The 57,671-nt window shown below is 33.2% G+C and carries 55 protein-coding genes and 1 tRNA gene (2 of these 56 cut by a window edge); 42 read left to right on the top strand and 14 right to left on the bottom strand.

Annotated features, from left to right (window positions below):
• From GFO_RS04240 to GFO_RS04230, 3 genes are all read left to right on the top strand, one after another.
• A protein-coding gene (locus GFO_RS04240; RefSeq protein WP_011708804.1) for a carboxypeptidase-like regulatory domain-containing protein crosses the window boundary here: on the top strand, window positions 1-106 show its 3' end. 1,052 nt of this gene lie to the left of the window's left edge; the window shows 106 of its 1,158 coding nt (coding positions 1,053-1,158); its start codon lies beyond the left edge, outside the window; its stop codon occupies window positions 104-106.
• A gap of 630 nt (window positions 107-736) precedes the next feature.
• Window positions 737-1,573 carry a DUF4238 domain-containing protein gene (locus tag GFO_RS04235; RefSeq protein ID WP_011708803.1) on the top strand — a complete coding sequence of 279 codons (837 nt, stop codon included), beginning with the start codon at window positions 737-739 and terminating at the stop codon, window positions 1,571-1,573.
• A gap of 183 nt (window positions 1,574-1,756) precedes the next feature.
• On the top strand, window positions 1,757-3,007 hold the full coding sequence (locus tag GFO_RS04230) for a hypothetical protein (protein WP_011708802.1): 1,251 nt from the start codon (window positions 1,757-1,759) through the stop codon (window positions 3,005-3,007).
• A 171-nt stretch (window positions 3,008-3,178) separates the two neighbouring features.
• Here GFO_RS04230 and GFO_RS04225 read toward each other — a convergent pair whose 3' ends face one another.
• Complete coding sequence (locus tag GFO_RS04225; RefSeq protein WP_011708766.1) at window positions 3,179-4,165, bottom strand: IS110 family RNA-guided transposase; 987 nt, start codon at window positions 4,163-4,165, stop codon at window positions 3,179-3,181.
• A 226-nt stretch (window positions 4,166-4,391) separates the two neighbouring features.
• Here GFO_RS04225 and GFO_RS04220 point away from each other — a divergent pair, with 226 nt between their 5' ends.
• From GFO_RS04220 to GFO_RS04160, 12 genes are all read left to right on the top strand, one after another.
• Window positions 4,392-5,342, top strand: coding sequence for a hypothetical protein (locus GFO_RS04220; protein ID WP_011708801.1), 951 nt, complete (start codon window positions 4,392-4,394; stop codon window positions 5,340-5,342).
• A 165-nt stretch (window positions 5,343-5,507) separates the two neighbouring features.
• Window positions 5,508-5,954 carry a hypothetical protein gene (locus tag GFO_RS04215; protein ID WP_011708800.1) on the top strand — a complete coding sequence of 149 codons (447 nt, stop codon included), beginning with the start codon at window positions 5,508-5,510 and terminating at the stop codon, window positions 5,952-5,954.
• Between the two features lies 1 nt (window position 5,955).
• Window positions 5,956-6,486, top strand: coding sequence for a hypothetical protein (locus tag GFO_RS04210; protein WP_011708799.1), 531 nt, complete (start codon window positions 5,956-5,958; stop codon window positions 6,484-6,486).
• A gap of 935 nt (window positions 6,487-7,421) precedes the next feature.
• Window positions 7,422-8,165: an HNH endonuclease gene (locus GFO_RS04200; RefSeq protein WP_011708797.1), complete on the top strand. Its 744-nt coding sequence runs from the start codon at window positions 7,422-7,424 to the stop codon at window positions 8,163-8,165.
• Window positions 8,166-8,318: 153 nt separating this feature from the next.
• Window positions 8,319-9,059 carry a hypothetical protein gene (locus GFO_RS04195; RefSeq protein ID WP_011708796.1) on the top strand — a complete coding sequence of 247 codons (741 nt, stop codon included), beginning with the start codon at window positions 8,319-8,321 and terminating at the stop codon, window positions 9,057-9,059.
• 945 nt (window positions 9,060-10,004) lie between these two features.
• Window positions 10,005-10,532, top strand: a complete 528-nt coding sequence (locus GFO_RS04190) for a hypothetical protein (RefSeq protein WP_011708795.1) — start codon at window positions 10,005-10,007, stop codon at window positions 10,530-10,532.
• A gap of 701 nt (window positions 10,533-11,233) precedes the next feature.
• Complete coding sequence (locus GFO_RS04185; protein WP_011708794.1) at window positions 11,234-11,617, top strand: helix-turn-helix domain-containing protein; 384 nt, start codon at window positions 11,234-11,236, stop codon at window positions 11,615-11,617.
• Between the two features lie 431 nt (window positions 11,618-12,048).
• On the top strand, window positions 12,049-12,303 hold the full coding sequence (locus GFO_RS04180; protein WP_148264591.1) for a hypothetical protein: 255 nt from the start codon (window positions 12,049-12,051) through the stop codon (window positions 12,301-12,303).
• Between the two features lie 203 nt (window positions 12,304-12,506).
• Window positions 12,507-13,469, top strand: a complete 963-nt coding sequence (locus tag GFO_RS04175; protein WP_011708792.1) for a restriction endonuclease — start codon at window positions 12,507-12,509, stop codon at window positions 13,467-13,469.
• A gap of 220 nt (window positions 13,470-13,689) precedes the next feature.
• On the top strand, window positions 13,690-14,640 hold the full coding sequence (locus GFO_RS04170; protein ID WP_011708791.1) for a Fic family protein: 951 nt from the start codon (window positions 13,690-13,692) through the stop codon (window positions 14,638-14,640).
• Between the two features lie 1,449 nt (window positions 14,641-16,089).
• The gene (locus GFO_RS04165; protein WP_011708788.1) at window positions 16,090-16,287 is read left to right on the top strand and encodes a helix-turn-helix domain-containing protein; all 198 of its coding nucleotides are present in this window, start codon (window positions 16,090-16,092) and stop codon (window positions 16,285-16,287) included.
• Window positions 16,280-16,582 (top strand): hypothetical protein, encoded by a 303-nt coding sequence (locus tag GFO_RS04160; protein ID WP_011708787.1) that lies wholly within the window; start codon window positions 16,280-16,282, stop codon window positions 16,580-16,582. Before GFO_RS04165 ends, GFO_RS04160 begins: the two co-directional genes overlap by 8 nt.
• Window positions 16,583-16,611: 29 nt before the next feature.
• Here GFO_RS04160 and GFO_RS04155 read toward each other — a convergent pair whose 3' ends face one another.
• Together GFO_RS04155 and GFO_RS04150 are read right to left on the bottom strand one after the other, a co-directional pair.
• Window positions 16,612-17,469 (bottom strand): IS3 family transposase, encoded by an 858-nt coding sequence (locus GFO_RS04155; protein ID WP_262489192.1) that lies wholly within the window; start codon window positions 17,467-17,469, stop codon window positions 16,612-16,614.
• The gene (locus GFO_RS04150; protein WP_011708785.1) at window positions 17,466-17,741 is read right to left on the bottom strand and encodes a transposase; all 276 of its coding nucleotides are present in this window, start codon (window positions 17,739-17,741) and stop codon (window positions 17,466-17,468) included. The genes GFO_RS04155 and GFO_RS04150 overlap by 4 nt, the downstream gene beginning before the upstream one ends.
• Before the next feature lie 495 nt (window positions 17,742-18,236).
• Between GFO_RS04150 and GFO_RS17210 the strand changes: the two genes are divergently transcribed.
• From GFO_RS17210 to GFO_RS17205, 3 genes are all read left to right on the top strand, one after another.
• On the top strand, window positions 18,237-19,187 hold the full coding sequence (locus tag GFO_RS17210; protein ID WP_011708783.1) for an AlbA family DNA-binding domain-containing protein: 951 nt from the start codon (window positions 18,237-18,239) through the stop codon (window positions 19,185-19,187).
• A 698-nt stretch (window positions 19,188-19,885) separates the two neighbouring features.
• Complete coding sequence (locus GFO_RS04140; RefSeq protein ID WP_011708782.1) at window positions 19,886-20,347, top strand: hypothetical protein; 462 nt, start codon at window positions 19,886-19,888, stop codon at window positions 20,345-20,347.
• Between the two features lie 978 nt (window positions 20,348-21,325).
• The gene (locus GFO_RS17205; protein WP_011708779.1) at window positions 21,326-21,985 is read left to right on the top strand and encodes a hypothetical protein; all 660 of its coding nucleotides are present in this window, start codon (window positions 21,326-21,328) and stop codon (window positions 21,983-21,985) included.
• 163 nt (window positions 21,986-22,148) lie between these two features.
• On the opposite strand, the gene GFO_RS04130 is transcribed toward GFO_RS17205, so the two are convergent.
• Complete coding sequence (locus GFO_RS04130) at window positions 22,149-23,135, bottom strand: IS110 family RNA-guided transposase (protein ID WP_011708766.1); 987 nt, start codon at window positions 23,133-23,135, stop codon at window positions 22,149-22,151.
• A gap of 252 nt (window positions 23,136-23,387) precedes the next feature.
• Here GFO_RS04130 and GFO_RS04125 point away from each other — a divergent pair, with 252 nt between their 5' ends.
• The 11 genes from GFO_RS04125 (at window position 23,388) to GFO_RS04075 (ending at window position 32,913) form a co-directional block, all read left to right on the top strand.
• Window positions 23,388-24,329, top strand: coding sequence for a retropepsin-like aspartic protease (locus GFO_RS04125; protein WP_011708778.1), 942 nt, complete (start codon window positions 23,388-23,390; stop codon window positions 24,327-24,329).
• A 167-nt stretch (window positions 24,330-24,496) separates the two neighbouring features.
• Window positions 24,497-24,889 carry a contact-dependent growth inhibition system immunity protein gene (locus GFO_RS04120; RefSeq protein WP_011708777.1) on the top strand — a complete coding sequence of 131 codons (393 nt, stop codon included), beginning with the start codon at window positions 24,497-24,499 and terminating at the stop codon, window positions 24,887-24,889.
• Window positions 24,886-25,251 carry a hypothetical protein gene (locus tag GFO_RS04115; protein ID WP_011708776.1) on the top strand — a complete coding sequence of 122 codons (366 nt, stop codon included), beginning with the start codon at window positions 24,886-24,888 and terminating at the stop codon, window positions 25,249-25,251. The genes GFO_RS04120 and GFO_RS04115 overlap by 4 nt, the downstream gene beginning before the upstream one ends.
• Before the next feature lie 162 nt (window positions 25,252-25,413).
• The gene (locus GFO_RS04110) at window positions 25,414-26,238 is read left to right on the top strand and encodes a PD-(D/E)XK nuclease domain-containing protein (protein ID WP_011708775.1); all 825 of its coding nucleotides are present in this window, start codon (window positions 25,414-25,416) and stop codon (window positions 26,236-26,238) included.
• Between the two features lie 148 nt (window positions 26,239-26,386).
• A complete protein-coding gene (locus GFO_RS04105; RefSeq protein WP_011708774.1) occupies window positions 26,387-27,367 on the top strand; it encodes a hypothetical protein in 981 nt (326 codons plus the stop codon).
• A gap of 793 nt (window positions 27,368-28,160) precedes the next feature.
• Window positions 28,161-28,625 (top strand): hypothetical protein, encoded by a 465-nt coding sequence (locus GFO_RS04100; RefSeq protein ID WP_011708772.1) that lies wholly within the window; start codon window positions 28,161-28,163, stop codon window positions 28,623-28,625.
• A 237-nt stretch (window positions 28,626-28,862) separates the two neighbouring features.
• Window positions 28,863-29,114 (top strand): DUF6364 family protein, encoded by a 252-nt coding sequence (locus tag GFO_RS04095; RefSeq protein WP_011708771.1) that lies wholly within the window; start codon window positions 28,863-28,865, stop codon window positions 29,112-29,114.
• Window positions 29,114-29,536, top strand: a complete 423-nt coding sequence (locus GFO_RS04090; RefSeq protein ID WP_011708770.1) for a type II toxin-antitoxin system VapC family toxin — start codon at window positions 29,114-29,116, stop codon at window positions 29,534-29,536. The genes GFO_RS04095 and GFO_RS04090 overlap by 1 nt, the downstream gene beginning before the upstream one ends.
• 138 nt (window positions 29,537-29,674) lie before the next feature.
• A complete protein-coding gene (locus GFO_RS04085; RefSeq protein ID WP_011708769.1) occupies window positions 29,675-30,583 on the top strand; it encodes an alpha/beta hydrolase in 909 nt (302 codons plus the stop codon).
• 164 nt (window positions 30,584-30,747) lie between these two features.
• On the top strand, window positions 30,748-31,722 hold the full coding sequence (locus GFO_RS04080; protein WP_011708768.1) for a gliding motility protein GldB-related protein: 975 nt from the start codon (window positions 30,748-30,750) through the stop codon (window positions 31,720-31,722).
• A gap of 405 nt (window positions 31,723-32,127) precedes the next feature.
• Window positions 32,128-32,913 (top strand): hypothetical protein, encoded by a 786-nt coding sequence (locus GFO_RS04075; RefSeq protein ID WP_011708767.1) that lies wholly within the window; start codon window positions 32,128-32,130, stop codon window positions 32,911-32,913.
• Window positions 32,914-33,492: 579 nt separating this feature from the next.
• Here GFO_RS04075 and GFO_RS04070 read toward each other — a convergent pair.
• The gene (locus tag GFO_RS04070; RefSeq protein WP_011708766.1) at window positions 33,493-34,479 is read right to left on the bottom strand and encodes an IS110 family RNA-guided transposase; all 987 of its coding nucleotides are present in this window, start codon (window positions 34,477-34,479) and stop codon (window positions 33,493-33,495) included.
• A 505-nt stretch (window positions 34,480-34,984) separates the two neighbouring features.
• Between GFO_RS04070 and GFO_RS04065 the strand changes: the two genes are divergently transcribed.
• The 4 genes from GFO_RS04065 to GFO_RS04060 all read left to right on the top strand — a co-directional run bounded on the left by GFO_RS04065 (window position 34,985) and on the right by GFO_RS04060 (window position 36,975).
• Window positions 34,985-35,383, top strand: a complete 399-nt coding sequence (locus GFO_RS04065; protein WP_011708765.1) for an ACT domain-containing protein — start codon at window positions 34,985-34,987, stop codon at window positions 35,381-35,383.
• A gap of 214 nt (window positions 35,384-35,597) precedes the next feature.
• Entirely contained in the window at window positions 35,598-35,720 is a 123-nt protein-coding gene (locus GFO_RS18110) for a DUF4256 domain-containing protein (protein WP_148264590.1), read from the top strand.
• Window positions 35,717-35,905 (top strand): DUF4256 domain-containing protein, encoded by a 189-nt coding sequence (locus GFO_RS18105; protein WP_083830795.1) that lies wholly within the window; start codon window positions 35,717-35,719, stop codon window positions 35,903-35,905. The genes GFO_RS18110 and GFO_RS18105 overlap by 4 nt, the downstream gene beginning before the upstream one ends.
• A 107-nt stretch (window positions 35,906-36,012) precedes the next feature.
• Window positions 36,013-36,975, top strand: coding sequence for a proline iminopeptidase-family hydrolase (locus tag GFO_RS04060; RefSeq protein WP_011708764.1), 963 nt, complete (start codon window positions 36,013-36,015; stop codon window positions 36,973-36,975).
• 87 nt (window positions 36,976-37,062) lie between these two features.
• Here the strand turns inward: GFO_RS04060 and GFO_RS04055 are convergent, their stop codons facing one another.
• From GFO_RS04055 to katG, 3 genes are all read right to left on the bottom strand, one after another.
• On the bottom strand, window positions 37,063-37,575 hold the full coding sequence (locus GFO_RS04055) for a DUF4494 domain-containing protein (protein WP_011708763.1): 513 nt from the start codon (window positions 37,573-37,575) through the stop codon (window positions 37,063-37,065).
• A 135-nt stretch (window positions 37,576-37,710) separates the two neighbouring features.
• On the bottom strand, window positions 37,711-39,183 hold the full coding sequence (locus tag GFO_RS04050; RefSeq protein ID WP_041250001.1) for an aminopeptidase P N-terminal domain-containing protein: 1,473 nt from the start codon (window positions 39,181-39,183) through the stop codon (window positions 37,711-37,713).
• A 143-nt stretch (window positions 39,184-39,326) separates the two neighbouring features.
• A complete protein-coding gene (gene katG / locus GFO_RS04045; protein WP_011708761.1) occupies window positions 39,327-41,579 on the bottom strand; it encodes a catalase/peroxidase HPI in 2,253 nt (750 codons plus the stop codon).
• Window positions 41,580-41,883: 304 nt separating this feature from the next.
• Here katG and GFO_RS04040 point away from each other — a divergent pair, with 304 nt between their 5' ends.
• The 8 genes from GFO_RS04040 (at window position 41,884) to GFO_RS04005 (ending at window position 51,060) form a co-directional block, all read left to right on the top strand.
• Window positions 41,884-42,255, top strand: a complete 372-nt coding sequence (locus tag GFO_RS04040) for a VOC family protein (RefSeq protein ID WP_011708760.1) — start codon at window positions 41,884-41,886, stop codon at window positions 42,253-42,255.
• Window positions 42,256-42,379: 124 nt separating this feature from the next.
• Window positions 42,380-45,988, top strand: coding sequence for a PAS domain-containing hybrid sensor histidine kinase/response regulator (locus GFO_RS04035; RefSeq protein WP_011708759.1), 3,609 nt, complete (start codon window positions 42,380-42,382; stop codon window positions 45,986-45,988).
• A gap of 198 nt (window positions 45,989-46,186) precedes the next feature.
• The gene (locus tag GFO_RS04030) at window positions 46,187-46,897 is read left to right on the top strand and encodes an Hpt domain-containing protein (RefSeq protein WP_011708758.1); all 711 of its coding nucleotides are present in this window, start codon (window positions 46,187-46,189) and stop codon (window positions 46,895-46,897) included.
• On the top strand, window positions 46,898-47,272 hold the full coding sequence (locus GFO_RS04025) for a response regulator transcription factor (protein ID WP_011708757.1): 375 nt from the start codon (window positions 46,898-46,900) through the stop codon (window positions 47,270-47,272). It begins immediately after the preceding gene.
• Between the two features lie 10 nt (window positions 47,273-47,282).
• The gene (locus GFO_RS04020) at window positions 47,283-48,311 is read left to right on the top strand and encodes a HEAT repeat domain-containing protein (RefSeq protein WP_041250000.1); all 1,029 of its coding nucleotides are present in this window, start codon (window positions 47,283-47,285) and stop codon (window positions 48,309-48,311) included.
• A 44-nt stretch (window positions 48,312-48,355) separates the two neighbouring features.
• Window positions 48,356-49,777 (top strand): glycosyltransferase family 2 protein, encoded by a 1,422-nt coding sequence (locus GFO_RS04015; protein WP_011708755.1) that lies wholly within the window; start codon window positions 48,356-48,358, stop codon window positions 49,775-49,777.
• A 104-nt stretch (window positions 49,778-49,881) separates the two neighbouring features.
• Window positions 49,882-50,592 carry a LytR/AlgR family response regulator transcription factor gene (locus GFO_RS04010; protein ID WP_041249999.1) on the top strand — a complete coding sequence of 237 codons (711 nt, stop codon included), beginning with the start codon at window positions 49,882-49,884 and terminating at the stop codon, window positions 50,590-50,592.
• Window positions 50,593-50,781: 189 nt separating this feature from the next.
• Window positions 50,782-51,060: an STAS domain-containing protein gene (locus GFO_RS04005; protein WP_011708753.1), complete on the top strand. Its 279-nt coding sequence runs from the start codon at window positions 50,782-50,784 to the stop codon at window positions 51,058-51,060.
• Between the two features lie 242 nt (window positions 51,061-51,302).
• Here GFO_RS04005 and GFO_RS04000 read toward each other — a convergent pair.
• From GFO_RS04000 to GFO_RS03975, 6 genes are all read right to left on the bottom strand, one after another.
• A tRNA-Pro gene (locus tag GFO_RS04000) sits at window positions 51,303-51,376 on the bottom strand.
• Between the two features lie 61 nt (window positions 51,377-51,437).
• Entirely contained in the window at window positions 51,438-52,280 is an 843-nt protein-coding gene (locus tag GFO_RS03995) for an aldo/keto reductase (RefSeq protein ID WP_011708752.1), read from the bottom strand.
• Window positions 52,281-52,525: 245 nt separating this feature from the next.
• Window positions 52,526-53,464: an alpha/beta fold hydrolase gene (locus GFO_RS03990; protein WP_011708751.1), complete on the bottom strand. Its 939-nt coding sequence runs from the start codon at window positions 53,462-53,464 to the stop codon at window positions 52,526-52,528.
• 56 nt (window positions 53,465-53,520) lie between these two features.
• Entirely contained in the window at window positions 53,521-54,972 is a 1,452-nt protein-coding gene (locus GFO_RS03985) for a glycosyltransferase family 2 protein (RefSeq protein ID WP_011708750.1), read from the bottom strand.
• On the bottom strand, window positions 54,962-56,011 hold the full coding sequence (locus GFO_RS03980) for a hypothetical protein (protein ID WP_011708749.1): 1,050 nt from the start codon (window positions 56,009-56,011) through the stop codon (window positions 54,962-54,964). Before GFO_RS03980 ends, GFO_RS03985 begins: the two co-directional genes overlap by 11 nt.
• Window positions 56,011-56,364 carry a DNA-binding transcriptional response regulator gene (locus tag GFO_RS03975; RefSeq protein ID WP_011708748.1) on the bottom strand — a complete coding sequence of 118 codons (354 nt, stop codon included), beginning with the start codon at window positions 56,362-56,364 and terminating at the stop codon, window positions 56,011-56,013. Before GFO_RS03975 ends, GFO_RS03980 begins: the two co-directional genes overlap by 1 nt.
• Before the next feature lie 370 nt (window positions 56,365-56,734).
• Between GFO_RS03975 and GFO_RS03970 the strand changes: the two genes are divergently transcribed.
• On the top strand, window positions 56,735-57,671 hold the 5' portion of the coding sequence (locus GFO_RS03970; protein WP_011708747.1) for a YaiO family outer membrane beta-barrel protein. The gene runs 317 nt beyond the window's last position; 937 of the gene's 1,254 nt are visible here — the first part of the coding sequence; the start codon lies at window positions 56,735-56,737; the stop codon falls past the right edge of the window.

Here is a 57,671-nt window from a genome sequence, read left to right as displayed (position 1 = left end):
GGAGTCTCAAAATTATCTGCTTTTAACAAAAGAAATGCAAGAGTTTTTGAGCAGTTTGAATAATGAAAACAATGATTTTAAGAGTGCTACCAACATTAAATCGTAATTCATACTGCAGGTAACATCGGTTCATCGCAAATAACGGGCAGTATGATGAAAATTGCTATTTTAGAGACCAATTATGAAAACAACTAAGCCGACAAATCCACGTCCCTATTCCCGCAACTTGCGATAACCGGAGCCGTTACATGCCATTCGCCAGCCCTGGGCGAGCTCTCAGCATCAAGCAAACAGGAAGAAGCTTAGGAATAAAAAATCGTGGTACCGCTATCTTAGCGAGTTTGCTTGCGGCTAACGAAGAAAAGCGTGCTTTTTAAAGTGATAGCTGCAAACTCGCTGTAAAGGAAGAAGAAAAAAATAATAAAAGAAATTAGGGATTCCACTCATTTTTAGCCATCCTACTGTTTGCTCCCCGTTCCAGAACGTCGCCTATCCTAAGGATAAACGCAATTCTAAACGGTTGAAGCGGGATGGCCCGAGGGTCAGGTCCGTCGAACGACGCTCGCAGCATTTCTGCAAAATGCCGCTCTACTGCACGTAACAACGAATAAGAAGAATAGGGGCAACAAAGAAATGTGTATATTTCAAAAAATATTAAAATAAAATTTAGAAGCCCCTACTCTTCTTATTCGCTAACGTTGTATTTCATTTTTTAAACAAATTCATCCTTTTAAAAATGCCCGACTTAAAAAAACGACAACATTACGTTTGGAAAAATTATTTAAAGCCCTGGTCCACTAATGATAAGATTTGTTGCTTAAGAAATGGAAAAGAAATAATTACTTCTCTCCGAAATATCGGTCAAACTAGATACTTCTATAAAGCTGAAAAATTATCTGAGAAAGATTTAAACTTTCTTAAAGGGTTTATTAAAAATGCCAACCCAAAGCGCCAAGAAGGACTTTTAAAAATATTGGATCTTTATATAAAATTTTCCGAAGGAGATGAATATTCTGTAAAATGTGGAATTGAAGATTTACATTGTATAATTGAAACAAGAGGAATCAAATTATTAAATAAGTTATATGAAGAAGACCTATCATTCTTTGAAAACGAAAAGGATAGGAGAACATTTAGTTTTTATTTAAGTGCTCAGTTTACAAGAACTAAAAAGATGAGGGAAAACGTATCGAAAATATCGTTCAATACTCCAGATCTTGATAATGATAAATTAGCAAGAGTATTTCACCTATTCTTCATTGAAATAAAAAGTTTCTGGATTTTTCATAAAACTAAGCTTCAACTCTTAATAAATAACAGTGAAGTAGATTTTATAACGGGAGATCAACCAATTATTAATGCACTAGGTAATACAGAATATGATAAAGAGCATGAAGGTTATGATTTATATTATCCAATCTCTCCAAAATATGCTATTTACGTTAGTGAAAAGTACGAGGGGAAAAAGGAAGTTTTAGAAAATGAAGTTAAGAAGTTCAATAAACTAATTGTGGCTCATTCAGAAGAACAGATTTATTCCAAAGAAATGTCGACATTATTAAGCATTAACTAAATTCAACAATAAAAAACGAAACACAACAACGGTTAATCGCCAATAAGCGGTGGCGTTAGAAAGAAAATAATTAACTTGACCAACAACTAAATACTAAGCCGACAAATCCGCGTCCCTTACTCCGCCAACTGGCGATAACCGAAACCGTTAGCAAAAATTACAAAACAGAGAAACAACTTCTTAATGAAAAAAAGCTCAAATTCTTCAATTTTTATAATAGCTCTACTTGGAATAACAATTTTGTTATTAGGTATTTTAGTTGGTTCTGTTATTAAGAGTCCATCACCAAATAATATTTCAGTCAATCCTAATATAATTGTACGAGATTCTACTGATTTACAAAGTATAAGCTCAAATTATAACAAAGAAGCAACTTTACTATTTGAAAAATCCTTGGAAAAAACTATTGATGAAGAATTTGATAGAACTGTTAATTATTTAAACTTTACAATTGCAATTTTCGCAGTATTCCTTACCATTACATTAGTAGCTTTTGGATTTTTTACAATTAGAAAAATGTCCGAGGCAAAAGATTTACTTGATAAAATAATTGCTGCTCCTGATGCAGTAATGAAAAAATATTACAGTAATCAATTAAATGATCTTTTACCTAAATTATTATCATCCGATAACAGAGAAAAGTCTGATGCAATACATAGCATTTATTATAATACTCAACTAGAAGAAGAAAAGCATTTTGATTTGATTTCGAACACATTAGAAAGGGAATATCAAAATTCTACTTCATATACGTACTTAAATGTTTTCAACCTATTCGATTTACTTTCTCGCTTAAATTTTTCGAAGGCTGTAAATAAAGGATTTGAAATCTTTGAAAAATATCATAGTGATTCTACTATGCAATATATCGTTCCAAGAATAATGGAAAGTAATGATAAAGCTCACAAACAGAGATTTTTGAATATATTATGTCAAAATGATAATCCAAATTTGGTAAATGATCTAATAAAAAACATAGACCATTTTGAAAATTTTGATAATGAAATGATTGTTTATATTTCTAAAAATGCTCCAGCAAATATCACTTATCGAATTATAAATTCAATTAATCAAAAAAGTAAGCAATCATTAGATATGAAAAGTTTGATATTCGAACTAGACTCAAAAATCTTTCTAAACAATTATTTTCATCAACTTTATAACATTTTAAAACAAAATAACCAGATTGAAACAGATATTATAATTCGCCTAATAGACCGAATTATAGAAAATGACGATAAAAATCTAGCTCAGTTCACTAATATGATAAGAACTATAATTAATTCAAACATATCAAGTGATGAAAAACTATTTATTATTAATAGTCTTAAACAGAAATATAATACTGACTACGATTTTGATGAAATTTTTGAAAGGTTTGAAACAGAAAATAATCCTCATTTCACAGCAATTAGAGACCAACTGAAAACTTGAATAATGTAACTTTTGCTAACAACGGTTAATCGCCAATAAGCGGCACCGTTAGTAAGAAAATAATTAACTTGACCAACGAACTAAACCTAAGCCGACAAATCCGCGTCCCTTAATCCGCCAACTGGCGATAACCGTATTCCAAGGTTAAATCAAAGCTTTTTCTATTATTTCTCAGGCAGCAAATTTGTGTAGTTCCACATATGGGGTTCTTCTTTTTACTACCGCAAACACCCTGGATAAAAGCTTGTTACGAACATTGTTCAGCGCAATCATCTTAAGTTTACCTTCTTCTCGCTTTTTTTTATAATACTGCCGTAATTCACTGTCATATTGAATGGCTGTACAGGCCGCCATGCTAAGCAGGCTCTTCATTTGGCGATCTCCCATCGGGTGGCATTTTCGCTTTTTATGAATACTACTTCCCGAACTATGACCAAAGGGAGCCGTTCCGCAATAACTGGAGAATTGTCTCCAGGTCTGAAAACGTTTAAAGTTATTAGTATGATACAGCAATTGGGCACCTACTATCAGGCCTACACCTTTTAAAGAGGTCACTAGCTTATAATTCTGTGATAAGTGTTCAGAGTCCTTTATAACGGTTTTTAGTTGCTTCTCAATTTTATTTATTTGAGATGTTAGATGGGTAATAGAGCTTACGAGCGTCTTGCAACAGGTGTCCGTTGAACTGCTGTTTAGCAATTTCTTTAACTCTGAGTGTGTGTTTTTTAAACCCGTACGACTACGGACCAGCTGATCCCGTAAAGCCAGCAATCTGCCTACTTCCAATAGTTCATTATCTTTCAATTCACTTGGAGAAAGTTCCTCGCGATGAAGCCAGCCATACCGGGCGATCATCATCGCATCTACCACATCATTCTTCTCTCTGATCACTCCGGAAGAGCGTTTGATTACTACAGGGTTTTCTTGCACATATACCTGCTTCTTTGAAGATAAATACAATGCTAACTTTAACGAATAATGACCGGTATTTTCAAAACAGAAAAACACTTTTTGTTTCTTACCGTTAGCCCATTTAAGCAAGGCTTTATAACCTAACACATCATTACTGAATTCACGGTGGGAACCACGATTGTGCCCATAAGCATCTAACTTGCTTTTTGAAACATCAATTCCGATTACTTCTTGGTAATTTTTCATATTTTTAAAAAATTATTATTTGAAGGGCGCATTAACTAACTCCTTTAACGGGTCCATAAATAGACCTGGTATTCCAAATGGTTCTTGCTACCCATATGAAGAATGGAGGACTCTTACGGATATTGGATCTGTAATCTAGAGACCGTTTTAGTTCTCCTCCTTCTTCAATTCAAAGGTATATTTATTAATAAGCGAAGTAAAGGAGACCGTTGGCAACAATAAGAAAATGAAGTTTTTAGTAAATTTTTTAAAATATTTTTTAATTGCAACTCTACTTTATGTAGTATTCGTGTTTTTTGAAATAGGTGGTTCCTATATCAAAGAGGCAGGGTTTATAAATGGTTTGCAAAATACATGGTATTTAATTGTTTCCCATTTTGGCAGTTTAGTACTGTTCTCATCTTTAATAAGTGTAATACTTGCAGCTAAAAAGAATTATGTTTCTTTAAGTACATCACTTCTTTATTCTTTACTAATATTTATAGTTTTAGGTCCATTACTATATATCTATTCAAATCAGATCGAAACTAAATTAGGAATGAATTCTATCATAATTCGTATGGAAAACATTCTCGATAAAAAATTTAATGAAGAAGAATTAAAAGAGAAAAGAAAAAATTTTTCCTCGAATAAAGAATACCAATCAATTGAAAAATTAAATATATCTATTGATTCAATTTCTAATGAAATTAGTGATAACATTAAAGAGCTTGAAAAAGTAACAAAAAAAGTTCATGATAGTTCAATTGTTGCTAATTTCGAGATTGAAGATATTAACCATTATAACTTGACTAGAAAACGAAAAGATTCGTTGGATAAAGAAATTTCTAAGTCAACAATACAATTCTTAAAAAGTCGAATTACCCAAATTAAATATATTGAAAAGAAAAAAAGAGAATTTGAATTCGAAAAATACTCGAGATATTTACAGGTTATTTTACTATTCTATTCTTTAATTATTGGTGTTTTAGTAGGTAATAAACTAAAAAATCAAATGAAGGTTTCCGTAATTTCTATTGGTATTTTAATAATGATCATCATCTCATATTTTACTCAAATGGCAAACCGTTTTTACGTAGAAGATTCAAATTTATTAGGTTTCATATTTTATACTTTGATTTTAATTTTTACACTAACATATTTTTCTTGGTTACCAAGAAAAGTCGAACAATCTTAAAGTGGCCAACATCGGTTCATCGCAAATAACGGGTAGTTTGCTGAAAATTGTTATTTTAGAGACCAATTATGAAAACAACTAAGCCGACAAATCCGCGTCCCTACTCCCGCAACTTGCGATAACCGTAACCGTTAGGTGCAAGCGATAAACAAATCTAGTAAAAGAATGAAATCAGAAAAATCAATTTATAACATTACTAAAGCTGCTATCGATCGTTTAAAGCCAAATGTAACAGATTGGTATTTCACTAAACTTATTAATCAAGATTCGAAAAAAATAATAACTTTTGATTTGATCGAAAATGAAATTCCAATTATAGAAATTGCTGACAAACAATCAAAAACTTTAATTTCAACAAGAAGAATTTTAGAAGAAAGTAATTCGACAAAAACAACTATAAACTTCCAAGACATTCAAAGTTATGATTTTGGAAATTTTAAAGGTGAAATTGATAATCCAGAAATCAAAAAGTTTAGAGCTATTGACTTCAACAACAAGAGTCAAAATTTTCAAATGGAATCTGGAAAAGCTGCAATTGTGATTATCACAACTTTAAATACGTTAAAAAATCTGACAAAACCACAAGCGATTCATAACCAAAAATCAACATAATATGGGACTATTTAATTTATTTGGCAGTAAGAAATCAAATTCATCTTCACATAATGATGAGAATATTAAGTCCGAATTTAAAAACTTCAATACTGATTATTATTTAGAAAAATCAGAAGTAGTTGGAATTCAAGAAATGGGAGAAATAGATTTATATCATATGGAAACTCCTTTAGAAGGAAACTTCCTTAAAGCATTTGATACCGTTCTATTTAAGGTTGGTAAAGAAAATGATGAGTTTTTAAAAACAGAAACGAATAAGATTAAAATTGGATCTGTAACTTTTTATAAGAAGGACGACTTGATTCCAGCAATAGATATGGAATATGTTGTTAATCAGATAGCAAATCTTTGTAATGCAAAAGATGAATATTGGTCAGATGTTGACGAAATGAGAATTAACGAAGGATTTTGGAGAGGAAGAAATTTACTTTGTGATAAAAAGATTTTTATAGAATTAGATGACGAACAAGGTTTCAAATTAGATATTTTAGGTTGGAACGAATTTATTACTAGAATCGCCAGCACCTAACAACGGTTAATCGCCAATAAGCGGTAGCGTTAGAAAGAAAATAAGTAAATTGACCAACAAATCAGTACTAAGCCGACAAATCCGCGTTCCCTACTCCGCCAACTGGCGATAACCGAAACCGTTGCAAACAATGCCCATAAAAATTCAGGAAAGAAGAAAATTACGGACTTATCTCTGATTAGAAAAATTCAAATTAATTCAAAAGATTTACATAGAATAAATCATAACTGAATAGATTAAAATACAACTCGGCCAAAATAATTAAAGAAGATAAAACGACTAATAACTTGTCAATCTTTGAAAGAGAAGGAAAAAGAATTTTATAATGAATTCCAATCATTACAAAAGCAATCAATAAAACTAGCAAAATATGCGCTAATCCTAAGTTTTTCTCTTCTTCGCAATAAATTCCTGTTATCATAAATATTGACAGAGCTAAATAAATAATTGAGAACGTGAGAAAGATAAGCTTAAGAATTCTGGATTTATTTTTAAATACAACAGCAACAATCAAATAAAGAAAACTCAATAAAATCGGTAAAAGATAAAAAAGCCAATCAAAATATTCAATCTGGAGAAAAAATCTATTAAAAACTACAAAATCAATTGATAAAATATAAATGAGCAGAATTATGAAAACTAAAAATATGAGCTCCAGAGTAAATTTTAAATATCGGTTCAATAAAAAAGTTTTTAATTAGTCGAATTTAGAAAAAAAATCCAAATATATTTTGGTGAAAGTAAAATGATAATTCTGCTAAGGCACTGTTAGCAACAACGGTTCATCGCAAATAACGGGTAGTTTGCTGAAAATTGCTATTTTAGAGACCAATTATGAAAACAACTAAGCCGACAAATTCGCGTCCCAACTCCCGCAACTTGCGATAACCGGGACCGTTATATGCAATTTTTCACCAAAATTCTAACGAATAAGAATGACAAATAAATTTGGATTAAAAAGATCAATCCCAAACCCTATTAAAAGAATAATTAGACAGAATTCTGGTTTTGGATGCGTCATTTGCGGCCTAGGAATATTCCAATATGAACACGTTGATCCAGAATTTCATAATTCAAAGGAACACGATCCGGAGAAGATGACTTTACTATGTCCTAGATGTCATAATAAAGTAACGACTCAATTTTGGTCTAAGGAAAAAGTTAAATTAGCGATGAAAAATCCTAAACCATTGCAACAAGGTTATTCTAACGAAATATTTGATATTGGACAAAAACATCCTGAAATAAGATTTGCAGGTTCAATTTTAAAAAATTGCCAAATCCCAATTATGATTAATGGTTTACCCGTATTTAAAATAGATTCCCCAGAAAATGAAAATGGTTATTTTCAATTAAGTGGGAACTTTTTTGATTCAAATGGAATTAGAACATTGGTGATAGAAAATAATGAATGGTTTTCAAATTCTGAAAACTGGGATCTCGAGGTTATTGGAAGCTCTTTAATAATTAGAGAAAAAATGGGTGAAATTGCTCTGAAATTAACTGTTAATCCTCCAAATATTATCAGTGTTGAAAAGATAAAGATGAGAATAAAAAATATAACTATTATTGGAAATGAAAGTGAATTTAGTTTATTCGATTCAATAACAAATAAACCTTTCGCGAAAATGCAGAATTGTATAGCTGATCATTGCCGCGTTGGATTTAATTTCAACTAAAAACTGCATATAACAACGGCTCATCGCAAATAACGGGTAGGTTGCTGAAAATTGCTATTTTAGAGACCAATTAATAAAAAAACTAATCCGACAAATCCGCGTCCTTACTCCCGCAACTTGCGATAGCCGGGACAGTTGTACAAAATTTTTAAGATGATTCGAATAATAACGATTATTGCTTTATTTCTAATAGTAGAAGTAAATTTTGCCCAAAATATAAAAGCTACTTATTCCGCTGAATTGAACGAAACAATTTTCAATCCCGATTCAATTCCAAATGCGGACTACGCGCTAATGGTAGCAAAAATGAATTGGTCAAGCGAAATGGCTATAAAGGAGATAAAAATTATTGTTATTTCAGATAATAATACTTACCAAGTATACTCAGAAAATCCAAATTACCTACAAGTTTCAGAAAGGATTTATGATTTTGCTCAAGGATTAATAACTGATGGAAAATTTATTCATACTCAATTAGGCAAGAACAGATCTTACTATGTTCCAAACGATTTAGATTTCGTAAGACAAGTAGAAACAACAAATATTAATTGGATAATTACCGATAGTTCTAAGGTTATAAATGGAAAAGAGGCAGTATTAGCAATTCCAAAATTGAAAAATATAAAAAATGAATATGCTAAAAAAGTTCCAAAAGAATGTTGGTTTTTTCCTGAAGTCAAATTTCAAGGTGGACCGACAGCATATGCAACTTTACCTGGATTAATTGCAGAATTAAATACAGACATAGTAAACTTAAAACTTGAAAAAATAGAATATGGCGAATTTGAGTTCAAAGAATTCAATATCCATAATTTAAAAGTTAAAACTCATAATGAGTATGAGAAGTATTACAAAGAATTAAAAGAAAACCATACTCCTAAAGATTTTAGATAAAAACTTTGTACAACAACGGTTAATCGCCAATAGACGGCAGAGTTAAAAAGAAAATAATTATCTTGACCAACAAACCAATACTAAGCCGACAAATCCGCGTCCCGCACTCCGCCAACTGGCGATAACCGGGACCGTTAGGCACAAGTGCTCCGCAACGATTTTAGCTACTAAAAACCTTAAGAAACCAAAGCTGACAACTTCAAATATTAAAGCCTTCTAAAGAAAAATAGAAACAAAAAAACTTTTAGAAAATCGATAATTGACAAAATTCAGGTTCTCTTCAAAATTCAAAAAAAATCGTCTAGAAGAAAATGAGAACTAAAGAACAAAAAGTCCAAATGAATGTTTACGCTAAAGAAGCTTTTGGTTGATGCAAAAAAATCAAATTAGCTACTAAGAACTTAAATGATAAAAAGAATGCTTAGAACAAAGAACTTTCAATAAATCGATAATTGACAAAATTCCGTTTCGCTTCAAGATTCGAGAAAAATCGTTTAGAAGAAAATGAGAACTAAAGAACAAAAAAAGTCCAATTGAATGTTTACACTAAAGAAGCTTTTGGTAGGTGCTCAAAATCATATTAGCTACTAAAGAATTAAAAAGATTAAAAGAAAGCTTGGAACAAAGAAACGGACACTCACTCGGTCGCAATAATTGTAATAAATGAGAAATATTATTTTTTAATAGAATGTGTATTCCCGACGGCGGCATATCTGAGGTCCTCACTCGGCGGTGTCGCACCAGTGCATAACAACGGTTAATCGCAAATAACGGGTAGTTTGATAAAAATGGTTATTTTAGAGACCAATTATAAAAATAACTAATCCGACAAAGTCGCGTCCCTACTCCCGCAACTTGCGATAACCGGAGCCGTTATATAAAATTGCACATTCAAGATTTTATTTTCTAATCTTTATATTTGAAAAAATTCTATTAAATTAAAATATGAAACTATTCAAATTGTATTCAAAATTTTTCATTGTAGTTGCTTTGACTTATTCAATTCTTATGATTGGAATGGACTTGGTAACTGGACGAGAAATTACTTTGTACGGTATAGTAATAAGAATTTTAATATTTGGAATTGGTATGACATTAACTTTAGTTTCATTTCATAAATATCAAGTAAATAATACTGCGAAAGCATTTGGATTGAAAAATCCAGATTATGAAGTAAACCAAAAAAAGGTATTCGTATCAGATAAAACTCCAGAACAGATTTATAATATTATAAAAAGAAGATCTCAATTCCGTAAAGTCAATTTTCATGAATCAGATCAAATTATTGAAATAAAAACTGGTTTTTCAGGAAAATCATGGGGAGATAACATTACTATTAGATCCAAAAAAGAAAAAGAGAATTACAAATATCAAGTCGAAAGCAAACCGATCTTTCCATTGACTGTAATTGATTTTGGACAAAATCTTGAAAACGTACTTAAGATAGAACGTTATTCGAAGATTGCTGTATGAAGAGAATTTGATTATAGATAAGTGTCTATTGTCAAAATTATTAAAACAAGATTTCGTAATGTGCAACTTTAAATAACAACGGTTCATCGCCAATAAGCGGCACCGTTAGTAAGAAAATAATTAACTTGATCAACATACTAATACTAATCCGACAAATCCGCGTCCCCTACTCCGCCAACTGGCGATAACCGGGACCGTTACATGCCATTCGCCAGCCCTGGGCGAGCTCTCAGCATCAAGCAAACAGGAAGAAGCTTAGGAATAAAAAATCGTGGTACCGCTATCTTAGCGAGTTTGCTTGCGGCTAACGAAGAAAAGCGTGCTTTTTAAAGTGATAGCTGCAAACTCGCTGTAAAGGAAGAAGAAAAAAATAATAAAAGAAATTAGGGATTCCACTCATTTTTAGCCATCCTACTGTTTGCTCCCCGTTCCAGAACGTCGCCTATCCTAAGGATAAACGCAATTCTAAACGGTTGAAGCGGGATGGCCCGAGGGTCAGGTCCGTCGAACGACGCTCGCAGCATTTCTGCAAAATGCCGCTCTACTGCACGTAACAACGAATAAGAAGAATAGGGGCAACAAAGAAATGTGTATATTTCAAAAAATATTAAAATAAAATTTAGAAGCCCCTACTCTTCTTATTCGCTAACGTTGTAGCCAATATTTTTAAAAAAAATCGCGATCTAAAATTCATTTAAAAGATGAAATTATTAAAAACTGAAGAAATCGTAAACGAGATTAAAAAGAAAAAAATAACTGCATATCAGATTGCTTCAGAGACCGATTTAAGTGAAGTAGGAATAAATAAAATATTAAACGGACAAGTAAAAAAGCCCCGAAAATCAACTATCAAAATTTTAAGTAATTATCTAAACTCTTCGGATAACGAGAAAAATTCCACGCCAAAAACAGACCTAATAGATAAAAGATTTGAAGAAATCGTGGCTTTTAAAGTTAAAGAAATAATTCAGTCAGATATAAATGAACTTAATCAAGAAATAAATCAACTTCAACAAAAAGTTGATAATCTGATTTCTATTAATTCCAAATTACTTCTAGAAATTTCTCTTAAAAATGGAAAATAAAATCAATGCTATTTAATAAGTTTTGGAACAAAAAATACTGGCAACAACAACGGTTAATCGCCAATAGCCGGCAGCGTTAGAAAGAATATAATTAACTTGACCAACAAACCAATACTAAGCCGACAAATCCGCGTCCCTTACTCCGCCAACTGGCGATAACCGGGACCGTTATAAGCAAGTGCTCCAAACAATTTTTACGATTTTAACTAAAAAAAAGTTCAAATTAGCTTTACAAAAAAAATCTCAAAAAAGAAAAAAGAGAAATTAAATTCAAAAAAAACTTTTGCCTATAAAACCGTATTTATAAAATGAATGAGAAGAAGTTAATATTGAATTTTGGAAAACAGCCTGTTGCTAAAATAACAGATGATCAACTCAACTTTCTAATTCACCGAGAATTTCCAAATAATATAGAACTCATTGAAAAAAAATTGGATAAAATAAAAAGTGATTCTAAACAAGGAAAAAATAGAATTTCAGCTGCGGTTCTTAAAATTGCAAATAAGGAATTGGAGAAAATAGACTTTCTGATAAAGAAAGCAAATGAAGATTTTAGAGATATTGTTGCTGAGGCAGAGTATCCAAAAAGTTCAAGCTACGGATTTGGAAAAAGAAATGAAAATGAAAGAAAAGATGATTATTTGAAAGACTGGGAAGATTATTCTGATTGGAAAACTAAAAAATAATTCATTAAATATAGATTGCACTTATAAAAGATCGAACTTGTCGCACCAGCTTATAACAACGGTTCATCGCCAATAAGCGGTAGCATTAGAAAGAAATTAATTAACTTGACCAACGATCCAATACTAAGCCGACAAATTCGCGTCCCTTACTCCGCCAACTGGCGATAACCGAAACCGTTAGCCACAATTTACTAAATGATGAGATGAACAAAAAAGGAAAAATTTTAGAAGATACTATTCGTCTTATTCAAGAAAGTCTTATAAGTACACCAAACACAAAAGTCTTTCAGAACTATCTAATAAAAAATGAAAGTGGTCAAAAACGTGAAATTGATATTTTAATTTCTTCGAACATTAATTCTTTTGAATTGAAGATTGCAATAGAGTGTAAAAATTTTAATAAAAAAGTTCCTGTAAAGGAGATTGAAGCTTTCCAATCAAAATGTGAGAGGATAAAAGATATCCATAAAAAGGTTTTTGTAAGCTCTTTAGGTTATCAAAAAGATGCAATTCAAGCTGCAAATTTTTTTGGAATAGAATTACAAACAGCTGATAGATTAGATAAAGAAAGTATTAGAAATTGGTTTAATATTAAGCAAATCAAACTAGAAATTTTACCGAAATTTGATGCTCCAGAATTGATTATTGACTCTACAGAAGAAGAAATAGAAACACTTGTTTTTTCCGGAAGAATTTATAATTCTAAAACCTCAAAAAATATAGAAATTCAAAAGCTTCTAATTGAAAATGTAGAAAAAAATAAAAATTCAATTCGAAACTCTTCTATTCTTGAATGGATGAAAATTGATACATCAAAAAAATTGGCGGAATTTCCGGTTAAATTCCAATTAAGTTTCACTAAGAATTATTTTATAGAAACAGATTGTAATAAAAGAATTGGTTTATTTGGATTAAATTCTAGTGTTTATGTGAAATTTAAAGAGCAAGATGCTAATATAATTGATGCTAGAGAACTTATAAAAACAGAATACAACGAAAATATTGCTAGATCTGTGACAATAGATTTAGATAAAAATTCTAAAAGCATTATAATTTTAGGAAAGGATAATAAGTTTAGTTTCTTTTCAACTGATGATAAAGGAAATACGGTAAAACTCGAAAAATTATTTGAATACAATCCTAAAGAGAACAAATTTAAAATATAGTAATCTGTGGCTAACATCGGTTCATCGCAAATAACGGGTAGTTAGCTGAAAATTGCTATTTTAGAGACCAATTAGAAAAATAACTAAGCCGACAAATCCGCATCCCAACTCCCGCAACTTGCGATAACCGTAACCGTTGTGCCCAATTAAAAATCATGATTTTTCCTTCAAATATTAATTAAATGATCTTACTTTTGATAATATCAAATGATAGTATCAAATGAAACCACCGTACGATATAACTTCCAATATCTTAAAAGAAATAACTTCAATTTCTGAGAAAATCGGAGCTATTAATGCAAACTATCTGAACAAACCTTCTCCCAAATTGAGAAAAGAAAATAGGATTAAAACGATTCATTCTTCATTAAAAATTGAGGGTAACACTTTAACTGAAGAACAGATTACTGCGCTGCTTGAAAACAAGAGAATAATTGGTCCAAAAAAAGATGTAAAAGAAGTTCTAAACGCGATTGAGATTTATGAACATTTAGAAAATTATAAACCCTCAAATGAAAAATCATTTTTAGAATGTCATAAACATTTGATGAATAATCTTATAGAAGATGCCGGAAAATATAGAAGGCAGGGAGTTGGTATAATGAAAGGATCTCAAGTAGAACATTTTGCTCCACCCTACGAAAATGTTCCTTATTTGATGAAAGACTTATTTAATTACTTAAAAACATCAAAAGAAATAGAATTAATAAAAAGTTGTGTTTTTCATTACGAAATGGAATTCATACATCCATTCTTAGATGGAAATGGTAGAATGGGTAGATTATGGCAGACTTTAATATTAATAGAAAAATATCCAATTTTTGAATATATACCATTTGAAACATTAATAAGCAAAGACCAGGAGAAATATTATAAAGCATTATCGGACAGTGATAAATCTGGAAATTCAACAGCTTTTATTGATTATATGTTAGGAGTGATCAATAAATCCTTAGATGAATTATTAGATTTCAATAATCGCACTTTTCATGAGAAAGAGCGACTTGAATACTTCATATCATTAAACAAAAGGGAATTTACCAGAAAAGATTATATGGAAGTTTTTAAAGATATTTCTGGTGCAACAGCAAGTCGTGATTTGAAAAAAGGAGTAGAACTCAAATTATTTAAAAAAATAGGAGAGAAAAATAAAACTAGATACAGTATTTAACTGGGCACAACAACGATTCATCGCAAATAACGGGCGTTATCGGAAAAAGCGTATTTTAGTATCCTAAGAAACTAAAGATTTAATCCGACAAGTCCGCGTCCCTACTCCCGCAACTTGCGATAATCGAAACCGTTACATGCAATTGCTCCGCAACGATTTTAGCTACTAAGAACTTTATGAAACATTAGCTGACAACTTCAAGATCTAAAGCCAGCTAAAGAAAATTACAACAAAGATTTTTTAATAAATCGATAATTGACAAAATCCAGGTTCGTTTCAAAATTCAAGAAAAATCGTCTAGAAGAAATTGAATAACTAAAGAACAAAAAAGTCCAATTGAAAGTTTACACTAAAGAAGATTTTGGTAGGTGCTCAAATTCAAATTAGCTACTTAAAAACTAAAAAGATCAAAAGAAAACTTAGAGCTAAGAAACGGACATTTACTCGTGCGCAATAATTGTAAAAAACGAGAAAGATCTTTTTTTTAGAAGAATGTGTATTCCCGACGGCGGCATATCTGGAGTTCTCACTCGGAGGTGTCGCAACAGCATGTAACAGCGGTTCATCGCAAATAACGGGTAGTTTGATAAAAATGGTTATTTTAGAGACCAATTAAAAAATAACAAATCCGACAAGTTCGCATCCCTACTCCCGCAACTTGCGATAACCGCAAACCGTTATATGCAATTGCTCCGAAACGATTTTAGCTACTAAAAAGATTAGAAATTCAATCTGACAAATTCAAATTTTAAAGTCTTCTATTGATAATTTTCAACTAAGAATTTTTAGTAAATCGATAATTGACAAAATCCAGGTTCGCTTCAAAATCCAAGAAAAATCGTCCAGAAGAAATAAAATAACTAAAGAACAAAAAAGTCCAATTGAATGTTTACACTAAAGAAGCTTTTGGTAGATGCTCAAAATCATATTAGCTACTAAAGAATTAAAAAATCAAAAGAAAGCTTAGAACAAAGAAACGGACACTTACTCGGTCGCAATAATTGTAAAAAATGAGAAAGATTCTTTTTTTAGAAGATAGTGTATTCCCGACATCGGCATATCTTAGGTTCTCACTCGGCTGTGTCGCAACAGCATATAACAACGGTTAATCGCAAATAACGGGTAGTTTGCTGAAAATTGCTATTTTAGAGACCAATTATAAAAATAACTAATCCGACAAAGTCGCGTCCTAACTCCCGCAACTTGCGATAACCGGAGCCGTTGTGCATAATGCAAAAAAAAGTGCTAAAATTAAACATTTGAACTAAAAAAGCCAACGCACAGTAAAGCACATTTATTTTTTGCCAACGCTCAATTCCAACGCTCGAAAAAATAAAAGAGCTTGCCTTTCCCACCGCACACAAAATCCAAATGATTATATTTCTACTCATTTAGTGAGATAAACTAAAAACTTGATTATTTTAGTGGACTGAATTAAAGAATTCAAAAATGAACCGAATTAAAGAGGTTTTAGAACAAAAAGGAATAAAACAAATTTGGTTATCCGAACAGTTAGGGAAAAGCTATAATATGGTAAATTCCTATGTTCAAAACAGAAGACAACCGAGTATCGAAGACTTGTATAAAATAGCTGAAATACTTTCGGTTGATGTAACAGAATTATTAAAGAGCAAAACCAATGTATAAAGAATTAATAGAAACACCTGAATTACATTGCGTTTCAGAACCACAATTAGATTTGTTTTCTTACACAGAAGAAAATAATTTAGAAGATAACTTTAAAATAATTTCAAAAAATAAAAAAATTGAGTTTGAATCTATTGGGAAAAATACACTTTTAGGGAATGGCAATTGCGTGAACTATATGAAATTTATAGACTCAAATACTGTCGATTTAATATTAACAGACCCACCATACAACCTTGGGAATTTTATGCACAAACGCAATACTGAAGTACCCCCATTTATTAGGACAGCTTAGCTGCTAAATTAAGTTCTATTTTTCATTTATTAGGCAGCTTTTCTTTCTTGTTCTAAATATCGGTTAAGGGGTATTTCATTTTCTATTCCCTGATGTCTTCTTCGATGGTTATAAAAATCAAAATAGTTTTCTAGTTGTTTGTAAAGATCTACTCCAGATTCTGGCGGATTGAGATAGATGCTTTCATATTTCACACTTCTCCAGAGGCGTTCTATAAACACATTATCTATAGCCCTTCCTTTGCCATCCATACTGAGTTTAATGTTCTTAGAGAGTACACTATGAGTAAAAACCTCCGAGGTGAACTGACTTCCCTGATCAGTATTGAGTATCTCAGGCTTGCCATGTACGTCAATGGCTTCTTCTAAAGTTTCTTTACACCACTGGGCATCCATGGAATTGGATACCGACCAGTTGAGTACATAGCGGCTATGCAGGTCGATGATCGCTACCAGGTACATAAAACCTTTCCGCATCGGTATGTAAGTAATATCGATTGCCCAAACTTGATTGGGACGATCTACCTTCAAGTTCCGCAACAAGTAAGGATATACCTTATGTTCTTTATTGCGTCTGGAGGTATGCTTCCCAGGCATAATGGCCTGAAGCCCCATCACTCTGGAATATAAACGCTCAATACGTTTTTTATTGATCGTATATCCTTTATCCATCGTAAGCCAGGTATGCATCCGCCTGGCACCTTTAAAGGGATGATCGGTATAATGTTCATCCATCAGGCGCATCAGTTCTAAATTGAGCGTGCTTTCTCCGCGGGGTTTATAATAAATTCCGCTGCGGTGGATTTGCAATAGCCTGCATTGTCGCTGTAGGCTGAGTTTTGAATGATCCTTGCTTATCATTGTTCTACGCTCCTTTAAAGGTTTTATCGCAAGGCGTTTTTTAAAAAATCATTTTCCACTTTTAGCTCCCCAATTACTTTAAGGAGTTGGTCTTTCTTTTCCTCTTCTTCTGATTTCTTAGACTTACTTCCTTTAGAAAAGACCGCATCAGCATCTTTTAAAAATTCTCGTTTCCAGGCACTGATTTGTTGCGGAGTGATTTCAAATTTTTGTGCGAGTTCCTGAGTCGTTTGACGCTCTTTTAGCGATTCAAGGACTACTTTCGTTTTGAACTTTGAGGTGAATTTTCTTCGTGTCATAATACAGTAAAATTAAAGTTATTTTTGAACTTAACTTACTGTCCTAATTTTAGGGGGATGATCAGAAAATAACGAATCAAATGATATTAAAGAGTTAAGATTACAAGAACTAAAGGGATCGCTTGGATTTGGAGTTATTCTTTTATTTTATGATTCAGTCCAAGAACTTATTTTTTGGGATGGAAACTATAAAATGAAAAGTGGCTATGAACTTATGGTTGCTATGCTTATTTTCCATTTAGTGTTTTTCACTTATAAGAAAAGAAAACTAAAGAATATTTCCAAAAACCAATAAAACTAAAAATTAACTTATAAGCAAACCTTAGTTAATCGAGGTGTCGCCACAGCAGGTAACAACGGTTCATCGCAAATAACGGGTAGTTTGCTGAAAATTGTTATTTTAGAGACCAATTATGAAAACAACTAAGCCGACAAATCCGCGTTCTTACTCCCGCAACTTGCGATAACCGAAACCGTTAGGCACAATTTCAAAATATGACTTTAGATAAATATTTTAATTCAATTGACTTAAAAGAAATAGATCGATTTATTGAAGAAGGTCAAGAAGAAAATTTAAATCTTGAATTTAAAACAGTAAATTTTCCAAATTACAACGAGCAAAATAAAGAGTTTGATAAGAAAAATTTATCAGAAGTGATTTCTGGCTTTGCCAATTCAAATGGTGGAATTATAATTTGGGGAATTAAAGCAAAAAATAACTCAAAAAATCAAGATGTAGCTCAATCAAAAAAACCAATCGAACAACTAACAAAATTTTTAAATACTTTAAATCGCCTAGAGGGTCAAGCTATAACACCATATATTTCAGGTTTAGTTCACGAAAAAATAGAAACAACAAATGATATTGGTTTTATTAAAACATATGTACCTGCAAGCGAAAACGCACCCCATATGGCTAACTTTTCCGGTAAACATTATTATAAAAGAAGCGGTGACAGTTTTTATCAATGTGAACATTATGATATTGCCGATATGTTTACCAGAAAAAAATCTCCTCGTTTGAGAATTCATATCAGAAAACTACCTCGTGGTTCATCTAATGCGACTGGAAAGAGATTTATAAAATTTTGTTTTGCTATTTCTATTCATAATGATGGTCAAAGTATTGCTAAATTTCCATTTCTAGGATTGAACATTGAAGGAGCTCATCCAGAAAGATATGGGATTGATGGAAATAATAATCACGGCCTAACTAAGCAGATAAAAACACCAATTTATGATCATAATTATATTGGAGGAAGCGATAAAGTGATATATCCTCAAACAATGATCGATATTGACCATTTTTTTGTTAATGTTTTAGAAGGAATAGAAGTTCCAGATATAGAAATTCAATATTTAATTTCAGCAGAAAATATGAATAATATACAGCAAGAAATAGTTTTAGATAATGAATTTTTTCAATTTCAACATCAAAAAAAATAACATCAAGAAACTGTGCCTAACAACGGTTCACCGCAAATAACGGGTAGTTAGCTGAAAAATGTTATTTTAGAGACCAATTATAAAAATAACTAATCCGACAAATCCGCGTCCCCTACTCCGCCAACTGGCGATAACCGGGACCGTTACATGCCATTCGCCAGCCCTGGGCGAGCTCTCAGCATCAAGCAAACAGGAAGAAGCTTAGGAATAAAAAATCGTGGTACCGCTATCTTAGCGAGTTTGCTTGCGGCTAACGAAGAAAAGCGTGCTTTTTAAAGTGATAGCTGCAAACTCGCTGTAAAGGAAGAAGAAAAAAATAATAAAAGAAATTAGGGATTCCACTCATTTTTAGCCATCCTACTGTTTGCTCCCCGTTCCAGAACGTCGCCTATCCTAAGGATAAACGCAATTCTAAACGGTTGAAGCGGGATGGCCCGAGGGTCAGGTCCGTCGAACGACGCTCGCAGCATTTCTGCAAAATGCCGCTCTACTGCACGTAACAACGAATAAGAAGAATAGGGGCAACAAAGAAATGTGTATATTTCAAAAAATATTAAAATAAAATTTAGAAGCCCCTACTCTTCTTATTCGCTAACGTTGCCCACAATGGAAAATCTGTAAAAAACTTTAATTCAAGTTCTGAATTTTAGAAAAAAATCATCAAAAACTTAGAAAAAATAGCGGATAAAAAATTTCAAATGAAAATTTTAGATAAAATCAGGAATATTTTCAAAATTAAACCGACTTGGGATCAAGCGAAAGCAAAAGTTCATAAAGAATTAGGTGTTTCTCAAGCCCAAATTTTCGCTTGGAAGTCTCACTTAATAGTGGAAATTAAACCTGAAGAAAATATAGTTGTTCTGCAATCGGAAACTGGAAAAATAATCAATATAATATTAGATAGTGAAACCAAGAAAAATTTATTGAAAGGTATTTCAGAAAATCAGTTTTTACCAAAATATGGAACCGACTTTATAAACGAAATCAGATCTTGGCGGTTTTCGTATTCCCGAACTAAACCAACAGAATATAAAGTTGACTTAAGAGCAAGATTAAAACCAGAGGACCAAATTACTGAGAAAAGAAAAAAGATGTATCACAAAAGGAATGTAATAGTGACGGTCTTTTTTATTAAAAATTTAATTGAAAAAACGATATAAAAATGTTTTACAACAACATTTGTCCACAATGGAAAATCTGCAAAAAACTATAAGTCAAGTTCTGAACTTTAGAAAAAAAATCCTCAAAAACTGAGCAAAGAAAAGCGGAGAAAAAACTTCAAATGAAAATTTCAATTGATAAAAAATGACGAAATTTCGTGCGGATTAAATGCCTGAAAAAGTTGATTTTGAAACTCAGTTGGGAAAATGAATAAAATGAAAATTCGATGTGGATTAAAACTCAAAAAGCGGAAAAAAAGATAATTCCTGAAAAAATGACAAAACCGGAACAAAATAAAATGATGAAAAATAGTATTTTTCGGCGCGAATGAAATTTGAGATTAACGGAAAATCCTAAACTGATACAAAACCACAGTGGGCAACATCGTTTAACAGCAAATAGCGGGCAGTTTGCTGAAAAATGTTATTCTAGAGACCATGTAAAAAACAACTAAGCCGACAAGTTCGCGTCCTTACCCCACGCCACTTGCGTTAAACAAGACCGTTACATGCCATTCGCCAGCCCTGGGCGAGCTCTCAGCATCAAGCAAACAGGAAGAAGCTTAGGAATAAAAAATCGTGGTACCGCTATCTTAGCGAGTTTGCTTGCGGCTAACGAAGAAAAGCGTGCTTTTTAAAGTGATAGCTGCAAACTCGCTGTAAAGGAAGAAGAAAAAAATAATAAAAGAAATTAGGGATTCCACTCATTTTTAGCCATCCTACTGTTTGCTCCCCGTTCCAGAACGTCGCCTATCCTAAGGATAAACGCAATTCTAAACGGTTGAAGCGGGATGGCCCGAGGGTCAGGTCCGTCGAACGACGCTCGCAGCATTTCTGCAAAATGCCGCTCTACTGCACGTAACAACGAATAAGAAGAATAGGGGCAACAAAGAAATGTGTATATTTCAAAAAATATTAAAATAAAATTTAGAAGCCCCTACTCTTCTTATTCGCTAACGTTAGGCACAATTTTAAAACATGGAAATAGAATACTTTTCAAAGCAGTTAGAAACAATTATAGAAAAATCACAACGATTAGAATCTATGGGAAAATATACTGATCTGAGCGACCTTCCCGATAGAGAGTTAGGAAATATCTCCACTCAAGCTATTTCAGCTGTACAACGGATAACTGGAAAAAATTCATCTTATTCAAAACAAATAAAAAGGATATTAAAAACCTATCCACCCGTAAATCACCATTATCCCGAGATAATAGGAGTTACAAAAGCATTAAAAGAAGATTTAGATAATGGTTATATAAAATCATTAATGGAGATTGTTCATCAAGATATTTTCTCTGACTTTCTAGAAATGGCATCATATTTTAACGACAAAAGTTTTAAAGATGCAGCAGCTGTAATTGCTGGTTCAACCTTAGAAAACCATTTGAAGCAATTAGCCGAGAAAAATGAAATAAATCAACTGAACGATAAAGGTAAACCGAAAAGAGCAGATTTATTGAATGCAGAATTAATGAAAAATGATGTTTATGAAAAATTAGATAATAAGAATGTCACTGCTTGGTTAGATTTAAGAAATAAAGCTGCACATGGAGATTATGAAAATTATAGTAAAGAACAGGTCAATCTATTGATCGACGGCATTAGAAATTTCATAACTAGAATCCCGGCATAAAACTGTGCCTAACAACGGTTAATCGCCAATAAGCGGCACCTTCAAAAAGAAAATAATTAACTTGACCAACAAACCAATACTAAGCCGACAAGTCCGCATCCCTACTCCCGCAACTTGCGATAACCGTATTCCAAGGTTAAATCAAAGCTTTTTCTATTATTTCTCAGGCAGCAAATTTGTGTAGTTCCACATATGGGGTTCTTCTTTTTACTACCGCAAACACCCTGGATAAAAGCTTGTTACGAACATTGTTCAGCGCAATCATCTTAAGTTTACCTTCTTCTCGCTTTTTTTTATAATACTGCCGTAATTCACTGTCATATTGAATGGCTGTACAGGCCGCCATGCTAAGCAGGCTCTTCATTTGGCGATCTCCCATCGGGTGGCATTTTCGCTTTTTATGAATACTACTTCCCGAACTATGACCAAAGGGAGCCGTTCCGCAATAACTGGAGAATTGTCTCCAGGTCTGAAAACGTTTAAAGTTATTAGTATGATACAGCAATTGGGCACCTACTATCAGGCCTACACCTTTTAAAGAGGTCACTAGCTTATAATTCTGTGATAAGTGTTCAGAGTCCTTTATAACGGTTTTTAGTTGCTTCTCAATTTTATTTATTTGAGATGTTAGATGGGTAATAGAGCTTACGAGCGTCTTGCAACAGGTGTCCGTTGAACTGCTGTTTAGCAATTTCTTTAACTCTGAGTGTGTGTTTTTTAAACCCGTACGACTACGGACCAGCTGATCCCGTAAAGCCAGCAATCTGCCTACTTCCAATAGTTCATTATCTTTCAATTCACTTGGAGAAAGTTCCTCGCGATGAAGCCAGCCATACCGGGCGATCATCATCGCATCTACCACATCATTCTTCTCTCTGATCACTCCGGAAGAGCGTTTGATTACTACAGGGTTTTCTTGCACATATACCTGCTTCTTTGAAGATAAATACAATGCTAACTTTAACGAATAATGACCGGTATTTTCAAAACAGAAAAACACTTTTTGTTTCTTACCGTTAGCCCATTTAAGCAAGGCTTTATAACCTAACACATCATTACTGAATTCACGGTGGGAACCACGATTGTGCCCATAAGCATCTAACTTGCTTTTTGAAACATCAATTCCGATTACTTCTTGGTAATTTTTCATATTTTTAAAAAATTATTATTTGAAGGGCGCATTAACTAACTCCTTTAACGGGTCCATAAATAGACCTGGTATTCCAAATGGTTCTTGCTACCCATATGAAGAATGGAGGACTCTTACGGATATTGGATCTGTAATCTAGAGACCGTTTTAGTTCTCCTCCTTCTTCAATTCAAAGGTATATTTATTAATAAGCGAAGTAAAGGAGACCGTTGTAAACAAGCCGTAAGAAAATTGTATTACAAAATTTAAAAAATGAAAATAACAAGAATATTTATTTATTTTATAACACTTATTCTACTAAATAGCTGTTCCCTTAATAAAGCCATAAAACATCTTAAAGAAGGAGAAACAGACCAAGAAAACTATAGTGTTACGTTTCCTTTCGAGATTAAAAATGGGTTTATAATTGTACCTGTGGAAATAGAAAATAAGAACTATAACTTTCTTTTAGATACAGGTTCTCCTACCCTTGTCTCAAAAGAACTTGCTAAAAGTTTAAATTTAAAAGCTATAGATTCTGCAAAAGCAGGTGACGTATATAATGATAAACTACAAAATAAATATACACGGCTAGAAAAAGTTAAAATTGGAACTATAGATTTTACTGGAACAACCGCTTTAATAAATGATTTTAACTCTGTATCAGTATGGTCCTCTTTAAATATTCACGGATTTATAGGGGCTAATTTAATGCAACACGCTATTTGGGATATTGATTTTAAAAGAAAGCAAATTACTATAACTGACAATGAATCAAAATTAAACTTACCTGAAGATATAATTGAAAACAAGTTGTTTATTGGCGTGGCAGGAGTACCAGCTATTGCTTGTAAAGTGAATGAAAAGAAAGTTTGGAATTTTACTGTCGATTTAGGATATAACGGAGGGATAGTCGTACCGTTTTCTGAATTTAAAAAGCAGACAGAAAATGGTGAAATTTTAGATTTTAAAAAATCAGATACTAAAGGTGTTATTGGGATTTACGGAGAACAAAACACAACAAGGGAATCTTACATCGGAATTATTGACGAAATAGAATTTGGGAATTCAACTCTAGAAAATGAAAAAGTGTACTCAGAACAATATTTGGAAAAAAGATTTGGTTCAGATTTTTTTAAAGATTATCGCATTATTCTAAATTGGAATAGTAAAAAAATAAAATTGATTAAAAATAAACAAAGTACCACTTCTTAGTAAACGGCCAACGCACAACATCGGTTAATCGCAAATAACGGGTAGTTTGCTGAAAATTGCTATTTTAGAGACCAATTATGGAAAGAACTAAGCCGACAAATCCGCATCCTTACTCCCGCAACTTGCGATAACCGTAACCGTTGGCAACAAGCTGAAAAAAACCGACAATGAAAACAAAATCAATCGAACAATTAGAAAAAGATATTTGGAAAAATCCTTCCGAATTTCCGACAGATTTGGTTGAAAAATGTCATCGTTATCGAAAAATAGGTGTTGCGGAATTGACAAATGAACAGATACGACTTCTGATTTCTCAACAAATCGGAACTGAATATCTAATCGGAATTGCTCTCGAAAAACTCGAACAGAATATTTTAACCGAATGTGACTTTTATGAAGGCGATTTACTTACAGCAGTTTCGAATTTACCGACTGAATTTTGGAGTAAAAATCCCTTTGAATTTCAGAATTTTAAAAAGATTGTAGAATTAAATTTACAACGAATAAAAGATGAACTCGGAGAAAAAAAATTTAACCAAATAATTGAAAAGACGAGTTGAAAACATTATATAAAATATTTTTCTTAATTATCATAACGCAACTATCAAGTTGTGGAGTAAAAGAAATGGAATTTGACAAATCTAAATGGAATGAAAGATTTGACGGATTTTATGAATACCGAGAAAATATGATTCAAGACTTAATGGAAAATCACCTTAAAAAAGGAATGAAATTAAGAAAAGTCGTTGAATTATTAGGAGAACCTGGAAACTATCAGAATGAAGAAACAAACGAAATCACGTACGAAATTATGGTCGATTATGGTTGGAATATTGACCCAATGGAGGTAAAAGAATTGTATGTTGAGTTTGATAAAGATTCAATAGTAACTGATTTTAGATTAGAACATTGGAAACATTAAATAAAAAAAGCCAGTTGCCAACATCGGTTAAGCGCAAATAGCGGGCATTTAGGTGAAAAGTGCTATTTTAGAGTCCAAATAACAAACAACTAAGCCGACAAGAACGTGTCCCTACTCCACGCTACTTGCCTTAACCAAGACCGTTGGCAATAATTAATAAGAATGACAAAAATAGAAACAGAATTTATTATTGAGAAAATAAAAAAAACAACTTCTTCAATTCAACATGAGTTTTATCAGCATTGGATGAATCAAAATTATTCAAAAGATTACTATGAAGAATATCCAGGTTATACTGACGACTGGTTAAAATTCAGAATTAAGGACCTCTACTACTTAATCCTAAGTTATTTTGAAGCTAAAAATTTGAATAATAGCTACGAAACATTTCAAAGAGAGTTTGAAGATAAAATCAAAAATGAATTAGATTTATTGGACGAAGCTCTATATCATCCTGAAAGCGAAACAGAGCTTAAAATAATAAATGACTTCTATATTCATTTAAATCCTTATAACGATTTTTCTACAAAGAAAAGAATTGAAGATGAACTTCTGAAAGTTCATAGTATTTTAAGTAATACAAATCATATTTTGAAAAAAATGAAAGTGTCTGATATTCAAAGAGAAGAACAGGTCTATAATACTGTGAAATGGATAATTGGTCTCTATTTTCCAAAAGTTAGGAAAAAAAATCAGGCATCTTTTATTCAAAAATTTAAATATTATAAACCTGACATTTTAATTCCAGAATTAAAAACTGCGATAGAATATAAATATATCAAATCAGAAAAGGAAAATGATATTGAGAAATATATAGATGAAATTAAAACTGATTCTATCAATTACATAGGTGATGAGAGATATGACAATTTTATCGCCGCTGTCTATCTTAAAAGCAACGAATTAACAACTCCCCAAGAAATTGAAGCATGTTGGGAAAGCAAGGATTTTCCTAAAAACTGGAAATTGATCATTTCTAGTAATTAACTATTGCCAACATCGGTTCATCGCAAATAACAGGTTTAGCCGGAAAAAGTGTAATTTTAGAGACCAATTATGAAAATAACTAAGCCGACAAATCCGCGTCCCTACTCCCGCAACTTGCGATAACCGTAACCGTTACCTGCAATTATTTATGAGTGATTTTAACATAGAAAAACTAAGAAATGTCGTTTTGCAATACAAACTACCAATTGCATTTGACATTCTCAACTCTACAGAGCCAGAAGATAAAGGTGAACCTTATTTAATTCAAATTGATAGTATTCCTGCTTTAATAAAAACAAAAAGAATCTATGATTTCAGATGGAAAGATGGTTTTGATATGGCAGAATTTTCAAAAACAGATGAAGACAGATCTGGAATTCTATCACATTCTATAGTCCAAATTTGGTTCGATGAACAAATGTTTAATTCAGGTAAAATTGACAAAAAAATTATAAGTATAATCCCAGATCAGTTTATTGATTTATCAATAGAATATTTAAACAAGTTTATAAATATATATAGGAGGGTATCTGATCAATTTTGGATAAGAAATATTGTAAAAAAAGACATTTTCAGCTATCAATATTTCCTAATTGATAAAAATGAAAATCAACAATCAATTTTCAAAATGGCTACTAAAGGTGGCGTATACTTTAATGGGGGAAAAGAATTTGAATTAGAAGAAAACAAGGATATTCTTATCCGAAATACATTGTTAGAAAATTACTATGGTTTCAAAGATGAAATGGTAGCGTTAATGTTAGATAATTTTCACTTGGGACGATTCAATCTGGCTTTAATCCAAGGAGCTACTTTATTTGAGAATTTCATCTACAGTGAATTGAAAAAAAAATTAAGCAATACAAAGCTAGATAAAATTAAGAAAAAAGATGATTGCGGATGTCTTGTTGGAATTTCAGAGATTTGTAAACGCGGTATAAAAGAATATTTTGACTTTGACTTTGGAGCTACTCAAGAATGGAAAGATATTCAGAAATATATGTTGAGACCGAGAAATAAAATTGTCCACGGAGAAATTTTGAAAAATATTGAAAAAGATGATTGCGAAAGAGGTTTAATCGCTGTAAAAAAGGGTGAAAAATTGCTAAAATCAGAAGTATTTAAATAACTGCAGGTAACATCGGTTCACCGCAAATAACGGGTAGTTTGGTGAAAATGTCTATTTTAGAGACCAATTATTAAAAACACTAAGCCGACAAATCCGCATCCTTACTCCCGCAACTTGCGGTAACCGTAACCGTTACCCACAAGAGCTCCGAAACAATTTTAGCTACTAAAAACTGTAAAATCCAAGCTAAAAAATTTGAATAAAGAACTTTCAGAAAATCGATATGTGACGAAATTCAATTTCAGTTCAAAATTCAGGAAAAATGGTCTCGAAGAAATGCAGAACTAAGGAACAAAAAAGTCCAATAGAAAGTTTACGCTAAAGAACTTTTAGAAAATCGATAATTGACAAAATCCAGGTTCTCTTCAAAATCCAAGAAGAATCGTCTCGAAGAAATTAAAAACTAAAGAACGAAAAAAGTTTAATTGAATGTTTACACTAAAGAAGCTTTTGGTAGGTGCTTAAATTCAAATTAGCTACTAGAGAACTAAAAAGATCAAAAAAACTTAGAACAAAGAAACGGACTATTACTCAGGCGCAATGATTGTAAAAAATGAGAAAGATCTTTTTTTAGAAGAATATGTATTCCCGACGGCGGCATATCTTTGGTTCTCACTCAACCGTGGCGCTCCAGTGGGTAACAACGGTTAATCGCAAATAACGGGTAGTTTGATAAAAATGGTTATTTTAGAGACCAATTAAAAAATAACTAATCCGACAAAGTTGCGTTCCTATTCCCGCAACTTGCGATAACCGTAACCGTTGTAACGCATAATTTTTTTGAGATTTGAGTATGAAATTTTTTAATCTATCTATAAAATTCTTAATAGTATTTCTAATTACGCTTATAATAGGTTGCGTAAAAAATAAAAATGGAAACTCAGAAATTTTAAAACAAACGGATAAACAAACTGATTCAATTAAAAAAATTGATTTAGTTCATATTCCTGATATAATAGGTGATTGGAGATTGATAAGACAGAATAAGTATAATCGACTTTTCCTATATGAAAATAATACTTGGAAAATGATTTTTACTGATTATAAGAATGATACTTTGATTGAAAAAGGCAAATATACAATTGCCAAAGATAGTGCTGTGTTTTTTAGATATTTTGGAACTCTACATTGGCCAAACACAGACACAATAAATGATTATAAAACCTCCTTGGGAGCATTTGTATTGTTTCTCAACGAAAAAGGTCAATTAAAGGATAATCAAGAGGATTATGATCAAACTTATGTAAAGGTAAATTAACGCGTTACAACAACGGTTAATCGCCAATAGACGGCAGCGTTAAAAAGAAAATAATTAACTTGACCAACAAACCAATATTAAGCCGACAAATCTGCGTCCCTTACTCCGCCAACTGGCGATAACCGAAACCGTTAGCTACAAGCGGATTTAATTGAAATCGTGTAAAAAACTAAAAAATAACACGTGTAAACAAAATTCTTCTTTATATTTGTATTTATAACTTTCAATTGAAAAGTGATGAATACAAAACTGACATTAACGATAGAACAAGAAATCATAAAAAGGGCAAAAGATTACGCTAAAGAAAAAAATCGTAGTCTTTCAGACATCATTGAAAACTATTTAAAAGTTCTTACAAAAGAAGAACAAAAACAAAAGGATAAAAAACTAAATCCTGTAGTGAAATCTTTAAAAGGATCTTTCAAAATGCCCAAAAATATGGACTACAAAAAAGAACTTAAAAATCGCTTAGAAGAAAAATATAAATAATGGAAAACGTTCTTATTGATACTGATGTCATTTTGGATTTCTTCTTTGACAGAGAACCATTTGCAGAATTTGCAACAGATATTTTAAACTTATGCGAGGAGAATAAAATCAAAGGGTTTACAACTCCAGTAATTATTTGTAACACATATTATTTACTAAGAAAAACGGCCAAACACGATATTGTAATTGAGAAAATAAAACAACTTTTGACAATTATAGATGTATTGAAAATTGATAAAGAAGTAGTTCTCGATTCCTTAAATTCGGATTTCAAAGATTTTGAAGATGCGCTACAAAATTATTCAGCAGTCAAAAATGGTAAAATAAGTATTGTTTTAACCAGGAATATCAAGGATTATAAAAAGAGTGAATTAGCAGTAATGACTCCTGAAACATATTTACGTGGAACCGCCAGTAGCTAACAACGGTTAATCGCCAATAAGCGGCAACGTTAGTAAGAAAATAATTAACTTGACCAACAAATTAATACTAAGCCGACAAATCCGCGTCCCCTACTCCGCCAACTGGCGATAACCGAAACCGTTGTAAACAATATTTATATGAAAAAACTGCTTAAATTTTTTAGCGTTATTACACTTATATTTTCTTCAACCTTGAGTATTGCTCAAACCAATGGAACTGAGAAAAATCGTATATCTACAGATTTTTATGAGCTTTATAGGCCAAATACGACAGAGGTTGTATTAGTACTTTTTGGTGGTTATCCCGAAAATGCAGAAGATATTGAAAGAGAATTTGCTATAACCAACCTCGCTAATAAAAAGAATATTGCCGTTGCATACTTAAATTACAGCGGTAAACTATGGTTAGAAGAAAATGATAAAATAGAATTAGCAGAATCAATAAATGAGTTATTCAAATCGAATAATTTACCAACTAAAAAAATATACTTTGGAGGTTTTTCAAGTGGTGGAAATATGGCTCTTTTAATTAGTAATTTTCTAATCGAAAACTCAAATAAAATCAAACCTACAGGAGTTTTCATTGTAGATTCTCCAATCGACTTAGCAGCGTTGTACCAAAGTGCAGAAAAAAATATAAAAAGTAACTTTTCCGAACCAGCAGTTCAAGAAGCGAAATGGATAATTTCTAACTTAAACGAGAATTTTGGAGAACCAGATAATAATTTACTCAAATATGAAAAATATTCTGTTTTCACTTCTTTAACAAACGAAATAAATAATTTAAAGGATTTAAAAAACACAAAAATCCGATTTTATACAGAACCTGATACACTTTGGTGGAAAAAAAATAGAAAAGCAGATTATGATCAAATGAATGCTTATTACATAAAAAAACTATCAGAAAAACTTAAAAATTCAGGCTTTGATCAAATTGAATATATCCCAACAGAGAATAAAGGATATCGAGCGAATGGAGAAAGACATCCACATAGTTGGTCAATAGTTGATAAAGAAGAATTACTTCAATGGATGTTAGAGAAATAAATACTGTTTACAACAGCGGTTCATCGCAAATAACGGGTAGTTTACTGAAAATTGTTATTTTAGAGACCAATTATAAAAACAACTAAGCCGACAAGTCCGCATCCCTACTCCCGCAACTTGCGATAACCGCAAACCGTTGTAGAGCATATTTAAACAAGAAAATTTTGAATAAAAAGAGAGCAACCAAATCAATTTTATTACTTCTTCTATTAATTTCATTACAATCCTGCTCCGTATTTAATTCTGGACTAAAAACAACAGAAAAACCTACAGGATCAAAATTAGTAACTTTCGATATTGACCATTTTTACAATGCTTTTGATTTAGCTATAAAAGATTCGAGCAACGCAGAAAATATTTTTAATAACTACTATTTTAAAAAAGGCTCAGCGGGATTAAGCGATTTCTACAAAACTAAAATTCAATCAAAAGAAAAATTTTCAGAATTTGTCTTAGCATTTAAAGAATATTATCAATCGATAAGAAATGATATAACTGACATTAAGGATTTAGAAAATCAGATAAAACAAAATTTTAATGATTTTGAACAACTTTATCCAGAAGCTAAATTTCCAGATGTATATTTCTTAGTAGGAAAATATCAATCTAACGGTACAATTTCAAAAAACGGATTATTAATTGGAACTGAAATGCTTGCCAAAACACCGGAATCAGACACAGCAAACTGGAATAATGATATTCTTAGAATAAGTATGGAAAGAAACCATATTCCTGTAACTGTAAGTCACGAACTTGTTCACTTCAATCAAGATAAAATGAGAGATGGAAACACGCTACTTTGGAAAAGTATTAGAGAAGGTTCCGCAGAATTCGTAGCAGAGATAATAAGTGGAGAAACTGATGCAGATTATAAAAAATTTAATGGTAAAGAATTGGAAATATGGAATGACTTTAAAAGTGACAAAAACAAAAGTATTTGGAGATCCTGGCAACAAGAAAGTGAATTAAGACCAAGAAATGCAGGTTATTGGATGGGTTATATGATTTGTAAAGCTTACTCCGAGAAAATCGGAAATAAAGAAAAGGCTGTCAAAGATATTCTGAGTATTCAAGATTATTCGAAATTTTTAAAAGAGAGTGAAGTTGAGATATATCTTCAAAACAAATTTGGAACATAAATACGCTCTACAACAACGGTTCATCGCAAATAACGGGCAGTATGATGAAAATTGCTATTTTAGAGACCAATTATGAAAAGAACTAAGCCGACAAATCCGCGTCCTTACTCCCGCAACTTGCGATAACCGAAACCGTTACAAACAAGAGCTCCGAAAAGATTTTAGCTACCAAGAACCTTAATAATCCACGCTGAAAAATTTGAATTATGAACTTTTAGTTGATCGATATTTGACAAATTTCAATTTCACTTATTGCTCTAAGACTTGACATTAAATTCTAACGATTACTAACATATTCCATACGTTTACTAAACGGCAATTTTCTATTTAACATATGTTTTAGATTTGCAAATACGGATATATTTATTAATCCTAACAAATATCTATTCAATTTATATTTCAAATATGAACAATCAAAACCAAAAATTTTCAATAATACTTACCATACTATTTTTATTATTAACGATCTCTTGCAAAGACGCCAGTGATAATGAGCAAAATGAATCACCGGTGCCAACTGATAATGTTGAAATAGAAAATGAAAAGGAGATAAAACAAGTTCTTGTCGAACCAACGGATGATTCTCAAGATTATGAATTTATTGAAGAGGAGCCTGAAATCAAAATCAGCAAGAGGGAGAAGGAGTTAGAGCTATTATTAAATTTTAGAAGTTCTCAAAATAAAAGAATTACTGATGAATATGGTTTAGTTCAGACGTATTCCGTAGATAAGATATATGGAGATGAAATTATATTAGGGTCTACAGACGAAATTAGACAAATAGAAGAAAAACAATGGCATGGATATAAACTAATAATTTCCCTAAGAGAGGTAACTAATGACTTAAAAATTAATGGGGAACTGCAACATCAAGTCAAGACATTTGAACAATTATATGTCGTTGAACATAGGTTTAGATTTCTATATGGTTCAGGGGTAGATTATGCTAAAGGTGCAAATCTAGCCTTTGAGCCAGACACTGAGTCAGTTGAGAAAAGAAAGAAAATTTTTGAAGAAATACATAGGAGGTTTGCTTTTCGATATGAAGAGCCAGACACTGAATGGAAACAAGCTTATTCCAACCTAATTAAAAATAGTGGTGTTCTAGAAATTAACTCTTATCCTGAATTCTCAACTATTGAATCACAAAATAAAAACACCTCAGATATTAATGTGATTGAAGATATTTAGAGTACCTGAGACTAAAATTTAATTTAAAAAGCTTATTGACACCTAAAGTGACAATTCTTTGAATATCTGAGATCAATTGGTTAGATGTTTTAAATTTTCCCGTTAAAGAACTTTCAGGAAATCGATAATTGAAAAAATTCCGCTTCACTTCAAAATTCAAGAAAGAATTTTCTCGAAAAAATTAAAAATAAGAGAACAATAAAAGTCCAATTAAAAGTTTATACTAAAGAGGCTTTGGGTCGGTACTCAGAAACAAATTAGCTACTAAGAACTAAAAAGGTAAAAAGAAAGCTTAGAACAAAGAATCGGACTCGCACTCGGTCGGAATAATTGTAAAAAAAGAGAAAGATTATTTCTTAATAGAATGTGTATTTTCGACGGCGGCATATCTATGGTTCTTACTCGGCTGTCTCGCTCCAGTTTGTAACAACGGTTAATCGCAAATAACGGGTAGTTTTATAAAAATGGTTATTTTAGAGACCCATTAAAAATTAACTAATCCGACAAGTCCGCATCCCTACTCCCGCAACTTGCGATAACCGTATTCCAAGGTTAAATCAAAGCTTTTTCTATTATTTCTCAGGCAGCAAATTTGTGTAGTTCCACATATGGGGTTCTTCTTTTTACTACCGCAAACACCCTGGATAAAAGCTTGTTACGAACATTGTTCAGCGCAATCATCTTAAGTTTACCTTCTTCTCGCTTTTTTTTATAATACTGCCGTAATTCACTGTCATATTGAATGGCTGTACAGGCCGCCATGCTAAGCAGGCTCTTCATTTGGCGATCTCCCATCGGGTGGCATTTTCGCTTTTTATGAATACTACTTCCCGAACTATGACCAAAGGGAGCCGTTCCGCAATAACTGGAGAATTGTCTCCAGGTCTGAAAACGTTTAAAGTTATTAGTATGATACAGCAATTGGGCACCTACTATCAGGCCTACACCTTTTAAAGAGGTCACTAGCTTATAATTCTGTGATAAGTGTTCAGAGTCCTTTATAACGGTTTTTAGTTGCTTCTCAATTTTATTTATTTGAGATGTTAGATGGGTAATAGAGCTTACGAGCGTCTTGCAACAGGTGTCCGTTGAACTGCTGTTTAGCAATTTCTTTAACTCTGAGTGTGTGTTTTTTAAACCCGTACGACTACGGACCAGCTGATCCCGTAAAGCCAGCAATCTGCCTACTTCCAATAGTTCATTATCTTTCAATTCACTTGGAGAAAGTTCCTCGCGATGAAGCCAGCCATACCGGGCGATCATCATCGCATCTACCACATCATTCTTCTCTCTGATCACTCCGGAAGAGCGTTTGATTACTACAGGGTTTTCTTGCACATATACCTGCTTCTTTGAAGATAAATACAATGCTAACTTTAACGAATAATGACCGGTATTTTCAAAACAGAAAAACACTTTTTGTTTCTTACCGTTAGCCCATTTAAGCAAGGCTTTATAACCTAACACATCATTACTGAATTCACGGTGGGAACCACGATTGTGCCCATAAGCATCTAACTTGCTTTTTGAAACATCAATTCCGATTACTTCTTGGTAATTTTTCATATTTTTAAAAAATTATTATTTGAAGGGCGCATTAACTAACTCCTTTAACGGGTCCATAAATAGACCTGGTATTCCAAATGGTTCTTGCTACCCATATGAAGAATGGAGGACTCTTACGGATATTGGATCTGTAATCTAGAGACCGTTTTAGTTCTCCTCCTTCTTCAATTCAAAGGTATATTTATTAATAAGCGAAGTAAAGGAGACCGTTGGGCACAATGCTTTCAACTAATTCTTTAGTTTTAAATAAAATTTTCCTATATTCGGATCATATTAAGATTAATTTTTATGAGGCATTCGAAAATATTCTTACTTTTTTTTGATCATCCCCCTAAAATTAGGACAGTAAGTTAAGTTCAAAAATAAATTTCAATTTTCCTATTAGTCTAAACTGATATGATTGAATTTTCTTCAAATTTTATAAAATAAATTCCGATTATATTATTGAGGATTTATCGACTATTGTAAATTTAATATAAATATGATTCATAAATGAATAATTCAAATGGCTGGAGAAACTAATATTTCGAATTTGATTAAAGGAATGACTCCAAAATTGAACGATGGGGAATATGTTTTTTGTACGGTGAAAAACTTAAATATAATTAACCGAGAAAGCACGATCTGTGAGTTTAAAGAAAAGGAGGGCACTACTATGGTAATTGAGAAAAGCGAAGCAGATAAGCTAAATTTAAGCTATGAATATATTGCTTCCTGGATTACTCTCATGATACATTCATCTCTTGATGCTGTTGGTTTAACAGCGTCATTCTCAACAGAATTAGCGAAAAATAATATCAGTTGCAATGTAATTGCAGGTTATTACCATGATCATATTTTCGTTGATAAAAAAGATGCTGACAAAGCAATTAAAGTATTAATAACTTTATCAGAGAATAACTAAAAAATTGTTTCCACCGTCGGTTTTGAACTAAGTGACAGCTTGGAACTTTAAGATTGCCTAAGAGCGCTAAATAAAGCGATTTACCAGGCAAAAAACATTAGCGGACTCATACATCATTCAGACAGAGGAATACAATACTGCAGCAATGTGTATATACAAAACCTTGCCCCGTCCTCAAATTAGGCTGTATAATTCTAATAATTTATAAGGCAAAATGATAAGAAGCCTTTGTCTTGATCAGGCGACTATGGATTCAAGAAAGAAGCACAAGCCTAAAAACAATGCTATAGAGACAGCTAAAACCATCGGTGCTAAAATATTAAATAAAGTGCGATAAGAATCTTACAATCAATTGGAAATTTTGTTACGAAATCATCCAATTGGATCAACACACCCTCATTGATAAAAAAAAATCAAAAGTATTCTATTTGCTACCTCAGAAATGAAATTGTATTTATCTATTATAACGGGGCAGAATCTTATTTTGCTACTAAAGTTTTTCGAAGTTACTTAAGAATCTAGTTGGGATTATAATGTAAGCTACATGGTTCTTAATACAAGAAAAAAATAATACTCCAAAGAATATTATTTATCTTGGCTTTAATCAATAACCATCAAGTCTTTTAACAATGAATAGTACGCTCCGAAATACTGCTTCTATATTCTTAGGAATCACTCTTATTTATGCCTTCAATAGTTGTAATAAAATTGAAGAGAAGGAGGAAGAAGGTTACATTGAAGTTACCGGGGGCAAAGTCTGGTATCAAATAAATGGAAAAGGAGATAAAACTCCTGTTTTATTGCTACATGGTGGGCCTGGATCATCCAGTTATGGTTTTGATCCTTATAAGAAATTGAGCAACGACCGTCCAATCATATTTTTTGACCAATTGGGAAGTGGAAGATCAGACAGAATTACTGATACTACACTTATGACGGTAGAACGATATGTAGAAGAAGTAGAGCATGTTCGAAAAGAATTGGATTTGGAAAAGTTTATTCTACATGGCCAATCCTGGGGTACCGCATTGGGTCTGGAATATTATTTAAAGTATCCAAAACATGTAGAAGGAATTATTTTTAGTAGTCCTTATTTTAGTACTAAAAGATGGATCAAGGATGCCAACGAATTGGTAAAAACCTTACCAGATTCCATTCAGTCGATCATTAGAACTAACGAAAAAAACAAAACATTCAGTAATGAAGAATATAAAGATGCAGTCGCCTTATTTTATAGTAAATTCTTAAGAAGAAAAGAACGTACACAAGCTCAAAAAGATACCGCTACTAAGTACTTTGGAACTAATGTCTATGAATATATGTGGGGGCCGAGTGAATTTACCGCAACAGGAACACTTTTGAATTATGATAGAATTGATAAACTTTCAGAAGTAGAGGTACCGGTTTTATTTATTACCGGCGAATATGATGAGGCAAGACCTTCTACGGTTAGATATTATCAAAATCTGGTTCCTAATGCTGAATTTTCAGAAATAAGTAATTCCGGGCACGCCACTTTAAACGACAATCCTGAAGAGGCACTTTCTGTAATTGAAAAGTTTCTGGAGAAAATAGATAAGATCAATAATTAATTAATCCGGTTATGGTGAAAATCTTTAAAAGAACTAATTGCGATAGCTCATATTGCTGAAATCAGACCTTAACCGGAGTAAAATTATTTATACTACTTCACTTTCTTCGGCAACCTGCTCTACTGAAGTTTTACTATTTTCCAGATGTGTAGCATTCTCTTCCTCATCACCGGTAAAATATGGGAATACATCCAGTATTGGTGACTCCGTGATCGCAGGAATTGTATAATCTCCGGTAGTACCCTGCATTGCCTGTTCAGTATTCTCAAAAGCATCTTTTACATCATTTGCCTGAACTAGCATATAAAGGTTAGATTTCCGCTCTTTTCCACTCTCATCGTCGTAACTAATTAAAGATACTTTAGATTTAAACCAACGATCGGAATTTTCAAAAGGATGTACCTCTGAAAGATTTGCCACTTTTATACCGTTTATCTTGAATTCTTCACTTGTATATGCCGCCATCTCTTCAGTGATTCGGGCTTCTGCTTCGGTATAGGAAACAGCATCTAACAAATAATTTTCTGTAACTACTTTACTTTCGCCTGTTTCATGGGTTTTTCTATATTTTACCTTGCATTCGTACCAAATTACACTCATAATTTCTATTTTTTTGGGATGCCAAATATAGATTTTAAAAATGCCTATGAGTGAAAACCTACATAGAGATATTCACAATTTAAAAGATAAATTATAGATGAATTCGGTTTATATTGGAATTCAGTTTGTTATGATTTAGTTCAATTCAGGAAGTTTCAAATTGTCAAATACCGAAGGTTTTCTCATCATGGCCTCGATCTCTTGAGCTTTCCGTGGAGCTTCCGCCGAAAGGTTTACAGGTCCATTTTCAGTAATAAGAATATCATCTTCAATTCTCACTGCTATTCCCCACCATTTTTCGTCACAATCACTACCTTCAGGAATATAAATACCGGGCTCTACTGTAATCACCATATTTGATTGGTAACTCCCTCTGGTATTGAGATCATGAACATCCAGACCTATATGATGTGAAGTCCCGTGAGGGAAGTACATATGTTGCGCATCTGGTGATGAAATAATTCCTAATTCATAGAGCCCTTGATTAATGATCTCCTGACCAGCCTTGTGAGTGTCTGATGAATTGTTGCCTACTACAGCTGCAGCGATTCCGGCTTCCTGCGCTTTATAAACCAGATCGTAAATCGCTCTTTGCTCTGTATTATACTTACCGTTTGCCGGGATAGTTCTGGTGACATCTGCAGTATATCCATGATATTCCGCTCCCAGATCCATTAAAACCAGATCCTGTTCCAATTTCGTTTTATTATTTTCAATATAGTGCAAAACACAACCATTATTGCCGGCACCCACAATAGAAGGATAACCTTCATATTCACTACCATATTTCTTATAAACATATTCATGCAGTCCCTGTACCTCAGCTTCAGACATTCCCGGATGCATTGCCTTCATCACTTCTATCTGTCCCATTGCTGAAATACGGACCGCCTTCTTCAAAAGCTTCATCTCTTCTGGTAATTTAATTTGCCGTAATTCCCCCATATAAGTCTTGAGACTTTCGGTATCAATATTCACAGTTTTAGTAGGGCCTTCCTCCTGCTTCACTTCCACTCCCAGTGATCCTCTACTATTATTCTGAATTTCATTAATATGTACCTGATTTTTAAAAGTCATTACCAGACTGGCTAGATCTGCCGGATCTCTGGAGTCGCGATAATCATTGAAAAAAGGCTTGTGTAAGACACTTTCAAATTCTGAAAAATCTATCTTATTATTTAAAAATTCCTTTCCATTATAAACGGTATTGAATCCCAAATCCTTTTTGGCTCCTTCCACTCCCAGCCGGTAACCGGTCCACATTTCTGCCTGAGGATTCCTTTCCTGAACATATAGCATTTCATCATAATCTTCACCATTATTACTTTTTTGTTCTTCTGAAAAAATCACCAAAACAGCATGTGGTTCTTTATAACCTGTGAGATAATAAAAATCTGGATCCTGATGATAAACATAGTCCACATCATTAGCTCTATTTCTAACCGGATTCGCAAAAAATACTGCTACACTGTTTGACGGCATTTTTTCTCTCAAAGCTTCCCGTCTTCCTTCATGAAATTCTGAAGAAAGATAATCCTGAGGTTTCCCGTCCTGAGCAATTACAGAATAGCTGAAAATTAAAAAATTGATGATTAATAGGTTTTTCATATTGATGAGTTTAGAACGCAAAATAATCATTTCTTATATCTAATTCGCAATATTACACACTACAAAATATAGCCGTAGAATTTCAAAAAATAAAAAAGGTGGCTATGAGACCACCTTTTTCAGTAATATAAAATTCAACAATTCTATTTTAAGTCATATCTATCCAGGTTCATCACCTTATCCCATGCTTTCACAAAATCTTTTACAAATTTAGCTTCCACATCATCGGTTCCATAAACTTCGGCTATAGCCCTAAGTTCAGAATTAGATCCAAAGATAAGATCAGCGCGGGAGCCCGTCCATTTTACATCCCCGGTTTTACGGTCGCTTCCGTCAAATTCAGTTTCAGAGTCAGAGCTGCTTTTCCAGGTCAATCCCATTTCCAGAATATTCTTAAAGAAATCGTTCGTAAGCTGTCCTGGTCGGTCTGTAAACACTCCCTTTTTTGAACCATCGTAATTTGCTCCCATTGCTCTCATACCTCCTAATAATACCGTCATTTGTGGTACTGTTAAAGTTAAAAGCTGTGCACGGTCTACCAATAGTTCTTCAGCTGAAGCAGAAACATGATCGCGGTTTCTAAAATAGTTCCTGAAACCATCTGCATTAGGCTCTAAAGGTTCAAATGCCTCGACATCGGTTTGTTCCTGAGAAGCATCAGCTCTTCCAGGGGAGAAAGGTACTTTAAGTTCATGACCGGCAGTCTTCGCTGCCTTTTCGACTCCAACACAACCGGCAAGCACAATAAGATCGGCAATAGAAACTTTTTTGCTTCCAGACTGTGATTCATTAAAATCCTGCTGAATCTTTTCTAAAGTATCAATTACTTTTCCTAGTTGTTTTGGATTATTTACTTCCCATCCATTCTGCGGTGCTAAACGAATTCTTCCTCCATTTGCACCTCCTCGTTTGTCTGATCCTCTAAAGGTTGATGCAGATCCCCAGGCAGTAGTAACAAGTTCCTGTACAGATAATCCAGTGTTTAAAATCTTATTTTTTAATGAAGCGATATCGCTATCGTTAATAATTTCGTGATCAACCTTCGGAATAGGATCCTGCCATAATAATTCCTCCTTAGGGACTTCAGGCCCCAAATATCGTTCTATTGGTCCCATATCACGATGCGTTAATTTGAACCAGGCACGTGAATAAGCATCGGCAAACTCATCTGGATTCTCATAAAAATGTCTGGAAATCTTTTCATATTCAGGATCCATTTTTAAAGAGAGATCTGTAGTCAGCATAAATGGTGCGTGTTTCTTATCAGGATCATGAGCATCTGGTACCGTACCAGCGCCTGCATTATCCTTTGGCTGCCATTGATAGGCTCCACCCGGCCCCTTTATACATTCCCAATCGTATTTAAAAAGATTATCAAAATACTTATTGCTCCATTTTGTAGGAGTATCTGTCCATGCACCTTCAATTCCGCTGGTAATAGTATCTGCTCCATTTCCTGTTCCAAAAGTATTTTTCCAGCCCAAGCCCTGAGATTCGATACCTGCAGCAGCCGGCTCTGCTTCTACATATTCTTCTGCATCTGCAGCTCCGTGCGTTTTTCCAAAGGTATGGCCCCCGGCAATGAGCGCGACAGTTTCATAGTCGTTCATTGCCATTCGCCCAAAGGTTTCACGAATATAGGAAGCTGCCTCAACAGGATCAGGGTTTCCATTATGCCCTTCCGGATTCACATAGATTAATCCCATATGAGCAGCACCTAATGGATTTTCCAGTTCTTCCCCCGCATATCGTTCATCGTTGTTCAACCATTCGGTCTCAGCTCCCCAATAAACATCTTGCGCTGGTTCCCAAACATCTTCTCTACCGCCTGCGAAACCAAACATTTTTAATCCCATAGATTCATGGGCACAATTCCCGGCAAGTACTAAGAGATCTGCCCAGGATAGGTTCTTACCATATTTTTTCTTAACGGGCCAAAGCAAAAGTCTTGCCTTATCAAGGTTTGCATTATCTGGCCAACTATTGAGTGGTGCGAAACGCTGCTGCCCTGAGCCTGCGCCTCCCCTACCGTCTCCTATACGATAGGTACCTGCACTATGCCAGGCCATTCGAATAAAGAACGGACCATAATGACCGTAATCTGCAGGCCACCAGTCCTGCGAATTTGTCATAAGATCGTATATGTCCTGCTTAACAGCATTAAGATCAAGACTTTTAAAGGCTTCTGCATAATTAAAACCATCATCCATCGGATTTATTAATGAAGAATTTTGACGTAAAATATTTAGATTTAACTGATTAGGCCACCAGTCCCTATTTGAAGTACCTTTACCTGCTGTTTTATTTAGAGCTCCACCCATAAACGGGCATTTGCTTGATTCATTAACTTCCCACACTTTGTGATTATCCTCGCTGCCCGACTTATTATTTCCCATAATTTTAGATGATTTTATTAATTAAAAATTTCGGTTAGAGCTCCAATTTACAAAAATCAACTCTATAATTTTTATCTATAATTTTTATATAATCATAGATAATTCATATGCTTTACGAGCATTCTGCAAAACTCTTCTTACTTGAGATATTGGCCTAAAAATATTTTATAATCTGAATATCAGTTTTTTACATATATTTATATGACCAAAAGTTTTCTCATAATTAACCCACATCCTGAAATTTTAAGACACTTAAAACAAACTCATATCAAATAACTGTATTACAATTAAAAACAATTAAGAAATGGCAAATTCAGAAAGTTTTTCCCACTCCGCAGTAATATTTCCAGTAAGCAATTTGGAAAATTCCATAGAGTTCTATACCCAAAAATTAGGATTTGAAAAGACCTTTGAATGGGGTAAACCAATGTATTATGCAGTTGTAAAAAAAGGCGGTGTGGGTATTCATCTTACCAAAAGATCAGATGGTGGAAGGCCATCAAAATATCATCGCGCATTGTATATTTTTGTAAACGACATTGAAAAAGTCAACAAAAATTGTAAAGATCAAAATGTGCGGATTGTAAACGATCTGGAAGAAAGGGACTATAAAATGAGAGATTTCGACATTGAAGATCCGGATGGTTTTATTATTACCTTTGGAAAAGGCGATTAATAAAAAGTTACGTTTTTTATAGATTACTTTCTTCTCAAAAAAACATAAAAATATTTATTAAAAACATTTAACGTAGGTATAATCTAGTTTTACTAAATTACTCGATATTTCAACCTACTGCTCCATGTCTATAAAAAATGAATTAAAGGCAAAATCCTTTAATCTGCTATCAACCAATTCTTCAATTTTTGAATGGCTTACTCAAGATTCCCTCTGGGGCTATTGGGTTTTGAATAATTCTCCTAGTGACCTATGGGTGAATGAAGCTTTTATTAAAAATATGGGATATCCAGTTTTGGATAATGAACATCCTGACAGAAAACTGCCGTTCCAGATACCTGATGAAACAACCAATAAAATTCAAAAATTTATTGAGAATGAAAATTCGGAATTTGAAGATATACTGATTTTTGAACAAAAATCCGGGGTTAAGATCCATTTACGTGCTTCAGGAAAAAAAATTATATCCCCTAAAGAAAATAATCTCATCATTCTTAAATTTCAGAAAACATCAGAAGAAACTGAAGCTGAAGCTGAAGAATTTTTAAGAAAGGAATTAAGAAAATATGAAAATTCGCATGCTATTTATTATGAGACCAATGAATTGGCCAAAGTAGGTGGTTGGGAAGTAGATTTAATAGAAAATAAAGTTACCTGGACCAAGGTTACTAAAGATATTCATGAAGTTAGCCAGGATTATCAGCCGCTTTTAAGTGAGGGTATTAATTTTTATAGTGAAGGATGGAGTAGAAATAAAATTACTAAGCTATTTAATGAAGCCCTAGAAAAAGGTATTCCCTTTGACGCCGAACTCAAAATTGTTACCGCTAAAAATAACGAAATTTGGGTAAGATCATTTGGAAAACCAGAATTTAAAGATGGAAAATGCATAAGGATCTATGGTGCATTTCAGGATATTAATACTGAAAAACGAATCCAGCTTGAATATGAAAGAACAAAGGAGCAATATGAAACAATCTTTAAGAATTCTGCAGTAGGAAATATTCTGGTTAAAACTTCAGGCCAGTTACTTCAGGTAAATCCCGCGACACTTAAAATTTTCGGCTTTGAAGATGCAAAACGGGAGGAGGTCATGGGATTAACCTTTAAAGACCTAATTCATCCAGATTTCTTAGATCAATCTATTACTTACCGAAGCAAATTATTGTCTGGTGAATTAGATCAATATCAATTTGAAGCTAAGTATTATAAAAAAAATGGTGAAATAGTCTGGTGCCATTCTAATTCTTCCATAATACGCTCAAATGATTATGGTGAAAGTCTTATAATTACTCAAATAGAAGATATTACCGAAAAAAAGGAATTGGAATTCAAAGCCAATGAAAATGCCAAAAGGTTTAAAACTGCCTTTGAGTATTCACCTATTGGTATGGGAGTGGTTAGTCCTGAAGGTATTTGGCAAATGGTGAATCAGAACCTGGCCGGTATATTTGGTTATACCAAAGAAGAATTTGTCAATAAGAAATCGAGTGAGTTAACTCATGCTGAAGATCTTCGAAAAGATTCAAATATGCTCAAATCTCTTCTGGAAAAGAAGATTGAAAGTTATAGTATAGAAAAGAGATTTATCCATCAAAGCGGTAAAACCATTTATGGCCTGTTAAGTGTATCTGCTGTTTCAGATGATGAAGGGAACACCCTTTATCTTATAGGCCAGGTCTCAGATCTAACCAAAAGGATTACTTCTGAAAAAGCTCTTGAGAAAAGTCTTAACGAGCTGGAAAGTTTAATGGATGCTACAACCCAGGTTTCTATAATCCAAACAGATTTAGATGGGATTGTAGCTAAATTTAATAAAGGTGCGGAGAATCTTCTGGGATATAGTGCTGACGAGGTTAAAGGCGTTTTTAATGTTAAGAATCTTCATGAAGATCATGAGATAGAACTTAGAGCGACAGAATTAAGTGAAAAATATAACCAGGAAATTAAAGGTTTTGGTGTATTTACATTTCAGGCAAGTCGTGGACATTACGATTCGAAGGAGTGGACATATATTAGAAAAGACGGCACAAAATTTACAGTACAATTAATTGTGACCCCTATAACCGATCACAATGGGAAAATAACCGGGTATCTTGGGGTTGGTTCAGATATTACGCAGCTAAAGAAAATGGAGGTTTCTCTAATTAAAGCCAAGAAAAAAGCGGAAGCGGCAAGTAAGTCTAAATCTGAATTCCTGGCGAATATGAGCCACGAAATTCGTACTCCTCTAAATGGAATTATAGGTTTTACCGATCTTTTGATGCGCTCAGAACTTGAAAATTCACAACAGAAATATATGCAGACTATTTATAACTCTGCCATTTCTTTAATGGATATTATTAACGATGTTCTTGATTTTTCAAAAATTGAAGCTGGGAAACTGGAATTAAGTGAAGAAAGAACAGATTTAATAGAGCTATGCGATCAAACGATAGATATCGTTAAACACCAGGCTCATAAAAAAGGATTGGAAGTTCTCCTTAATATTTCTCCGAAGTTACGGCGTTACGTATATGCAGATGCTGTGAGATTGAGACAAATTTTGACTAATCTTTTAGGGAATTCAGTAAAGTTCACGCATGAAGGTGAAATAGAATTAAATATCTCATCCAAAACTATTTCCGGGAATGAACATGAATTGTTATTCATTTTCTCCATAAGGGATACCGGAATTGGGATCGCGCCCCAAAATCTCAAAAAGATATTTTCTGCTTTTGATCAGGAAGATGCATCTACCACCAGGAAATATGGAGGTAGTGGACTTGGGTTGACCATCAGTAACAAGCTTTTAAATTTAATGGATAGTAAACTGGAGTTGACAAGTGTCCTTAATGAGGGAAGTACCTTTTCTTTCAAGGTTAAATTAAAAACTGATAAGGAATTTACCTATTCTTCAATCTCTCCTAAGAATATCAAAAATGTACTAATAGTTGATGACAACACTAACAATCGTATTATCCTAAAGGAAATGTTAGCGGCTAATAACATCGAATCTGTAGAATGTGCAAATGGTATTGAGGCTCTAAATGTTTTAACGAGGAATCAGGATAAATTTGACCTGGCAATCATAGATTATAACATGCCATATATGAATGGGCTTAGCCTTATAGACCAGATAAGAAACAAATTCAATAAAAATGCTGAAGAACTTCCTGTAATTTTACTCCATAGTTCTACTGAAGACGAAGAAATTATTAAAGGATGTAAGGAATTAAATGTTCATCACCATATGACCAAGCCTATCCAGATTCATACGCTATATGGAATGATAGATGCTATCGAAAAACCTACAGCAACTGGCGACCAATTAAATATTGATTCGACAACTACAGTAGACCCCTCTAAAGTTTTTAAAATTCTTATTGTGGAAGATAATCCTGTAAATAAATTTCTGGCAAATTCTATCATTAAAAAAATTCTTCCAAATGCTGAACTTTTACAAGCCGAAAATGGGCAGGAAGCAATGAACCAATTTGAGAAAAATAAACCAGACCTCATTTTTATGGATATCCAAATGCCTGTAATGGGCGGTTTTGAAGCTACTCAGGAAATCCGAAAATTAGAAGGAGAAAATTCTTACATCCCAATTATTGCTTTAACTGCCCGTGCGGTAAAAGATGAAAGAGAACGCTGTTTAAAAGCCGGTATGAATGACTATCTAACAAAGCCAGTAATACTGGAGGACATTAGAGATATGCTCTATAAATACCTCGATTTAGCTCCTATATAACAGGAACACGCTTTTAAACTATATATTAATATTTTTATTTTTCACTTTCTATTAGAAAAAAAAGCTTTTTATTTGACCTCAAATTCGTTGAGATAGCTTATCTTATTTGAGGTCTCAGAATATTCTCTTTATTTAAAAAGGAAGTTTAATATTTTTGGATTTTATAAAAAGGGCTCTTAAACCCCAAATTAACCCCTCATGAGTAACCTTAAGAAAACAGCTAAAATTTCTATCCTTCTCGTTGGAGATTCACAAGATGAAAGTCTTAATTTTATCGACATCGTGAGAAAGAAGTATTCCGATGCTGATATAAAAGTTATTGAAAACAGCTTTGAAGCTTTACAGTACTTGCAAGAGAATAAGGTACATACTTTATTGATTGAGGAAAATGCGCAACCAATGAATGCTGCGCAAATATCAGATTATCTTAGGCAGGAACTTAAATCAGATATTCCTATTTTTATTTCATCTACAGAGGATTCAGTAGAGCAAAACTATATTTCTAAACCTTATACAGAAGAATCTATTCAACCTATCTTAAACTTTACTCCTAAAGAACAGGTTTATGAGCAGCCTCTATATTCTTTAGATTACTTAAAAGAAATCTCCGGAGGGAATTCAGAATTTATAAATGATTCAATAGAAATTTTTAAATCTTCTGTAAAGCAACAACTAGCAGAGCTGGAAATTGCAAGCAAAGAGAATAACGATCAAAAAGCTTCAGAAATAGCCCACAACATAAAACCTTCTTTCGAAATGCTCGATAATAAAGAAGGGACTGAAATATGCAATAAGCTCACCTATGATTTAAAGAACCATAAACTTTCTCTGTTAGTTAAGGAACTTAAATTGATTTTTGATAAAATATTGCAACAATTACAACAAGATTTTACCCCAAAGAATATATAAATGGAAAGAATTCTAATAATTGAAGACAACCCCATGATTGTGAAGTCCCTGCAATTTAAATTAAACAGGGATGGGTATGAGGTGGTTACTGCAGAAGACGGAAGAGAAGCTATGAAAATTCTAACTGAACAGTCTTTTGATCTGATATTGACAGATCTTATGTTGCCTTTTATAACCGGCAACCAGCTAATAAAATATGTTAAGGAGAATTTACCCGGTATTCCTATTATTGTACTTTCCACTTCAAAACAGGAAAATATAATCATGGACGCATTTAATCTGGGGGTAGATGATTTTATTACCAAGCCTTTTAATCCTAATGAATTATCACTTAGGGTTAAGAGATTCCTTAAGAAAAACACCTATTCTAGCTAAGCCTCTATCTTTGGAAACACTCTTTAGAAATATTACTGAAAATGGAAATTGGGTTCTCAAAATCAACACCCTGTTTGCGATCTTCTTTTTATTGGTCACCCTGGGATTCGTTTTCGCAATCCTTTATCTTCGAATCTCTAAGATCATCAAAGATCGAAACGTTGAAAAGCAAAAAGAAGTACTCTCAAATTTTATTACGCTGTATCTTTTTGATGATAAACTTCCTTCAGAAAAAGAAATCCTTGAATTTAGAAAAGAAAATATTAAAACTTCGCTAGACGAGAAGGTTGCCATTAAAGTACTATTAGTATTTGAAGAAAATTTTAAAGGAGAAACAAATGAAAAGATCAAGGAACTCTTCTTTAAATGGGATTTGAGCAAAATTGTAGAGACCGATCTTAAAAGTGGTAAATGGTACAGGGTTGCGAGAGCCATTTATGTAGCTTCAGAACTAAATCTCAAAAGATTCCAGACAGTTATTGAAGAATTTATTGATTCAGAAAGAGACGAGTTAAGACAGCAAGCCATCTTATACTTTATCCATTTATCTCATGAAGAGCCTCTCGCCTTCTTTAGCAAAATCAAAAAACCATTAACTCTTTGGGAGCAAATATATATTGAGGAATGTTTAAAGAGTAATTATACAGGGACAGTCCCAGATTTTTCAAAATGGTTGAACAGCGAGTTAATAAGTATCAAAGTTTTTTCAATAAAAATGATTGGAGATTATAACCAATACAAAAATGTGCCTCAACTTATACCTTTTCTTAAGAGTTCTCATGAAGATTTGAAAAAAGGAGCAATACAGAGTTTAGGAAATTTAGGCTACCCCGAATTACTACCGCATCTGCATGCATCATTCCATGAAGAAACACCTGCCGTTAAAACCTTTATTTTAAATGTTGTAAGAAAAATAGGTTCCATCGATGACTTTTTAGGTTTTGAAAAATTGATTTCGGAAAAAGACTGGGTAAGCAGGCAGGTATATTTTAAACTCTGGAATAATTGGAGAAAAGAATTAGAGATTTCTACAGTATAAATAATACCTTGCAAGCAATTTTTAAACATCCGAAATAATAAGGTTTGAATATTTACCAGATTTCAGAAATTGCCAGCTGGCTATTTTTATTTTACGGAATTATTATTTGTTCGGGTTATACCATCGCCGCTATATTCTCTTTTCTGGAAATAAGGGATTATAAAAGAAAAAATAATTTCCAGGCTGAATTTGCACTACTGCAATCTTCCAGTCTTCCCAGTATCTCTATTCTTGCACCTGCGTTTAATGAAGAAGCAAATGTTGTAGAAAACGTGCGCTCTCTTCTAACACTCAATTATCCGTCCTATGAAATTGTAATTATCAATGACGGCAGCAAGGATGGTACTCTGGAGGCATTGCTGACTACTTTTGATATGCAGAAACAAGAATTTCTGTATCATCCTTTTATACCCTCTAAAGAAGTAAAAGGTGTATATAAGTCTAAAAACGAAGCCTATAAAAATTTAACTGTTATTGATAAGGAGAATGGAGGAAAAGCCGATGCATTGAATACAGGAATAAATGTTTGCGATAATGAAATTATTTGTTGCATTGATGTAGACTGTATTTTAGAAAACGATGCCTTATTAAAACTCGTAAAACCTTTTTTAAATAATACCAAGAAAGTAATCGCATCTGGCGGTATAATTAGGGTTGCCAATTCATGTGTAATTGAGGATGGCAGAATTCTGGATATAAAACTGCCTGATACATTTTTAGCACGGGCACAAATCATAGAATACTTTAGAGCTTTTCTAATGGGGAGAATGGCCTGGTCCAGGCTTGATGGACTTCTACTTATTTCGGGTGCATTTGGGATGTTTGATAAAGATACAGTGATTAAAGTTGGTGGATACAATCCAGATACGGTAGGAGAGGATATGGAGTTGCTGGTAAGAATGCGAAAAAAGATGCGGGAGAACAATATCCCTTACACCGTAGGTTTTGTTCCAAATCCACTTTGCTGGACAGAAGTTCCTCAAAACTGGAAGGTTTTGCACCGTCAACGCAACAGATGGACACGTGGTACAGCAGAAACTTTATGGCTGCACAAAAAGATGCTCTTTAATCCAAAATATGGAGTTTTAGGTATACTGAGTACTCCCTATTGGTTCTTTTTTGAATGGCTTGCTCCTTTAATTGAATTCTTAGGTTTCCTGTATTTAACCTTTCTTATAATATTTAGCGGGCTAAATTGGTGGGTATACCTTATATTCTTTATGGTAGTATACTCTTTTGCTATCTTATTTTCCATAACATCCTTGTTTTTTGAAGAGTTTTCTTTTCAGCAATACAAGAAACCTAAATATATTATACGCCTGTTGGGAACCATTTTGCTGGAACCTTTGATTTACCATCCTTTTATCATGTGGGCTTCTGTGAAAGGAAACTGGGATCTTCTAAATGGAAAAAAAAGTTGGGGAGCTATGAGTAGAACTGGTTTGAGCAGTAAAGATAAAACTTAATTTATCCTTAAGTGTTAGTTTGCATTTTGATAATTTTGTACTTTTAGTTAGTCAATTATATTAAATTATAAGCGCTTTATTTTTTGCAGAAAAATTAAATGTATATGAATTGTGTCGTTGTTGATGATGAGGAACTTCCAGGGAAAATTTTGGAACAATTAATTGGGCAAAATCCCTCTTTAAATTTGTTGAAGATTTTTAAGGACCCTATCGAGGCTTTAAAATACATCAATTCTGATGAAAAAGATATAGATATAATATTTTTGGATATTCTTATGCCAAAATTCACCGGTTTTGATCTTATCAAAGCTATAAAGTCTCCCTCACATATTATATTAATTTCTTCTGATAAAAATTATGCTTTAAAGGCTTTTGAATTTCCAAAAGTTACAGATTATTTACTTAAACCTATTCAAAAAGAAAGGTTTCTTAAAGCGATATCAAAAGTAATTGCACGTTCTAATAACCCCGGTAATATAAAAGAGGCTTCTACTTCCATTAAAGAAGATGAACTGTATATAAATACCGATAAACGTTTAATTAAAATAAATATTCCGGATATTAATTTTATTGAAGCCAAAGGGAATTTTATATATATCAAGACCTTATCAGATAATTATCTGGTTTATTCTTCCTTAAAAAAAATAGAAAGTAAACTACCCTCTTCTTCGTTCTTAAGAGTACATAGGTCCTATATTATTAATTTTCGTAAAATAATTGATATTCAGGATAATAGCATTTTGATCAATAACGAATTGATTCCGGTTAGTAGAAGGTATAAACCCCAACTATTAGATCATTTAAATCTTCTTTAAAATTAGCTGAAATTTTAAATGAAACATTTAACCGCTTATCTTCTAAATTCTACCGTTAAAATAAAAAATCTCCGGGAAAGGTTTTTCTGACATAATTTTAGTCAGAATCTGTAAGGAAAAGAAGAAAAGCTCTTTCTGACATACCCTACAAAGCTCAGCCTTACAGTTTCTTTTTAAGAATTGGAGCTTATGGAAATTGAAAAAGATAATGTGATTAAATTAATGGGTAGGTTGGACTCTACAAATGTTTCAGAAATTGAAGAACAACTGGAGGAAATCCTGGATGAGAAGGAAAGTTTGGTGATTGATCTCAACGAATTGGAAACGTTGGATATTTCAGGAATTTTTATGCTTTTTTCTTTTAAGCATAGAGCTCACAAGGAATATAAGACAATAGAATATTTATTAAACTCCTCAAAAGTTATTACAGGGAATATATTTGGCATTAATATGCCTTCTATTGTTTAATTTAAGTTTCACCTTATCGAAATAATATGGTTCAACTTTGATTGATTATTGAGTTTAAAAGTTAATTCACTATGAAATTTTGCTATAGTTGTTGTGAAGCCAGTTTTCCACAATCCTAATTACATCTGCCGCTGGAAATACAAAAAGTTCTTAATTTTTAATATTATTAGGTTACTATTAAAGTTTCTTGGCAGGACTTTAAAACAACAAAAGTGATACTCTCGTACCACTTTTTGTTCTTGTCGAGATGACAGGATTTGAACCTGCGACCCCACGCCCCCCAGGCGTATACGCTACCAGACTGCGCCACATCTCGAATTAGAATTGCAAATTAAACAGCTTTACTTCAAATTTCAAAGGAAAGTTGCAAGAAGAATTTAAGAAAAATGCTCCATAAAGTGATCTGGATGCGCACCGGTTCTAGTATTATCTTCAAGTTTATCGATACTCTCAACCTCATATTCAGTCAGTTCAAAGTCGAAAATATTAGCATTTTCAATAATTCTATCCCTATGAATACTCTTCGGAATTGTTGCAACCCCTTTCTGTAAATCCCAGCGAAGTACAATTTGCGCCTCAGATTTCCTATACTTTTCAGCAATTTTATGAATCAGCGAATTATCCAGGATTTCTCCACGCATTAATGGCGACCATGCCTGATATTGAATTTGGTTTTCAGCGCAATATTCTATTATTTCCTGTTGAATGAGTTTTGGATGAAATTCATTCTGAAGCACCATTGGCTGCACACCTCCCAAACTCCTAATTTCTTCTAGTTGATGGATTAAACAATTACTTACTCCTATAGCTCTAATCTTACCCTCTTCATAGAGTTCCTGAAGCACCTTCCAGGTTTCTAAATATTTATCGGGAACTGGCCAGTGAATCAAATATAGGTCAAGGTAGTCCATTCCTAATTTTTTCAGACTTGTTTCAAGCGCTTTCCGGGTAGTATTAGTCCCCTGATCTTCTATCCATATCTTTGAGGTAATAAAAATGTCCTCTCTTGAAATCCCGCTTTCTCGAATTGCCTTACCTACACCCTCCTCGTTTCCGTAGAATGCAGCAGTATCAATAAGCCTGTACCCCGCATTTAAAGCTTCCTTTATTGCTGAATTAATTTCTTCTCCGTTTTTAGCCTTATAAACCCCTAAACCGAGATAAGGCATGTGTATTCCGTTAGATAAAATCGTAGTCCCCAATATATCTGTAATTTCCATTAAATTTAAATTTGTAGAGTTCAAGAGTTAAGCGCATATAATTTTAAATTTGTAAAAAACTGATTACAACGATCATGTAAATAACTCTTTAGTCAATTCGAGCGCAGTCGAGAACTATTGGTCAAATACCTTTAGGTTTCGACTTCGCTCAACCTGACATTCACAGATCTAAAAAATATTTGAATATGAAACTATCTACTAACCTCTATTAATTTATTTTATAATAAATCTAAGTTATGGCTATCTTAAGGATTGATATTTATCGAATTTGCTTTTAAAAATTCTTTAACTTTTTTGAGATAGACATCCGGTCTATCTAACCAACCATAGTGACCACAATCTTCAATTTTCAGCAATTCAGAATTTGACAAAACCTCGTGGGCAAATTCAGCAATTTCAATAGGGACTACATCCTGTAATCCATGAATGATCAATACTTTATTTTGAAATTCTCTCATTTCAGGAGTTTTATCAAAGTTATTTGATCGCATATTGCCCCAGATCATGCTATTTAAATCCCGGTTTACCTCCAGTAATCTTTCAGCAACAGTATTTTCATGCTCAGTTCCGGCTAAATAAGCCTTAGCCATAAAGTAAGCTCTTTTTTTTGCTAATCGAGGGTTTCCCGGGCTAGTATGCATCATCGCTGAATAATGTACCAAACTGTCATTTTCAGCCTCGGTAAGTCTGTTCATAATACTAAAGCTGCCCACATTTCTCAAACTCATTCCCCCACTATGCGACTGGATCATAGCGTTCACTCTCTCGGGGTATTTTGCTGCGTAAGCATAGGCCAACATCCCCCCAAAAGATTGCCCCAAAACAATCCATTGTTCAAACCCTAGTTCTTGCCTTAATACTTCAATATCTTCCACCATAAGATCAATGGTCATATTGGAAGCATTTAATTCTTTCAATTTAGACTTTCCTGTTCCCCTTTGGTCATAGATGATCGTGGTATTATTTTCAGAAAGCATTTTCGCCAAAGAAGCAAAGCCGTTGCTATTCATTCCAGGTCCTCCATTGATGATAAGTACCGGAAAGCCTTTCCCAAAAGTTTGATAAGCAATTTTTCCGTCTGAATATTCAAAGATTTCCTTTTGTTGTGCTGAACTATTTTCTATCAAAAAAAAGCTCAAAAACAGGAATACTAAAGACGAAATATTAAATTGATCGATGGACATTGCTGAAGGTTTGGATGAATGGAAAAGATAACGAAAATTTCAGAATGTTATGGAGGTCAGGATTTGGAGATTTTAAATCCTTTTCTAGTCATATTCCCCCAACCCGAAGTTATATCGAACAACTTTTTATAATAACCTTTCATCTGGCCAAAGAGCAATATTGGATGATATAAAAAAGGTTCCAGATAGGCGGCCAGGAGCAATTCTACAATTTGCTTTGGTTTGGTATAATGATCAAAACTTTTAACGTACATAAAGATCGCTATGGTAGAAAAAACACACCCCACAAGATAGGCCGCGAAAAACAACAATATTGCGAAGGGCCAATTAATCCATCCTAAAATTGTAAAAGCAATAATGCATACTACCCCCATGAATTCTACAATTGGAGCTCCAAATTCAAATAAAAGCCAATAAGGATAGAATAAAAGCCCCATATTCCCATATTTTCTATTGAATAATAGATCTTTATGCAGGCTCATGGTTTCCCATAAACCACGCGCCCAGCGATCCCGTTGCATTACTAAAATTTTATAATCTGAAGGCCCTTCTGTCCAGCAAAGGGTTTCAGGTAGATAAACAACTTTATAGGGGATCTTTTTATCTTCCATGTGCTTCCTCAGCCTTATACAAAGCTCCAGGTCTTCACCAACAGTTTTTGGATTGAAACCTCCAACTTCAATAACTCTCTTTCTAGGGTACATCCCAAAAGCTCCTGAAATAAGCATAAGTCCGTTGATCTCACTCCATGCCATTCTTCCCAGTAAAAATGCCCGAATATACTCCACGACCTGGGTCATGGGAATTAACCTCGAAGGCAGTCTTAATTCAGTTAAAATACCATTTTTTATTACTGAATCGTTGGCAATTCCAATACCTCCCCCGCAACCAATAATCTCTTTATCATCTTCCTCAAGGTAAGGTCTCACCATTTTAAGAATGGCGTCCTGTTCTATAATACAATCTACATCTGTAAAGATCACTAATTCGGTATTGGCAAAATTCACACCTGCATTAATCGCATCAGCCTTCCCCCCATTATTCTTATCAATTACGGTAAGGTGGGTATATTTTGTCTTTCGGCTTCTATAAATATGCTTTACAGAAGCTGTTGGAATTGGCTGGGTAATAAAAGTCGCATCCTGCTGCTCAAGATCAAATTCATCAATAAGTTTCTGGAGAGAATCATCTTTACTACCATCGTTCACCAGAAGTAACTCATAATATGGATATTGAATAGAAAGCAGTGATTTAACGTTCTCGATAATGGTAAGCCCCTCATTATATGCAGGCGCAATTACGGTTACTGAAGGTATATCTGTAGCGCTCACAATATCTTCTGCACGTAAAAAAATTGATCGCTGTTTAGTTCTTTTTATTGATCTTCTGGCCAGGAGAATCCCTGTTAGATATAATGTTAATAAGCTCGCACCGTATCCAATAAATAAGAATACACTTATCCAGTAGATATAATAACTACCAAAAAAGCCTTCAGCACTATCCCACATTCAGTACAGATTTTGGATATTGCTGGTAATAGAATTCCTGAACTTTTTCTTTGTGTCCATTATTCCATAAAATTTCTGCTACACTAAGTTTAAGGTCTTCATTCTTACCGTATAATTGTTTCAGATAAAAGTCAAGATCAATATCTGAGTTCTCAGAAATATAATTCAACAACTGCCCTTGCTGGGTGGCGTTTGGAATATCATCGTAAAGCTTCTTTATATAAGCCATGCTAACAGAAGAAACAGCAAAAGTTTGAATACAATAGATAGCGGTTTCACGAACCTCATAATCTTCATGGTTCAAGTTATCAATAATATAATCTATCTCCCCGTGTAATAAGTATTTTCTAATGATACGCATAAGGAGTTTTTTACCAAACAGTTTTTCGGTTTTATATGCTCTATGCAACCATTTAAGTTCGGGTTTTGGATAGAGATCATACAATTTCTCAACAATTTTAATTTGTTGCCATAAGGTCATATTCCGCTGAAGATAAGGAAGAAATCTAAGACTTTCCCACCCCATAAAAACTACTAAGGCGATTTGTGCTTCCCTTCTAACATATATATTCCTGTCATTTCGGTACTTAAAAATCTCATCAAAGTATTGTGACTGATTCATCTCATAGATTTCACGAATACCTCTTGCTTTTCTGTACCAACTCCAGCTTGATATTTTTTTTATTGAAACGCCGTAAGGAGGAATCTGGGTGTACAAAGTTTGAAGTTTAGAGAAATTGCTTCCTAGAATGGTACGCTGGGTGCGAATCATGAGCCGTATCAAGAACTGGATATTATTCTTATTCTCTGGTCTGATCCCTACATTATTAAGGGTAGTTTTAATTTCATCTAAGGTAATGGGATTAGCCGGATCGTTATATAAATAACGACTTACAACATTTGCAAATGTGTTTTCTATTTTGTTCAACCTGGAAGTTCTATTACTTCTATAAATAAGGCTAACGCAAATAGATATCCAGTAAATTACCAGAACCGAAAACACAATTGCTATGAATAAAAGTATTGATGCTTCATTCATTAATAGGCTTGTATTATGGCTTCAATTTCGTCCAGATCTATAGGCACAGCATAAAATCCTGTTACATCCTGAAGGGCAAATATCTCCTGTTTTATTTTATCCTGTCCCATATTGGTTACAATAAGCAGATTTTTATGAGGGATAATTTCCTGTATTTGTGCTACAAACTGCAATGGGGCTATTCCTTCAAACAAAATATCTGTAATTATAAACTCGAAATTGATTTGTTGATCCTCAATCGTAAGTGAATCAAGTGATCTAATCGCTTTACAATCAAAACCATTTAGACGCACTAACCTTTCAAGAATTTTTAGAATAACGATATCCTCTTGAATTACCAGGACCTTCCTCATTCGAAATAATTTGTGTAGAAATATAGTAAATACATCTGAAAACCAAGTATTTTAAAGCTTTTACCAGCTTTTTAACCTCTTATATACCAGACTGAGGTAAGAAAAATCTTTCGCATAAGTGCACATTAAATACTCAACTATCATTCGGTCAGTTAAAACTTACGCAAGAATACTATAATTGGTTTTAATTATTTAAAGTTTCTCATCAATATTTTGTTAGACAAAAATTATAGCAATTTCACCCTCAATTTGCTTAAAGCTATTATATTGCAACCACTTTAGAACACTGGATTTTGAAGATTGAAAATCATCCTTAACCTACAAATTTTTAAGAGATCAATTAATGTTCTAATTGTACTAAGCCCTATTTATGAGATTAAAAATTACATTCCCCCTACTTCTAATTTTTCTTACGCTATTTTCATCTGTCTCAGTGAATGCCCAGGAAGAAGAATTCACAACCGATGAACTATTTGTGAAAGCACGAACTGCAGCATTTGATGAAGATAACTATCCAAAAGCTATAGAACTTACACTACAAGCTTTAGATAAAAGTTCTTCTTATGCCGATGTAAGGATATTTCTGGGTAGACTATATACCTGGACAGATAAAGTAGATAGCGCCCGAGTCGCTTTTGAAAGGGTTTTGGAAGAGAATCCCGGCCATCAGGATGGTTCATTAGCCTATGCCAATCTTGAATACTGGAACGATAATTCAGAAAAAGCTCTGAAGATCGTTAATAACGGAATAGAAAAAAATCCTAAAGCCGAAGACCTTCTTTTATTAAAAGCTAAAATATTGAAAGACCTGGAACAATATTCTGAGGCGACCAATACTCTCAATAAATTATTAAGAATAAATCCAAAATTACCTGAAGCAAGATCACTTGGTGAATCTATTCGTAATGTTTCTGCTAGAAATCAAATTGGAGTGGATTACGAATTTGTTAATTTTGAAAATCGCTTTGATGATCCTTGGCACCTTGCCAGTGTTGATTATTCCAGAAGTACAAAAATAGGTTCCATTATAGGTAGACTCAATTATGCTAACAGATTCGCATCAAATGGTACACAAATCGTAGTTGATGCCTATCCCAGTATTTCAGATACTTTTTATGCCTACCTGAGTGGGGGAATATCAAGTAGCGGCAGTATTTTTCCTGAGTATCGTGTAGGTGCATCATTATACGCCAACCTTCCGGCATCTTTTGAAGGCGAAGTAGGTTTTAGAATGCTTAGTTTTGATGAGCAGACCTGGATCTATACAGCTTCAGTTGGAAAATATATCAGTAATTTCTGGTTAAACG

The organism is Christiangramia forsetii KT0803 (assembly GCF_000060345.1).
Classification (GTDB): domain Bacteria; phylum Bacteroidota; class Bacteroidia; order Flavobacteriales; family Flavobacteriaceae; genus Christiangramia; species Christiangramia forsetii.
The sequence above is the reverse complement of the archived record's forward strand: the minus strand, read 5'-3'. Positions and strand labels throughout refer to the sequence as shown.

Coding starts and splice junctions, on each gene's coding strand:
- GFO_RS04085 (WP_011708769.1), top strand. CDS start 29,675: ATGAAAAAACTGCTTAAATTTTTTAGCGTTATTACACTTATATTTTCT.
- GFO_RS04230 (WP_011708802.1), top strand. CDS start 1,757: ATGAAAAAAAGCTCAAATTCTTCAATTTTTATAATAGCTCTACTTGGA.
- GFO_RS04190 (WP_011708795.1), top strand. CDS start 10,005: ATGAAACTATTCAAATTGTATTCAAAATTTTTCATTGTAGTTGCTTTG.
- GFO_RS04235 (WP_011708803.1), top strand. CDS start 737: ATGCCCGACTTAAAAAAACGACAACATTACGTTTGGAAAAATTATTTA.
- GFO_RS04130 (WP_011708766.1), bottom strand. CDS start 23,135: ATGAAAAATTACCAAGAAGTAATCGGAATTGATGTTTCAAAAAGCAAG.
- GFO_RS04035 (WP_011708759.1), top strand. CDS start 42,380: ATGTCTATAAAAAATGAATTAAAGGCAAAATCCTTTAATCTGCTATCA.
- GFO_RS04110 (WP_011708775.1), top strand. CDS start 25,414: ATGACAAAAATAGAAACAGAATTTATTATTGAGAAAATAAAAAAAACA.
- GFO_RS04215 (WP_011708800.1), top strand. CDS start 5,508: ATGAAATCAGAAAAATCAATTTATAACATTACTAAAGCTGCTATCGAT.
- GFO_RS18110 (WP_148264590.1), top strand. CDS start 35,598: ATGATAAGAAGCCTTTGTCTTGATCAGGCGACTATGGATTCAAGAAAG.
- GFO_RS04170 (WP_011708791.1), top strand. CDS start 13,690: ATGAAACCACCGTACGATATAACTTCCAATATCTTAAAAGAAATAACT.
- GFO_RS04090 (WP_011708770.1), top strand. CDS start 29,114: ATGGAAAACGTTCTTATTGATACTGATGTCATTTTGGATTTCTTCTTT.
- GFO_RS04125 (WP_011708778.1), top strand. CDS start 23,388: ATGAAAATAACAAGAATATTTATTTATTTTATAACACTTATTCTACTA.
- GFO_RS04040 (WP_011708760.1), top strand. CDS start 41,884: ATGGCAAATTCAGAAAGTTTTTCCCACTCCGCAGTAATATTTCCAGTA.
- GFO_RS04195 (WP_011708796.1), top strand. CDS start 8,319: ATGATTCGAATAATAACGATTATTGCTTTATTTCTAATAGTAGAAGTA.
- GFO_RS04140 (WP_011708782.1), top strand. CDS start 19,886: ATGAAAATTTTAGATAAAATCAGGAATATTTTCAAAATTAAACCGACT.
- GFO_RS04075 (WP_011708767.1), top strand. CDS start 32,128: ATGAACAATCAAAACCAAAAATTTTCAATAATACTTACCATACTATTT.
- GFO_RS04165 (WP_011708788.1), top strand. CDS start 16,090: ATGAACCGAATTAAAGAGGTTTTAGAACAAAAAGGAATAAAACAAATT.
- GFO_RS03985 (WP_011708750.1), bottom strand. CDS start 54,972: ATGTGGGATAGTGCTGAAGGCTTTTTTGGTAGTTATTATATCTACTGG.
- GFO_RS04210 (WP_011708799.1), top strand. CDS start 5,956: ATGGGACTATTTAATTTATTTGGCAGTAAGAAATCAAATTCATCTTCA.
- GFO_RS03975 (WP_011708748.1), bottom strand. CDS start 56,364: ATGAGGAAGGTCCTGGTAATTCAAGAGGATATCGTTATTCTAAAAATT.
- GFO_RS04055 (WP_011708763.1), bottom strand. CDS start 37,575: ATGAGTGTAATTTGGTACGAATGCAAGGTAAAATATAGAAAAACCCAT.
- GFO_RS04030 (WP_011708758.1), top strand. CDS start 46,187: ATGAGTAACCTTAAGAAAACAGCTAAAATTTCTATCCTTCTCGTTGGA.
- GFO_RS04175 (WP_011708792.1), top strand. CDS start 12,507: ATGAACAAAAAAGGAAAAATTTTAGAAGATACTATTCGTCTTATTCAA.
- GFO_RS04100 (WP_011708772.1), top strand. CDS start 28,161: ATGAAATTTTTTAATCTATCTATAAAATTCTTAATAGTATTTCTAATT.
- GFO_RS04095 (WP_011708771.1), top strand. CDS start 28,863: ATGAATACAAAACTGACATTAACGATAGAACAAGAAATCATAAAAAGG.
- GFO_RS04225 (WP_011708766.1), bottom strand. CDS start 4,165: ATGAAAAATTACCAAGAAGTAATCGGAATTGATGTTTCAAAAAGCAAG.
- GFO_RS04060 (WP_011708764.1), top strand. CDS start 36,013: ATGAATAGTACGCTCCGAAATACTGCTTCTATATTCTTAGGAATCACT.
- GFO_RS17210 (WP_011708783.1), top strand. CDS start 18,237: ATGACTTTAGATAAATATTTTAATTCAATTGACTTAAAAGAAATAGAT.
- GFO_RS04005 (WP_011708753.1), top strand. CDS start 50,782: ATGGAAATTGAAAAAGATAATGTGATTAAATTAATGGGTAGGTTGGAC.
- GFO_RS04105 (WP_011708774.1), top strand. CDS start 26,387: ATGAGTGATTTTAACATAGAAAAACTAAGAAATGTCGTTTTGCAATAC.
- GFO_RS04160 (WP_011708787.1), top strand. CDS start 16,280: ATGTATAAAGAATTAATAGAAACACCTGAATTACATTGCGTTTCAGAA.
- katG (WP_011708761.1), bottom strand. CDS start 41,579: ATGGGAAATAATAAGTCGGGCAGCGAGGATAATCACAAAGTGTGGGAA.
- GFO_RS03980 (WP_011708749.1), bottom strand. CDS start 56,011: ATGAATGAAGCATCAATACTTTTATTCATAGCAATTGTGTTTTCGGTT.
- GFO_RS03995 (WP_011708752.1), bottom strand. CDS start 52,280: ATGGAAATTACAGATATATTGGGGACTACGATTTTATCTAACGGAATA.
- GFO_RS04200 (WP_011708797.1), top strand. CDS start 7,422: ATGACAAATAAATTTGGATTAAAAAGATCAATCCCAAACCCTATTAAA.
- GFO_RS03990 (WP_011708751.1), bottom strand. CDS start 53,464: ATGTCCATCGATCAATTTAATATTTCGTCTTTAGTATTCCTGTTTTTG.
- GFO_RS04220 (WP_011708801.1), top strand. CDS start 4,392: ATGAAGTTTTTAGTAAATTTTTTAAAATATTTTTTAATTGCAACTCTA.
- GFO_RS04120 (WP_011708777.1), top strand. CDS start 24,497: ATGAAAACAAAATCAATCGAACAATTAGAAAAAGATATTTGGAAAAAT.
- GFO_RS04025 (WP_011708757.1), top strand. CDS start 46,898: ATGGAAAGAATTCTAATAATTGAAGACAACCCCATGATTGTGAAGTCC.
- GFO_RS04070 (WP_011708766.1), bottom strand. CDS start 34,479: ATGAAAAATTACCAAGAAGTAATCGGAATTGATGTTTCAAAAAGCAAG.
- GFO_RS04150 (WP_011708785.1), bottom strand. CDS start 17,741: ATGACACGAAGAAAATTCACCTCAAAGTTCAAAACGAAAGTAGTCCTT.
- GFO_RS17205 (WP_011708779.1), top strand. CDS start 21,326: ATGGAAATAGAATACTTTTCAAAGCAGTTAGAAACAATTATAGAAAAA.
- GFO_RS04010 (WP_041249999.1), top strand. CDS start 49,882: ATGAATTGTGTCGTTGTTGATGATGAGGAACTTCCAGGGAAAATTTTG.
- GFO_RS04185 (WP_011708794.1), top strand. CDS start 11,234: ATGAAATTATTAAAAACTGAAGAAATCGTAAACGAGATTAAAAAGAAA.
- GFO_RS04065 (WP_011708765.1), top strand. CDS start 34,985: ATGGCTGGAGAAACTAATATTTCGAATTTGATTAAAGGAATGACTCCA.
- GFO_RS04050 (WP_041250001.1), bottom strand. CDS start 39,183: ATGAAAAACCTATTAATCATCAATTTTTTAATTTTCAGCTATTCTGTA.